The sequence below is a fragment of the Agrobacterium sp. OT33 genome, assembly GCF_017313365.1.
In the GTDB taxonomy this organism is placed as follows: Bacteria; Pseudomonadota; Alphaproteobacteria; order Rhizobiales; family Rhizobiaceae; genus Agrobacterium; species Agrobacterium rhizogenes_A.
Genome location: NZ_JAFLMZ010000003.1, coordinates 338,047 through 394,404, shown reverse-complemented (window position 1 = coordinate 394,404; position 56,358 = coordinate 338,047). Strand labels below are relative to the sequence as shown.

Below are 56,358 nucleotides of genomic sequence, written 5' to 3'. Positions count from 1 at the left end.
TCAATTTCGCGAGATTGCGCAGGCATATGGGCGTAGCCATCATTCTGGCGGTGGGGTTGATGCTGATGGCAACGGGGTTTGCGCTGCTTGCCATGGCAAAGGGGCTGGCTTCCATGCTGTCGGCGGTTGCCGTGACCGGGCTCGGTCTGGGCGTCGTCATGCCGGCGATCATGTCCACGACGATCATGCTGGCGCCGCTGCGGCTGCGCGGGCGTATCGCCGGCATTGTCACGGCGTCGATGTTTCTCGGGCATTTCATCTCGCCGCTGGCAAGCCAGCCGTGGATTGCCCGGTTCGGTTTTGCGATGGCCTATCGGGACATAGCGCTGATCTTTACCCTTATGGCCGTTCTCGCCGCCATGGCCGCCATTTTCCAGCGCCGGGCGGTGATGCGCAAAGCACGTTCCTTTGCCCGAAGCGGGTGAGGGGCGGGATGGGCGGCGGGGACCTGCGGCAGACACGCGGGTCGACCGGCGGGGTCGATCGCGAAGGCGCTGCTGCCGCCTTGCCGCCGATTTTTCGCGGGCCGTTTGGGCATGAAGGAATTGTAAAGTTTTTGACTATAATCATTTTATCGAACAAGAAATTGCAGCCGGTATCCCAAACCGGTCGCTTTCCGAAATCCCCGAAATGCGGCCCGGCGCCCCCGCTCGCTGGCGGGCTGCCCGCGTCCCGCGGAGGATGTCTGCCGACACCGGGAGGCAGGTCTCCTTTCGCTGGCGCATGCATGATGCAAATTGCGGCCCAAGCCGGTGATGCGTCTCGCGAAGCCCAGATGATCAGGGCGTTCGACGTGCAATGTCAGTTTTGCCGAACACCTCCGGCACGGGGAAGGAGCGGCTTTTCATTGACGTGAGGTTTTCCGTGTCCTTTCTTCAAAATGCCAGCATCCGCACCAAGATCCTGTCACTTATTCTGCCGCTCTGCATCGTCGGCCTTGGCGCCACGGCATTCATGTCCAACCGCTACAAGGAAGCGGATACGGCCTATTCGTTTTTCATTGCCAACGATAATGCCGCGCTGGTGGAGCTTGCCCGTGCCAACCGCAATCTGACGGCGGTCGCCTATAGCGCCTATCAGGTGATGGCTTATGATGCGGCCGGGCCGGATATCAAGGTTGCCCGGGACACCTACACCGAAAGCAAGCGGTTGCTGGCGACGCGCCTCAACAATGTGAAAACGGCTTTTCCGGAAGAGGCGGCGGTCCTTGACGGGTTCCTTGCGAAGTCGCAGGAGATTACCGCGATCACCGACAAGGCGGTCGAATTGGGCCTGGCCGACCGCAACGCGGATGCGGCGGCACAGATGCTGAAGGCCGATGCTTCCATCCGCCCGACCTCCGTGGAAATGATGGCGCTGCTGGACAAGCTGACCAAGGGCGTCAGCAAGGGAAGCGACGATCTGAGCAACCAGACCAATTCAACCATCCTGACATCCCTTGCGGTGATCGGGCTTGTTTTCTCCATCGGCGTCATTCTCGCGATTTTCGTGGCGTCGCGTGGCATCACCACGCCGATCGCCCGTCTGTGCCAGCGGATGGCCTCGCTTGCCAATGGTGAGACGGCGGCTGAGATCGACGGCACCGGACGTGGAGACGAAGTTGGCCAGATGGCCAGAGCGGTGCAGGTGTTCCGCGAAAATGCGGTCGAGCGCATTCGCCTCGAACAGGAGACCGAAGCCAATCGCAGCCTGTCCGAAAAGGACCGCATGGAGCGCGAGCAGCAGAAGGCAAGGGAAGCGGCCGACGTCAAATTCGCCGTCGACAATCTCGCTGCCGGCCTGTCGAAACTGTCCGAAGGCGATGTTTCCTATCGCATCGGTCAGCCGTTCACGGCGACGCTGGATGGCGTTCGCAACGATTTCAACATGTCGGCTGAAAAGCTGCAGGCGGCCCTGACCAAGGTCGCGCAGAATGCCGGCGGCATCGGTGCTGGCGCGGACGAGATCAAATCGGCCGCGGATGACCTTGCCAAGCGCACGGAACAGCAGGCCGCAGCCGTGGAAGAGACCGCCGCCGCGCTGGAAGAGATCACCACGACGGTGCGCGATTCCACCAGACGTGCGCAGGAGGCAGGCCAGATCGTGAGCCGGGCCAAGGCGGGCGCCGAACAATCCGGCGAGGTGGTGCGCCGCGCCGTGGTCGCCATGGAGCAGATTGCCAAATCCGCCAACGAGATCAGCAACATCATCGGCGTCATCGACGAGATCGCCTTCCAGACCAACCTTCTGGCGCTGAATGCGGGCGTCGAGGCGGCGCGCGCGGGCGAGGCGGGCAAGGGCTTTGCGGTGGTTGCGCAGGAGGTGCGTGAACTCGCGCAGCGCTCCGCAAGTGCCGCCAAGGAAATCAAGGCGCTGATCACCACTTCCAACGATCAGGTGCAGCAGGGCGTCCAGCTGGTGGGCGATACCGGCAAGGCGCTGGCGACCATCGTCTCGGAAGTGCAGGAGATCAACCGGCACGTCGTCTCCATCGTGGAATCCGCCCAGGAACAGTCCTCCGGCCTCCAGCAGATCAACACGGCGGTCAACCAGATGGACCAGGACACGCAGAAAAATGCGGCCATGGTGGAAGAAACCAACGCCGCGAGCCACAGCCTCGCCAAGGAGGTTGCGTCGCTCAACCAACTGCTGTCGCAGTTCAGGCTGGCCGATGGCGCCTATCAGCAGAAAAGCCAGCCGGCTCCGCTGCGCAATGCCGGCGGTAACGACAGGCCCGTGGCTTCGCCCGTGCGCGCCCTTGGCCGCAGGCTTGCCTCCGCCTTTTCGGGCAATGCCGCCGTCGATACCTCAAAGGACGACTGGCAGGAGTTCTGATCGCCATCCGGCGACCCTCACAAGCATCGGCGGGGATGTGCCCCGCCGGTGTCCGCGCAAGAAACGTCGCAATCACGACGCCTGCCTGATGGATCTCTCTAGACCGCCCTGAAGGCGACGAGGCCGGCACCGGCCAGTAGGAGGGCCGCCCCGAAAAGGGTTATTCCCGCAATATTACCCGATCGGAAGACATCCGTGAGCAGACCGAAGCCGAGCTGACTTGCGACAAGCACCGCGACCGTTGCTGCCGCGCCGATGCGCTGGTAACCGAGGATGCTTGCGAAGACGAAGAAGGATCCGAGCAGGCCGGGAAGGATGTTCCAGGGGCGGAACAGGTGCAGGATTTCCGATGCCCCTGCAGCACCTGTCCGCCAGATCAGAAGAAGCGTCAGAACCGCCAGTCCCACGGCAGAATTCATGATGAGCGGGACGAGGATGGTGGTGGCGTTTCCCGAGATTTTCGCCATGAGAATGTTCTGCGTGACGATAGCAGCCCCGGCCCCGACCAGCAGCGCGAATATTGCAAAATTGGCCATGGCCGCCGCCTTAGTCTGGCGTGGGCCGGTCATCGAGTTTCAGATACATGAACGTCAGGTCGAGCCATTCGCCGAATTTCATGCCAACCTGCCTGATCGGCTCGACACTGCCAAAGCCGAGCTTCTCGTGCAGCCGGATCGATGCGACGTTCCGGGATTCGATCCCGGCGATCATCACATGCTTGCCAATCGCGCGGGCGCGCCCGATCAGTGCCTGCATCAGCGCTTCCGCCACGCCTTTGCCCCGGTGGTCCATGTGAACATAGACGGAATGTTCCACCGTATGGCGATATCCATCGAATGCGCGCCAGTCGCCAAAAGATGCATAACCCATGACCGATCCGTCTTCCCTGACGGCAACGAGGACGGGATATCCAAGCCGTGTCCGATCTGCGAGCCATGCGGCCCGGTTGGCCACGTCGACGGTCGAATCGTTGAAGATCGCCGTCGTGTTCAGGACAGCATGGTTATAGATTTCGGCAACCGTTTCCAGGTCGCCGGACTGTGCGTCGCGAATGATCATGAAGAAATCCGATTTGTCCACTATGATAATATTATATCTAACATAGTGGACAACTGGAGGCAAGCGGCCTCAGGATATTTTCAGGATGGCGACCGCATAGGTGCAGGGTTCCCTGGTGGCGTTGCGGAAGATGCAGTCAGCCGGCGGCCCAAGCTCCAGGCAGTCCCCCTGCTTCATCTCGTGGGTCACTTCACCTTCCACGAAAACCAGCTCTCCCGAAAGAACCCAGATGAGCTGGCGCAGGAAGATATAGGCCGAGGCGGGCATCGGTACCTGCTTGCCGGGGGGCAGCGTGATGTGGATGATATCGAAGGGCAGATCGGAACCTGGTGAAACATGCCTGCGCAGATATCCGGTCTCGGGATCCTGCCATGTCGGCTGCTCCTCCATGCGCAGCAGGCGGCCCTGCCTGGTCTCCGCGCGGGCCAGCAGCGTGGACATGCTCAAACCGAAAGCGCCAGACAGCTTGCCCAGAAGATTGGCGGTCGGGCTGCTCTCTCCGCGCTCGATCTTATGGATCATCGCCCGGGAAACGGACGCCTTTTCCGCGAGATCGCTGAGCGACCAGCCCCTGCTTTCCCGTTCCGTGCGAATGCGCGCGGCGATGCGCCTGTCCATGTCAATTTCGTTACCCATCGTGCTACGATAGTGGACGGCTTGGAAATGGCAACAGGGCGAGGGACATTTGCTCGCCCGTTCGTGGCGAGATTTTGAAAACAGCGGCGGCGGTGGAGGTTTGCCAATTGGGCGCGTGTCAAATCTGTGAATGGCGCACCCGACAGGATTCGAACCTGTGACCTTTGGAATCGGAATCCAACACTCTATCCAGCTGAGCTACGGGTGCAGCAGTCACGCTTGAATCGCGTGCAGCGGTTGGTTCATACCCTAGCTTTCTTTCCGCATCAATGTCTAAAAATCAGAGATTTGCGAAACCGTGCCTGTTTTTCTACCAGCGCTGAGTGCAGTTTGTTGGGAGGGGCGGATGTCTTTCTGCGGGGCGGGGGAGCGGTGCGTCGTTTGACGTATTGCTTTTTTTGTTGAAATCGGGTTTCCCCTATAAGTAGTATGTTATGGCATCATCCGGCAGCTGTTCCGTCGTTATGGCGAACGGGTGGCCGGATTGGCGCAATGCCTTTCAAACACGGCGCGGCGGGCGGTGCGATACCCTCAAAACCGGCGGGTAAATAGTCATATTTTTCCCGGTCTCCGGAAGGGGCCGTGGAAGCAGGAATTGAGTTTTTGCGGATTAACTGTCAAATTATTATACAATATTAGTATCATCTACATTTATTTGGGATACAGTTTCGGAGCGTTGTCGGTTATGATTTCGGCAGGGTAAAGGAACGAATCAGGCGGGGGATCGGATGGCTTTGCGATTGGCACATAGCAACGGGCCGCGGGCGGAAAAGGCTGAAAGCGGCGGAGCGGAAGCGGCGCATCTGGCGGCGATCGACTATGGATTGCTGACGACGGCGATCGGCTATCATTTGCGGCACTCGCAACTTGCCGTGGCAAACGGGTTTTCCGATGTGCTGGCGGAGCGGGGATTGCGGCCGGCGGATTTTTCGGTTCTCGTCATCGTTGGCGGTAATCCGGGCCTGAAACAGAGCGATGTGGCGGAAGCGCTCGGTATCCAGCGCGCCAATTTCGTCGCGATCGTCGACAGCATGGAGGAAAAGGGGCTGCTTGTCCGCCGCCGGTCGGAAGAGGACAGGCGCGTTCATTTTCTCGACATGACCGAGGAAGGCAGCCGCCTTCTCGACTGCCTTTCCGATTCATGGCGCGACCGTGAGGAAAAGCTGATCGACAGGATTGGCGGCAAGAAGGCCCGCGACCAGCTTTTGTCGCTGCTTGGGCGTCTGCGGGACTGAAGACTGCGGCCTCTGCCATGGCTGTCAATCGACGCGACGGCCCGCAGGCGCGGGTCGTGCCGATTTTCGGGGCCGGTGCGGTTATGCGTTCCTTCTTTCAATCCCGGTTCTTCACGGCAGCCTGATCGGTCCAGGCCCGATTTGCATTGCAATTTTCGTGTGAAACGGCCAAGACGGCCTGATCACAGGCCTTTGGCGCACGCGATGCCCGCAGACCGCCACATGCCGGAAAGGCCGGAAACGGGAACGCCATGCTGAACATCGATACCAGCCATCCGCTTTATCGCCCCTTGTGGGTCAGATTGCTTATCGTCGGCTTTTGCGCGGCCTGGGCTGTGATCGAATTCGTCAATCGCGAGTTCTTCTGGGGAACGATCGTCGGCGGTATCGCGGCCTATGCGGCCTATGAGCTGTTGGTGAAGTTCAAACCCGCAAGCGCCGATGATGCGGCCAAGGGCGCAACAGACAGGGCCGCACCGGACGAGCCCGGCGAAGGCGCGCCGGCCGACAAGAACGATGCCGGCTGAAATTCATACGGTTTGCAGGGAGCGTGCCGGGCCTTTCGTCCGGCGCCTTATGCCCTGAGCATCCGGATCGCCTGGTCGATCAGAAGATTTGCCGCGGTCATGCGCAGGGTCGCATTGTGCCGGAATTCCGGCTTCACCCCGTCGGGGTGGTTGAGCCGGGCGAAGGCGCGGCGTTTTTCCGCAAGCGTTGCGGCAGTGTCGGTTTCATGGATCGCCAGTTCCGCCGAGACATCCGCAAGAGAAGTCTTTTCAAGGTGTGCCGGCATGGGTTCCGGCTCAGGCTCCGGCTGGGGTTCGGGCGGCGGCGCGGGGTCGGCGAGAAAGGCGAGATAGGCATCGAGACTGCCATGTCCCGGTTGCGGTGCAGCAGAAGAGGTGCCGACGACGAAACCGGAGCTGAAACCCGCAATGCGATGGCCGGCGGGCGGCAGCGGCTGCGTGTCTTCGTCTTCCCTTTCCTGTTTCAGCCTTTCGACGACTGACTGAAAGACGGATTGTCCGAAAAGCATACGGTGTTTCCCTGCGCCGGCCGGTGTCATCCGGTCCTTTTAGAGGATGAAGGTGGCGTCTGGCTTGCCGCTCTTCATGAGGCGGTCAGCTTGCGGCTTTCGTCCAGAACCAGATCGTAAAGCAGGCGGGCACTGGGCGGCAGGACGCGGCCTTTGGTGGTGATGATGCTGTAAGGCTTGACGACAAGTTCGAAATCCGTCGGCAGGATGCGGGTGCGGCCGATATCGGCCTGCTGGCCGGTCACGAATTCGGCCATGTCCTGGGCGATCGGCGCAATCGCATTGGTGTTGCAGATCAGCGCGAGCGTCAGAAGCATGGACGGCGTGTTGATGATGTTGCGCGGCATGGTGACGCCGTGGGAAAGAAACACATCCTCCATCGTTCGCCGCAACAGGGCGCCGGGCGGCTGGAAAACCCAGTCGTAAGCGGAAAGCTCGTCCAGCGTCACCGGCTCGCCGCCAAGCAGGGGATGGCCCTCGCGCACCACCAGACAGGCCCGTTCGATGCCGATTTCATGGATGGAGAAAAGGCCGGGATCGAAATCGTCGGGGATGCGGCCGATGATGAAATCGTGACGCGCGGCCAGCAGTTCGCGGGCCAGCACGTTGCTGCTTTCCACCTGCACGTTGATTTCGATGCCGGGATAGGTATCCGTCGCCCGCCTGATGGCGGGAACCACGAGGCTGATGGCCGGCGCGGTGACCGCGCCGATATAGACCGAGCCGCCGCTGCCGGACTTCATCTGGTTGAGCTCGCGGCTCGCCTCGCGCAGCTCCAGCAATATGGTGCGCGCCCGGCGGGCCAGCGCCTCGCCGAACTTGGTCAGCACCACACCGCGCGAGGCCCTTTGACAGAGCGGGCTTTTGACGATGGCTTCCATTTCGGAAAGCATGCGCGAGGCCGCCGGCTGTGTTATGTTCATGGCGGCCGCGGCGGCGCTGACCTGCCCGTGCTCCTCGATCATGACCAGCATGCGCAGATGGCTCATCTTTAATCCTGCCCGCAGAAGCGGGTTGTCCTCAAAGACAAAAAGCGCGTCCGCTGTTTGCGTCTGCTCATACACTTTTGGGTTGCTCATCTGCCGTTTTATACCCCTCAGCGGTTATTGTATCGATTTAATATAACATAATTGATATAGGTAAACCGATATATTCTATTTGACAGTTATATGGATTCAGAACAGTTTGCGGGGTGCCGGGGAGGAGCGGCATCTGTTCCATTTCGCAGCTGCGAGATCGGAATGGGCCTAGCGCGGCTTCTTCCCCTGATGGCATGAATTTCATGGTGCGCCGCAGCAAGCGGGTGCCAGAGAAGGGTTCAAGGGAGAGAGTTAATGAAGTCCATTATTTCGCTGATGGCGGCTTGTGCCATCGGTGCTGCTTCCTTCGCAGCACCGGCTTTCGCGCAGGACAAGGGTTCCGTTGGCATTGCCATGCCGACCAAGTCTTCCGCTCGCTGGATCGATGACGGCAACAACATCGTCAAGCAGCTGCAGGAAGCCGGTTACACGACCGACCTGCAATATGCCGACGACGATATTCCGAACCAGCTGTCCCAGATCGAAAACATGGTCACCAAGGGCGTCAAGGTCCTCGTGATCGCATCGATCGACGGCACCACGCTGTCGGACGTTCTGAAGCAGGCTGGCGAGCAGGGCATCAAGGTCATCGCTTATGACCGCCTGATCCGCAACAGCGGCGACGTCAGCTACTACGCCACCTTCGACAACTTCCAGGTTGGCGTTCTGCAGGCGACTTCGATCGTCGACAAGCTGGGTCTGAAGGACGGCAAGGGTCCGTTCAACATCGAACTCTTCGGCGGCTCCCCGGACGACAACAACGCCTTCTTCTTCTATGACGGCGCGATGTCTGTTCTGCAGCCTTACATCGACAGCGGCAAGCTGGTCGTGAAGTCCGGCCAGACCGGCATGGACAAGGTCGGCACGCTGCGCTGGGATCCGGCAACGGCCCAGGCCCGTATGGATAACCTGCTGTCGGCCTATTACACCGACGCCAAGGTTGACGCCGTTCTGTCGCCTTACGACGGTCTGTCGATCGGCATCATCTCCTCGCTGAAGGGCGTTGGTTATGGCACGAAGGACCAGCCGCTGCCGGTCGTTTCCGGTCAGGACGCTGAAGTTCCCTCGGTCAAGTCGATCATTGCCGGCGAACAGTATTCCACCATCTTCAAGGACACCCGCGAACTCGCCAAGGTGACCGTGAACATGGTCAACGCTGTCATGGAAGGCAAAGAGCCTGAGGTAAACGACACCAAGACCTATGAAAATGGCGTCAAGGTCGTTCCGTCCTACCTGCTGAAGCCGGTTGCCGTTACCAAGGAGAACTACAAGCAGGTTCTCGTTGACGGTGGTTATTACACCGAAGACCAGCTGAAATAAGCCTGAAGACACATGCGGGGATGACTTGGCGTCATCCCCGTTTTTCCATAAAAATAAAAACGCCGGAATTAATCGGGCGCTGGATTGCGATATGGCCAATACCATTCTCGAAATGCGGAACATCACCAAGACGTTTCCGGGCGTGAAAGCGCTTGAGAACGTCAACCTCAAGGTTAAAGAGGGTGAGATCCACGCACTCGTCGGTGAGAACGGCGCGGGGAAGTCGACCTTGATGAAGGTCCTTTCCGGTGTTTACCCCGCCGGCACCTATGAGGGCGAAATCCACTATGAAGGCGCGGTCCGGAATTTTCGCGCCATCAACGACAGTGAAGATATTGGTATCATCATCATTCACCAGGAGCTGGCGCTCGTGCCGCTCCTGTCGATTGCGGAAAACATCTTCCTCGGCAACGAGGTTGCCTCGGGCGGCGTCATCAACTGGCAGCAGACCTTCAACCGTACCCGCGAGCTTTTGAAGAAGGTGGGCCTGAAGGAATCGCCGGAGACGCTGATCACCGATATCGGCGTGGGCAAGCAGCAGCTCGTCGAAATCGCCAAGGCATTGTCGAAGAGCGTGAAGCTGCTCATTCTCGACGAGCCGACGGCCTCGCTCAACGAAAGCGATTCCGAGGCGCTGCTCAACCTGCTGATGGAATTCCGCAAGCAGGGCATGACCTCGATCATCATCACCCACAAGCTCAACGAAGTGCGCAAGGTGGCCGACCAGATCACCGTTTTGCGCGACGGCATGACGGTGAAGACGCTCGACTGTCACAAGGAAGAAATCAGCGAGGATGTCATCATCCGCAACATGGTGGGGCGTGATCTCGAGGATCGTTATCCGCCGCGCGACGTGCCGATCGGCGAGACCATTCTCGAAGTGAAGAACTGGAACGCCTATCACCAGCAGCACCGCGACCGCCAGGTTCTGCACGACATCAACGTCACCGTGCGCAAGGGCGAAGTCGTCGGCATTGCCGGGCTGATGGGGGCAGGGCGCACCGAATTCGCGATGAGCGTGTTCGGTAAGTCCTATGGCCACAAGATCAGCGGCGAAGTGCTGATCCACGGCAAGCCCGTGGATGTCAGCACCGTGCGCAAGGCCATCGATGCCGGTCTTGCCTATGTGACGGAAGACCGCAAACACCTCGGTCTCGTGCTCAACGACAACATCCTGCACAACACCACGCTTGCCAATCTGGCCGGCGTGTCGAATGCAAGCGTCATCGACGACATCAAGGAAATGAAGGTGGCGAGCGATTTCCGCACGCGCCTGCGCATCCGGTCTTCGGGCATTTTTCAGGAAACAGTCAATCTTTCGGGCGGCAACCAGCAGAAGGTGGTGCTCTCCAAGTGGCTGTTCTCCAACCCTGATGTGCTGATCCTCGACGAACCGACCCGCGGTATCGACGTCGGCGCGAAATATGAAATCTATACCATCATCAACCAGCTCGCTGCCGACGGCAAAGGCGTTCTGATGATCTCATCGGAAATGCCGGAACTGCTTGGCAATTGCGACCGCATCTACGTCATGAACGAAGGCCGCATCGTCGCTGAATTGCCGAAGGGAGAGGCGAGCCAGGAAAGCATCATGCGCGCTATCATGCGCTCAGGGGAGAAGAACTCATGAGTTCGGCAAACACCACAAACGAAGAAAGTAACGTCATCTCGGTCGGGTCGTATATTCGCTCGAATATCCGCGAATATGGCATGCTGATCGCGCTCGTCGCCATCATGGTTTTCTTCCAGTTCTATACCGGCGGTATCCTGTTCCGCCCGGTCAACCTCACCAACCTCATCCTGCAGAACTCGTTCATCGTCATCATGGCGCTCGGCATGCTGCTGGTCATCGTGGCGGGGCATATCGACCTTTCGGTCGGCTCCATCGTCGCCTTCGTCGGCGCGATTGCGGCCATATTGACCGTGCAATGGGGCATGAACCCGTTTCTGGCGGCGCTGATTTGTCTTGTCATCGGCGGCATCATCGGTGCTGCGCAGGGTTACTGGATCGCCTATCACCGCATTCCGTCCTTCATCGTGACGCTGGCGGGCATGCTGGTGTTCCGCGGCCTGACGCTCTTCGTGCTCGGCGGCAAGAACATCGGTCCTTTCCCGACCGACTTCCAGATCATCAGCACCGGCTTCCTGCCTGACATCGGCGGTATTGAAGGTCTCAACACCACCTCGATGATCCTGACCGTGCTGATCACCGTGGTGCTGTTTTATCTGGCGTGGCGCCGCCGCGTGGTGAACGTGAAGCATGGCATCGATGTGGAGCCGTTCGGTTTCTTCATCGTGCAGAATCTGCTGATCTCAGGCGCTATCCTGTTCCTGGGTTACCAGCTGTCGACCTATCGCGGCCTGCCCAACGTGCTGATCGTGATGCTAGTTCTCATTGCGCTTTACAGCTTCGTGACGCGCCGCACGACCATCGGTCGCCGCGTTTACGCCATGGGCGGCAATGAGAAGGCGACCAAGCTTTCCGGTATCAACACCGAACGCCTGAGCTTCCTCACCTTCGTCAACATGGGCGTGCTGGCCGGTCTCGCGGGCATGATCATTGCAACGCGCCTCAACTCGGCGACGCCGAAGGCCGGTGTGGGCTTCGAGCTTGACGTGATCGCGGCCTGCTTCATCGGCGGCGCTTCGGCATCCGGCGGCGTTGGCAAGATCACGGGTGCGGTCATCGGCGCCTTCATCATGGGCGTCATGAACAACGGCATGTCGATCGTCGGCCTCGGCATCGATTTCCAGCAGATGGTCAAGGGCCTCGTGCTGCTCGCCGCCGTGTTCTTCGACGTCTACAACAAGAACAAGGGCTGATCGGCCCGAACCCTTTCGCAGTCAAAAAAGTGGCCGGTTTCCGGCCACTTTCATAAGATGCAGGCGTTATGCGCCGAAGAAGATAAGGCGCGTCGCGCCGCAGGAAGGAAATCCCGTGCTCATTTCACAGATCAAAGATGCCAGTGGCAAAATCACCGTTGCGGTTCGCGAAGAAGGCGGGCAGGCGCGCGCCGTCAAGGGTGCCGACTCCGTCTACGCGCTCGCCATGGAAGCCGCCAATGGCGGCAAGAGCCTTGCCGATGTCATTTCCGCCCATGGTCTGGGCGACGCCGTCGATCTCGAAAAGGCCTATGCCGAAGGCCGTTTCCTGCCGCCGATCACCCATCCCGATCCGGCGCATCTGCATCTGACCGGCACGGGCCTCACCCATCTGGGTTCGGCCGCGACCCGCGACAGCATGCACAAGAAGACCACGGAAGCCGCCGAGGAAAGCCTGACGGATTCCATGAAGATGTTCCGCATGGGTCTGGAAAACGGCAAGCCGAAGGCCGGCGAAAAGGGCGTGCAGCCCGAATGGTTCTACAAGGGTAACGGCCATGTGGCGGCTGCACCGGGTGCGGCGCTTACCTCGCCGTCCTTCGCGCTCGATGGCGGCGAAGAGCCGGAAATGGCCGGCATCTACGTGATTTCGGACAAGGGTGAGGCGGTGCGCATCGGCTTTGCCGTCTCGAACGAGTTTTCCGATCACGTCACCGAACGGATCAACTACCTCTACCTCGCCCATTCCAAGCTTCGCCCGGCAAGCTTCGGCCCGGAAATCCGCGTCGGCGCCCCGCCGTCGAATATTCGCGGCACCTCGCGCATCCGTCGTGGCGACAAGGTCATCTTCGAAAAGCCGTTCGTTTCGGGTGAGGACAACATGTCCCATACCTTCGCGAACCTCGAATATCACCACTTCAAATACGGCCTGTTCCGTGCGCCGGGCGACGTGCATGTGCACATGTTCGGCACGGCGACACTTTCCTTCGCAGACGGCATCAAGCCGGAAGCGGGCGACGTCTTCGAGATCGAAGCCGCCGGTTTCGGCCTGCCGCTGAAGAACCCGCTGGCCGTGGATGCGGAAGAAGAGATCGTGGTCCGCCAGATCTGATCTGCGGGTCGAGCATGAAAATGGTCGAGGGTAAGGGCGCCTTGCGTCCCCCCCTCGGCGTCATCCTCGGGCTTGGTCCGGGGATTTGCGATCGATTGATGTTACGCGACGTGGTTAGGTCCCCGGGATAAGCCCGAGGATGACGGAGAAGGGGATCGCGGTTTCTTTCTCGGCCCTTGTGTGACAGGTGGCTCGGACGTCACTCGAACCCCCACAGCTTGCCTTCCCCGACCTCCACCGAATTGCCCGCGGGATCGCGGATATAGACGGAATAGCTGTCATTCGGCCAGCGGTGGTAGTGCTCGAGGGGAATTCCGAGCGTTTCGAAGCGCGCCTTCCACGCGTCCACTTCCGATTTATCCTTTGCATAAAAGCAGAAATGGCCTTGCCCGACCGCACCATGGCGCGGGATCGGATTATCGGGATCGGCTCGGCCTGATTGCTGCGGATCGAAGATCAGCAACATTTGCCGGCCGCACCTGAAGAAGACAAATTGCCCGGGCAGTCTGCGCACCACCTCCAGTCCGAAGACATCGCGGTAAAAGGCCTCGGCGGTGTCGAGATCGTCCGTGTAGAGTGCTGTTTCCATAATGGCAGATGGTGGTTTCATCATCGTCCTCTTCCCAAGATGACAAATTTTCCCGTACCGTCAGATATCCATATGCCACAGCCATGGCGATGGGAACATTGTGGCGGCTGTTTCTCCGGTGCGGCGGATCGGCCATGGAGTCGGAACGGCTTACAGCACGGATGGCCGATGAGGGAAGGAGTTCAAGGTGGTTGAAACGAGCATAAGGCGCCTGACGGAGAAGGATGTGGACATCTTCCGCGAGATGCGGCTCGAAGCGCTTCGCACCGAGCCGGAGGCCTATGCGAGCAGCGCCGCGGACTGGGAGAAGCTGACGGCAGACGAATGGCGTACACGATTGGCCCAGAACAGTGTGTTTGCCGCGTTTTGGGATGATGCGCCGGTGGGGATCATGGGGTTGATGCGCCAGAGTGCCAGCAAGATGGCACACAGGGCTACACTGATCATGGTCTATGTGCGGGCCGAGGCACGGGGAACGGGCATTGCCCGCGCGCTTCTGGAGGCTGTGAAGTCTTTTGCAAAGGACAACGGCATCCGCCAGATCGAGCTTGCGGTAAGCGCTGAAAATCCTGTCGCTGCCAACTTCTACAAAAGGGCCGGGTTTTCGCAGATAGGATGTGTACCGGGTGGATTTCTGCACGAGGGCAGGGAAATCGACGATATCATGATGGCCTGTCGCGTCGATGCCGAAGGCAAATGATCGAATGAAGAGGGCGCCGGGAGGATCGCGCGGCCCTGCCGTTTCCGCGCCGGGTCCGGCCTCTCAGCCTGTTGTGTTGAACGTCAGCACCGTCAGATCGTGTTTGCCGACGCCGCGTTCCAGAACGGTCCAGCCGCAATTGATGTAACAGGTTTCGAGATCGCGTCCGCAGCAGAGATAGCTGGTCTGGTGGCCGAGTTCGGCGGCCCTTTGCGTCGCTGCCTGCATCAGGGCGCGTGCGACGCCTGAGCGCCGTCGGCCTTCTTCCACCCAGAGTGCTGCGACCCACGGCAGATATTGCGGCCGTTCCTCGAGGTCGCAATGGATGAGGAATGCGGAGCCGACATAGTCATCGCCATCATGGGCGACGAAACCGGTGGGCAGCGTGTGGGGGTTGGTCATGTCCTTCAGGTGTTCGGCGACGTCGCCGACCTGAAGGCCGCTATCCTGCCACCATGCCGTCCAGACCCGTTCGGCGATGACGGGTCCATGGGACTGGCAGTCGCGATAGTCGGAAATATTATACAAGGCCGTCTCCTGGCCGGCCTCTTTCCGTCAGGTTGAAGCCGGATCATGCTTGCAAGTCGATGCCGCGATTTAAACGGTCGGGAGACGCTTTCGCAACCGGCAGGTTCAGGAAATGGATCAGGACTTCGTTGCCGTCACATGCAGCCAGTCGGTCGGCATGTTGTCGTAGCCACTGCCCTGGCGGGCTTCGGTCTCGATGCTTGCCCAGTCAAACTGCCCGTAGAGATCTTCAAGCCAGGCTTTCGACGGATAGTTGTAATAACGGCCGAATGTGTCGCGGCCTTCGGCCTTTCCGGCCTTGAAGCTGGCGTAAAATACGCCGCTCGGTTTCAGCGCCGCGTGGATGCGGCCGATGATGCCGGCAAGTGCGGGGCGCGGCACATGCAGCAGGCAGGCATTGGCCCAGACGCCGTCATGGCGTTCACTGTCGTCGATATTCTCGAACAGCAAGGTCCTGACGGGAATGCCGAGCCGGGCTTCCGCCGCTTTCGCGATTTCGGGCGTTCCATCGGTGGGATGAACGTCGAAACCGGCGGCCAGCATGAATTCGCTGTCCTGCCCGCCGCCGCATCCCAGTTCAAGAATGCTCGCGCCCTCCGGCAGCCGCGCCAGAAATGTCTCCAGATGCGGACGGTCCGCCGCCTGCCCCCGGGCGGTGTAGGTGCTGGCATTATCGGTGTAGAAACCGATCGTATCCTCGTCCTTGGCGGCCATGGTCTCAGCTCTGCGACTGGCTCTGGCTCTGCGATTGCCGCACGGTGACAGACACGCTGAGTGTCTCGCCGGCCGGGCCGATGCGCATGCCTGATATCGGCGCGCAGTCGCGGTAGCAGAGGCCGGATGCGATGCGCACATAGCGGTCGTCCGGGCAGATATTGTTGGCGGCGTCGAAACCAACCCAGCCCAGCCCCTGAAGATACACCTCGGCCCAGGCGTGGGTGGCGGTCTGCTCCTCCACCTCTTCCATCATCAGATAACCGGAAACATAACGGGCTGGCAGCCCCATTAGCCGGGCGGCGGAAATCAGGATATGGGCGTGGTCCTGGCAGACGCCCTTGCCTGCTTCCAGCGCCGCTTCGGCGGTGGTTTCGATGTCGGTTGCGCCGGGCACATAGTCTACCTTGTGGTGAATGTTCTCCATGAGACTATGCAGGCGGGCAAGCTCGCTTTCGCCGGCGCTTGCCTTCACCAGCTCGCGCACCAGTTTTCCCGGCTTGGTCCGCGCAGTCTCGCGCTGGAAGAGCCACAGCGGCGCATTGCCGATATGGTGTCCGAACACGCCGGCCTTGTCTTGCGTGCTCACCGTGCCGCTTGCCACGACCTTCACACGCTTTTGCGGGCCTTCGGTTTCCACCAGCGCAACGCGGTTGCCGAAGTGGTCGTCATAGGTCACTTCGACGGTGGCACCATCGACCGAGACATCCCAGTTCTCCACCGTCTGGCCGGGGCCGGTCTGTGGCGTCAGGCGCAGCCGCTGCAACGCATAGGGCATCGGCTCGTCATAGACATATTCCGTCGTATGGGTGATTTTCAGACGCATAAGCTGTCCCCGTCCACGCGCTTATTGATAAAAGCGGTAGCCTTCCGTGATTTCCTGTCCCAGTTGCCCGTTGCGGTTGACGAATCTTTCCAGAAATTCGTGCAGGCCTTCATCCATTACCCGGCCGATGGTGGTCGCGCGCAGGCTGTCGCGAATGCTCTCGGCCGTGTCATGCGCCTTGTGCCTCTCGCCGTAATCCTCGGCGATGTAGTTGAGGTTGCTGGCGATCTTCTCGTAGCAATAGGCCAGCGAACGCGGCATGCGGCCGTTGAGAATGAGGAAGTCGGCAATATTGGCCGGCTTGTATTCCGCATCGTAGACCCAGCCATAGGAGCGGTGCGCCGAGACCGAGCGCAGGATGGATTCCCACTGCGCATTGTCAAGCGACGACCCCACATGCGCCACCGCCGGCAGCAGCACGTAATATTTGACGTCGAGAATGCGCGCCGTGTTGTCGGCGCGCTCGATGAAGGTGCCGATGCGGGAGAAGTTATAGAGATCGTTGCGCAGCATCGAGCCGTGGAAGGCGCCGCGCACCAGGCCGGCGCGATGTTTGATGACATCGATGGTCTGCGGCAGTTCGGCATGGTTGAGCTTGCGGCCGAGAATGTTCTTCAGCTCGATCCAGAATTCGTTGGTGGCTTCCCATGTCTCGCGCGTCAGCGCCGTGCGCACCATGCGGGCATTGTTGCGGCCCGCCTCGATGCAGGACATGACGCTGGAGGGGTTCGATTTTTCCCGAAGCAGATAATCGATCGCATCCGCCGCCGTCACCTTCTTGTGCATTTCAAGGAAGGCTTCGCGCACGCCCGCACTTTGCAGCACGCCATCCCAGTCCTCGTCGCCGCTGCCGCTGCGTGTCAATGAAACGCGCAGGCCCGCATCGATCAGCCGGGCGATGTTTTCAGCGCGCTCGATGTACCGGAACATCCAGTAGAGCCCGTTTGCCGTTCTGCCCAGCATGGCTTAATCCTCCAGTACCCAGGTGTCCTTGGTGCCGCCGCCCTGGCTGGAATTGACCACCAGCGAGCCCTTTTTCAGCGCAACACGGGTCAGGCCGCCGGGAATGATCTGCACCTTGTCCGAGACGAGCACATAGGGGCGCAGATCGACATGGCGCGGCGCGATGCCGTTCTTCACCATGATCGGCACGGTGGACAGCGACAGCGTCGGCTGCGCGATGTAATTGGCGGGACGGGCTTTGAGCTTTTCCGCAAACAGCGCCCGTTCGCGTTTCGTCGCCGTGGGGCCGACCAGCATGCCGTAGCCGCCCGAACCGTGGACTTCCTTGACGACGAGATCGGCGAGGTTGTCGAGCACGTATTTCAGGCTGTCCGGCTCCGAACAGCGCCAGGTCGGCACGTTTTCGAGAAGCGGCTTGCGACCGGTGTAGAATTCGACGATCTCGGGCATGTAGGAATAGATCGCCTTGTCGTCGGAAATGCCGGTGCCGGGGGCATTGGCGATGGTGATGTTGCCGGCGCGATAGACATCCATGATGCCGGGCACGCCCAGCGCCGAATCCGGCCGGAAGGTCAGCGGGTCGAGGAAGTCGTCGTCGACGCGGCGGTAAAGCACGTCGATGGCCTCATAACCGCGGGTGGTGCGCATCTTGACCTTGCCGTCCATGACGCGCAGGTCGGAACCTTCCACCAGTTCCACGCCCATCATGTCGGCGAGGAAGGAGTGTTCGTAATAGGCGGAGTTATAGATGCCGGGCGTCAGCACCGCGACGCGCGGCTTGCCGGAACAGCCGGGAGGGGCAAGCGAAGCGAGGGACTGGCGCAGGAGGTAAGGATAGTCCTCCACCCGCCGTACCCGGTTCTCATGGAAGAGTTCCGGGAACATCTGCATCATCGTTTCGCGGTTTTCCAGCATGTAGCTGACACCGGAAGGCGTGCGGGCATTGTCTTCCAGAACGTAGAACTGGTCTTCGCCGGTGCGGACGATGTCGGTGCCGACAATGTGGGTATAAACGCCGCCGGGCGGAGTGAAGCCGATCATTTCCGGCAGGAAGGCTTCGTTCCTCTCGATGATTTCGCGGGGAATGCGGCCGGCGCGGATGATTTCCTGCTTGTGGTAGATATCGTCGAGGAAAGCATTGAGGGCGAGGACGCGTTGTTCGATGCCCTGGGCCAGTTTGCGCCACTCACGTCCGGAGATGATGCGCGGGATGATATCGAAGGGGATCAGTTTTTCCGAACTGTCGGCGTGGCCATAGACTGCGAAAGTAATACCGGTTTTCCGAAAGATGTTTTCCGCGTCTTTTGATTTCTGGATCAGGTGCGACCTGTCCTGTCGGCTGTACCACTCGTTATAGTTTTCATATGGGCTTCGCGGAGTGTTGTCCGCATTTATCATTTCGTCAAATGCCAACTTCTATGTCCCCTTTTTTACCATATGAATACAAGGCCAAAGGCAATGCAAGAACTATGCGGACCTCCTCATGAAGATTTTTTGTCGCCCTAGAGTTTTAAAAAAGAAGCGTTTTTTCGGTTTCAGCCTATAAATGCGGCATCGTCGAAATGGTTGCGCGGCGGGGCGGCGTGAAAGGGCATGGGCGCGCTGTCCGTGCGCTGGGCGAATGCACAAAATTTACTCGTTCGCTTTCGGTTGATGGATCATGGAAGTCGCATCAGAAAATCTGAAAGATGCGATCACGAAAACGCCTTTGACCTTTGGCGACGATGGCGATACCGCCTTGGCAAACGATCCGGGCCTGACTGTCCTGACTGTGTGGTCCGCACGGCACCGGGTTCGATCATTCGCCTTTGTGCGTAGGCCGCAATATCAATTCGCTGCATGTCCTGCGTCCCGGGCAATGTCCGACAGGCGGTATCATGCGGCACAGGGGATGTTCCCATGTCGCTCGACCGCCTGGCTCCGGCCATTTTCGTCTTTCTCTGGTCGACCGGCTGGGTCACCGCCAAATATGCCGTCTATTATACCGGGCCGCTGACGTTTCTCTGTCTGCGCTATCTGCTGGCCGGCCTGATATTATGGGCGATCTGCCGGCTGTCCGCCATTTCGTGGCCGAAGCAGCGTGCCGATGTCCTGCGGGCGATCCTGTCCGGCGTGTTCCTGCACGGCATTTATCTCGGCATGATCTGGTGGGCGATAGGGCAGGGCGTGCCGGCGGCGATCGGCGGCATCATCGCCGGTCTGCAGCCGCTGATGACGGCTGTGGCCGCCCGTTTCATGATCGGCGAAAGGATTTCGCCGCTGCAGCGCGCGGGCCTGCTGCTTGGTTTTGCGGGTATCGCGATTGCCGTTCTGCCGAAGGTCATGGCGTCGGGTGCCTTCGGCATGTCCGTGCCGCTTTATGCCGTGGCGGTGAATGTGCTGGGCATGGTGTCGGTGACCTATGGCACGCTCTACCAGAAGAAATATGTCCATGGCGGAAACATCATGGCGGTGGCGACGCTGCAATATGTCGGCGCGCTGCTGGTCACCATCCCCTTCGCATTTTTTCTGGAGGACGGGCATGTGGACTGGAGCCTCGGGCTCGCGGCGACCCTCGGCTGGTCGGTCGGCGCGATCTCCATCGGCGCCGTGGCTCTGCTTCTTTATCTCATCCGGCGCGGGCAGGTGTCGCGCGCGGCTTCGCTGATTTATCTCGTGCCGCCGCTTGCCGCCGTCGAGGCCGCGCTGCTTTTCGGAGAAACGCTGACGCCGGCCATGATTGCCGGCACCGTTCTGGCGGTGACGGGGGTTTACCTTGCCAACCGCAAACCTGCCGCGTCGGTTGCGGCAGGTTAATTACTGCAACCTCATATTAGGGGTTTGTTAACCATAAAATTATACCTCTCGTTAATCCAAAGATTTGGCGGGGGTTATATGTCTATTTCACGTCGTGGTGTTCTGTTCGGATTGCCGCTGTTTCTGGCTGGCTGCGCCAATACCGGCATTGGCCAGCAAAGGTTGAATTATGCGGCAAAGCCGGAGGAGAAATTCCCGCTTCCCGCCATGCATCTCGACAAGGTCAAGCCGGAACTGCGCCGCCAGGAAGTTGCCTATGACACCAGCCATCCGGCCGGAACGGTTGTCGTGGATACGCCGGCGCGGCGGCTTTATTATGTTATGGGCGGCGGGCGCGCCATGCGCTACGGTGTGGGCGTTGGCCGTCAGGGCCTGGCACTCAAGGGTGACGCCTATATTGGCCGCAAGGCAGAGTGGCCCTCCTGGACGCCCACCGCGAACATGATGCGCCGTGATCCGCGCAACCTGAAATTTGCCGGCGGCATGGCAGGCGGCCCGAACAACCCGCTTGGCGCGCGTGCGCTCTACCTCTATCGCAGCGGCAATGACACCATGTTCCGCCTGCATGGCACCAATCAGCCGCAATCCATCGGCCACGCCATGTCGAGCGGCTGCATCCGCATGCTGAACCACGACATCATCGATCTCTATAGCCGCGTGCCGGTCGGTTCGAGGGTCGTCGTGCTGCAGGCGTGAGGTGAGGGCGGAGTTTTCCGCCTTTGCTGCATGAAAAAATATCTGAAGCCTTGAGTTGATTTCTCCGGATCGATCCAAATTTCATACGGTGAAATCAACTATTTGTAGAAAATCGACTTTTGCTTATTTTAGGTAGTCCTGCAATATCGGAAACGTGATTTCCGCTCTTGGGGGCGTGTATCCATAAACGTGCCAACGCGCCCTGCCGGCGCTTCATCACTTCAACGGGGACACATCAACATGGCAACTTTCGACAATCTCTCCCGCTACCGGCCTCATGCTCTTGCGGTCCTGCGTATCGTCGCAGCGCTGCTTTTCATCGAACATGGAACGCAGAAGCTGTTCGGCTTTCCGGCATCGCAGATGCAGGGTTCCCTGCCGACCCTGATGCTGGTGGCGGCGCTTCTGGAATTTGTCGGCGGCATTCTGGTGCTGATCGGCCTGTTCACGCGGCCGGTCGCCTTCATCCTGTCCGGTCAGATGGCCGTCGCCTATTTCATGGCGCATGCGCCGCAGAATTTCTTCCCGGCCCTGAATGGCGGCGATGCGGCCATCCTGTTCTGCTTCGTGTTCCTCTATTTCGTCTTTGCCGGTCCGGGAGCTTTCTCGGTGGATGAGCGCCGGGCCTGATCCGGCCTGCGGATCGTCATCGATTTCTTTCCTGAAGCCCCGCATGGTCAGGCCATGCGGGGCTTCTTTTTGAAAATGGGTGGAAACTTCGGCCGCCGCCGAAGCACGGATGGTTGTTTTCGGGTTAGGAACGGTTCATCCTGAACGCAGTTGGAAAATCGATCCGTGACCCCTCAGAACACCATTGCCCGCGAATTGTTGCTTCTCGCCCTGTTGTCCACGCTGTGGGCGACATCCTACACCTTCATCAAGATCGGGGTGGAGACGATACCGCCGATCACCTTCATCGCGTCGCGGACGCTGATTGCCGGCCTGCTGCTCGTGGCGGTAATCCGTCTGCGCGGGCTGCGGCTGCCGAAGGATCCTGCGACATGGCGGCTGTTCTTCATTCAGGCCTGCATCAACAGCGTCCTGCCCTTCACGCTGATCGCCTGGGCGGAACAGAGCATCGATGCCGGCCTTGCCGTCATCCTCAATGCAACGACGCCGATCTTCACCTTTCTTCTGACGGCGCTCGTCATCCGGCATGAAGCGGTGAGCGGGCGCAAGCTGTTCGGTACCATTGCCGGCATGACGGGGGTGTGCCTCATCATCGGCATGGAGGCGCTGAGCGGTGCGGGTGAGGCGATATGGAGCCAGCTCGCCGTGCTCACGGCGGCGTTTTCCTATGCCTGCGCGGCCATATTCGGGAAGAACTTCAAGGGGCTTGATCCGATCATGCCGGCCGCCGGTTCGCTGATCTGCGGCGCTGTGCTGCTTCTGCCAGTTAGCCTGATCGTCGACCGGCCCTGGACGTTGTCGCCCTCGGCGGCGTCGCTCACGGCGCTGGTGTGTCTCAGCGTCTTTTCGACCGCGCTCGCCTTCATGATCTATTTCCGGCTGATGCAGACGCTCGGCTCGGTCGGCACCACCTCGCAGGCCTATCTCAGGGTTCCGGTCGGTGTCGCCATCGGCATGGCGTTTCTGGGGGAGGTGCCGACACCCGCCATGTGGGTGGGTCTCGTCTGTGTGATCGCCGGCGTGCTGGCCATGACCCTGCCGTCACGGCGTCGACCGGCCACGCAGGGCGGGTGAGGGCAAAGAAAAACCCCGTAGGCCGGTGGCTTGCGGGGTGTGATCTGAAGGCGTCTCGGAAGAGAACAACCGCATAATGGACCGAGCGGGTGCCCCTTGTTTCTTCTCCCCGAGGGGGAGAAGTCCGCGGTAGCGGGATGGGGGCGTTCCTGCCGGATTTCGGAGAGCTTGCCCCCTCATCCGACCCTTCGGGCCACCTTCTCCCCGGCGGGGAGAAGAAAGTGCGGCAACGCCGCACCTCTCTGCCTACCAACTATGCCTTAACGGTTGCGACCGCGATGGCCGTTGCCGGAAGCGCGCTTTTCCTGGCCGTTGCCGCCGGCAGGTGCGTGGCGGTTGGCGCCGCTGCCGCCGGGCTTGCGGGCCGGGCGGCGGTGCTTGCGCGGGCCGGCCGGGCGGCCTGCGTCGCCTTCAGCCTGCTTCACGCGCTTGAAGTCGGAGGTGACTTCAAGGTCGTTATCCGCTTCGCGCGGCGCATGGTGGCGCGACGGGCGGGATTCGCCGTTGTGACGTCCGCCTTCGCGCGGGCCACGCTGCTGGCCGCCATTATTGTTGCGGCCACGATTGTTGTTGCCGCGCGAGGGGCTGGCCAGACCGGCCGGACGTTCGCCTGATGCGACCGGGATTTCGATCTTCATCAGCTTTTCGATATCGTGCAGCAGGCGGGTTTCGTCCGGTGCGCAAAACGCGATGGCGATGCCGTCCCGACCGGCGCGGGCGGTGCGGCCGATGCGGTGAACATAGGCATCGGGCACTTCCGGCAGGTCGTAGTTGAAGACGTGCGTGACGGCCGGGATGTCGATGCCGCGGGCGGCGACGTCGGTTGCGACCAGCACCTTGATGTCACCATCCTTGAAGCCCTTCAGTGCCCGCTCGCGCTGGCCCTGGCTCTTGTTGCCATGGATGGAGGCGACCTTGAAGCCGATATGTTCGAGATGCTTGTAGAGCTTTTCCGCGCCGTGCTTGGTACGCAGGAAAACGATGGCGCGGCCATCCGGGTTCTCGTTCAGCGACTTCTTCAGGAGATCGGTCTTGTCGTTCTTGCCGGCGACGAAATGGACATATTGTTCCACCTTGTCGGCTGCCTTGCCGGGCGGGGTTACTTCCACCTTGAGAGGATCGGTCAGGTAGCTGTGGGCCAGATCGGCAATCGCCTTCGGCATGGTGGCGGAGAAGAGCAGCGTCTGGCGCTTGGCCGGCACCATCTTCGAAATCTTGCGCAGATCGTGGATGAAGCCGAGATCGAGCATCTGGTCCGCTTCGTCAAGCACCAGATAGGTGACCTTGGAGAGCGAGATGGCGTTGCGGGCGATGAGGTCCAGCAGGCGGCCGGGGGTTGCCACGAGGATATCCGTGCCCTTTTCCAGCTGCAGCTGCTGCTTGTTGATCGATGCGCCGCCAACCACCTGGTTGATACGCAGCGGCGTCTTCTTCACGAAGGAGCGCAGGTTTTCGCCGATCTGGTTCACCAGTTCGCGGGTCGGTGCAAGGATGAGGGTGCGGCAGGTGCGGTTTGCCGGACGGTCCGCCTGCTTCATCAGCATTTCGATGATGGGCAGACCGAAAGCGGCGGTCTTGCCGGTGCCGGTCTGTGCGAGGCCGATCAGGTCACGGCCTTCGAGCAGCAGAGGAATGGCCTTTGCCTGAATGGGGGTAGGGGTCGTATAGCCAAGCTGGGTAACGCTGGCCACGATCTTTTCGGAGAGGCCGAGTTCGCTAAAACTGGTCAATATATTGCCTTTCGGGGCGCCAAAAACCCATCGTCCGGAGCAGTGCTGCTGTCCGGCGGTTTTGGCGTCAAGAACCCCGCGTGAATTGGGAACTTGTGGGTTGGAATAACTTTCTGCGCATCAGTGCGGCAAATGCCGTCTTCTGTATTCGTTGCGCTTTTCCTTCATGCGGGCCAGATTTCTCTTGGAACAAGTCGTTCTGGACATACGCTGCAGCTCACGCGGCTGCCGAAGGTGAAAGCTTGATCGGCATGTGGGCGTTTTGCGCGTTAAAGTCAAGCGATAGTTTTGTAACACGGCTGTCCGGCGGCGCATGGCAGCCATGCGTAGGGACGGCCGGCACCTGACGCCGTGCGGAGGCGGAGAGCGAATAATTATGGTTAAAAAAGGGTAACGGCGCCGTTGAATACATAGCAAATGGTGATTTTCTCACATAACGTTTTTGCGAAGCCGTCTGGAAATATTTGATTCGACAGACAGGGAACTGCACGGTGTGGAGTATCGATTGACCGAAAGCAGCGGGTTGCTGGAAAAAGCCTGCAGGGCCGTTGCCGCCCTGGACCTGCCCGCGTGCATCAAGGACAGCGAGCTGCGCTACCTCGTGGTCAATGCCGCCTATGGCCGGGTCATGGGACGCCCGGTTGCGGCCTTTGCGGGGCAAACGAGCTTTTCGCTCTCCGCCGACATTCGCGATACCGAGCGGGAAGACAGGGAGCGCCGCTCGCTGGTCTTTGCCACGGATGAGGTGATCGCATGCCATGGCGCGGCCTCCTCCGGTCCATACAGGCTTCGCTGCGAGCGCTTCACCGGCGATGACGGCAATCTTTTCCTGTTCGAAGCCTTCGAGGAGATGCCGGCGATTGCCGTGGAGGGATTTTCCGGCGGAGACAGCGCCTCCAACCTCCTGTTCGGCAGCGGGGTGATCGATCTCATCGACGCCGGTATCGTCATCTATGACCATGAAAACCGGCTGATCTATTGCAATACCCGCTTCATGGAATTCTACAGTGCCTTCGGTGTCGAACTGAAGCCCGGCATGCGGCTCGAAGCGCTGATGGAAGCGGTCTATTTTTCGAGCGGCTATAGTGGCGCGCAGGAAGACGATCCGGCCTTCGAAGGCTGGATGCAGCAGCAGCTACGGGATTTTTCCCTGCCCTATCTGGAAAGGGTGGAGCAGTTTGCCGATGGCCGGTGGGTGCGCATCGTCAACAAGCGGCTGGAAAACGGCATGCTGGTCGGTCTGCGCATCGATGTGACCGAGTTCAAGGCGCATGAGACGCTGCTCAGCACGCAGATCCGCGAGACCTGGCTGCTGCGTGCGGCGCTGGAACAATTGCCGGTGGCGGTCTTCCTGCGCGATCACGACAGGCGGCTGACCTTTGCCAATACGGCTTATGAGAAATTCGTCGGGGGCGATCTCGCACATTTTATCGGCAAGACCGAAAGCGAGATGTTTCTGGCGACCGGCGAGCAGTCCCGTCTTGAAAACGAGCGGCTGCTTGAAACCGGCGAGGCAATCGAGAAGGCGGAAACCCTGCCATTGCCGGATGGCGGTTCCCTTCCCGTCATTACCCGCCTTGGCCGCGTGGCGACACCTGACGACGAATATTATCTGGTCGGCTCGGTGACCGATGTCAGCCTGCTGCAGGACCGTGAAAATGCGCTGATCGCGGCGCAGGCCCAGGCCGAGGCGCTGCATCGCCAGCTGGAGGCGGTTCTTCACGCCCTGCCGGTGGGCGTGCTGCTTATCAATGCCGATCTCGTCATCGAATATGTCAATCCGTTCTTCTACGAGGTCTGGGGCGAAATCGGCGGTGAGAAGTCGCTGGTCGGCAAGAGCTATCGCGAATTCATGGAGCTGAATTTCGACAGCGGCCTCTACGACTACGGCGACATGTCTTTCGACGATCTCTACAGCCAGCGGGCGGAGCGGCTTCTCAGCAAGGAGGTTTTCGCCCCCCGCGAAGTGCGCAGCAAAAGCGGAAAGGTTACCGTCATCTCGAAAACCCGCCTCGATGGCGGGAAAATCCTCAGCACCTATGCCGACGTGACCGATGTACGCATGCGCGACGCCGAGATCATGAAGGCCAAGGCCGAGCTGGAGCGGGTCGGCGAATATATGCAGGGCGCCACGCGCGCCATGGCGCAGGGGCTTGCGCTCGTCGCGCAGGGCACGATCATCATGTCCAACGAGGCGATGGCGCGGATGTTCGACGTGCCGCCGCATCTGCTGGAAAAAGGCCGCAACTGGTCGGGTTTCTTCGCCCATTGCGCCAGGCGCGGAGATTTCGGCACCTCCGAGGAGGCGGCGGCAACGCTTGCCGCCTGGAAAGACAATATTGCCGCCAACCAGCCGTTTTCCTGGCTCATCCATGTCGCCGGCAAGACCTGGCTCAATCTGGAAGCGACCAACAGTTCCGGCAATTACTGGCTCGTCATCGTCACCGATGTGACCGAGATGAAGATGCGCGAGGAGGAATTGCAGCGTCTGCTTTCACGGGCGGAAGCGGCGGATCGCGCCAAATCGGAATTCCTGGCCAATATGAGCCATGAAATCCGCACGCCGATGAACGGCGTGCTCGGCATGGCGGAGCTTCTGGCAAAGTCCAATCTGGATACGCGCCAGAAGACCTTTACCGATATCATCGTCAAGTCAGGCAATGCGCTTCTGACGATCATCAACGACATTCTCGATTTTTCCAAGATCGAGGCCGGGCAGATGAAGCTGCGCAGCGTGCCTTTCGATCCGGCCGAAGCGGTGGAGGATGTGGTTTCACTTCTCTCCTCGGCGGCGCTGGAAAAAGACATAGAACTGGTCGTGCGGATCGACCCCTCGGTTTTCGGCAAGGTCATGGGCGATGCCGGGCGGTTCCGCCAGATCGTCACCAACCTCGTCGGTAATGCCGTGAAGTTCACCGAAACGGGGCATGTGCTGGTCGAACTTTCGGCGCAGTCGGCGGAAGCGTCGGAGACCATGCTCTCACTGCGCGTCGAAGACAGCGGCATCGGCATTCCGGCCGACAAGCTCGAAACCATCTTCGACAAGTTCAGCCAGGTGGACGGTTCGGCGACCCGCCGGCACGAGGGGACGGGACTGGGGCTGGCGATCACCGTCGGCCTTGTCGGCCTTTTCGACGGTTCGATCAATGTCGTGAGCGAGGTCGGCAAGGGATCGACCTTCGGGGTCAATATTCCGTTTCAGGTCACGGAGAGACGGCGCGATGTTCCGCTTCTGTCCGTGGCAATCGAGGATATCCGCGTGCTCGTCATCGACGACAACGATGTCAATCGCCGCATATTGACCGAGCAACTGCGCACATGGGGTATCGACGGCCATGCGGTGGAGGACGGCCCGTCCGGCATCGCCGTGCTGCAGGAGGCCGCGTCGCTCGGCTTTTCCATCGATGCCATCATTCTCGATTATCATATGCCCGTCATGAACGGGCTGGATGTGGTCGAGCGCATCAGGGCGGATGAGCGGTTCGATGACATCGCCATCGTGTTCCTGACCTCCATGGATGTGGTGGGTGACGAGACGCTGTTTACCGATCTCAACGTGCAGGCGCATCTGATGAAGCCGGCGCGGGCACGGCTGTTGCGCTCCACCCTGTTCGATGTGGTGCGCGATGTACGGCTGAAACGCGCCCGCTCGCAGCCTTTGGCGCCGGGGGCAGGCGGCATACCCGTGCGCCCGGAAAAGCGTCTGGCTGAAAAGAAACAGCGCATTCTGCCAGCGGCCCCGGCTGTTTCCGAACGCCGCCGGCCGAGCCTGATCGACGTGCTGGTGGCCGAGGACAATGACGTTAACCAGATTGTCTTCACCCAGATTTTGCAACAGGCGGGTTTGCGTTTCCTGATCGTCGGCAACGGCAAGAAGGCGGTTCAGGCGTGGGAGGAAAACAATCCCGCCATTATCCTGATGGATGTCTCGATGCCTGTCATGAACGGCCATCAGGCGACGCTTGCCATCCGCGCCGCCGAGCAGGCCGCTGCCGATGGCAGGCATGTGCCGATCATCGGCGTTACCGCCCATACCCAGGAGGCTGACCGGGAACTTTGCCTGCAGGCGGGCATGGATGATTATCTGTCGAAGCCGATCAGTCCTGAAATCCTCGAAGACAAGATCGCGCAATGGCTGGGGGATGCCATGCCCCGCCGTGACGCGCCGGGCGTCTGATCATCCGGCGCGGCGAGGGTCTTCGGAATTGCCTCAGGCGGGCCGTTTGGTGCCGCAGAGCATCTCCCGCTTTCCGGCAAAGCCCTTGCGGCGCTCCAGGTCAAAACCGGCGGCGATGAGGTTGCGGCGAACGAAACCGGCGGCGGCATAGGTGGCGAATGTGCCCTCCGGCGCCGTTTTGGCAAAGAGTGCCTGCATGATTTCCAGCGACCACATGTCCGGATTGCGCGCCGGTGCGAAGCCGTCCAGAAACCACGCGTCGAAACTCTCGGTGCTGTTGGAGATTCCGGTAAAGGCCTTGCCGCAGACCACTGTCAGGCGCGTCTCGCCATCCAGTGCGATCTCGACCCTGCCTTGCGGCTCTTCCGGCCAGAGGGCGACAAGCGCCTTGCGCTCAGTATCAATCTCCGGCCAGCGGGAAAGCGCCCGGTCGATCTCGTCCGCCTTCATCGGGTAAAGCTCGAAGGAGATGAAATGCAGCGTGGAGCGGCCGTTGCGCATCTCTTTCCACTGGCGCCATGTCTCGCAGAGATTAAGGCCGGTGCCGAAGCCCAGCTCACCGATGCGGAAGGTGCCTTCGCGGTCAAGCCAGCGCTGCGGCAGTCCGTTTCCGGACAGGAACACATGGCCGCATTCCAGCTTGCCATCCGTCTGGCAATAAAAATGATCGTCAAAGGCCAGCGAATAGGGCATATCCCCGTCACGCCAGTCGAGTGCGGTGCGGGTTTCTGCGGTGGCCGAACCGGTCTCTGCGCCAGTCTCCGGAATAGTGTCGTTGGAATTTCTCATGGCTAAAGCCGATAATCCCGCTTTCGAACAGGGTCAATCTCCAAGATTGGCGGCGTCAACATTGCCCCGCTCCATATCGCTGCTCATCGTTGGCGGCGGCATCATGGGGCTATGGGCCGCCGTCAAGGCGGAACGGCTCGGCATGGACACCCTGCTGGTGGAGGCGGAGCAGCTTGGCAGTGGCGCAAGCGGCGGGCTGCTCGGCGCCTTGATGCCGCATATGCCGGATCGCTGGTCGGACAAGAAGCAGTTCCAGTTCGATGCGCTTGTGGCGCTGGAACAGGAAATTGCCGGGCTGGAGGCCGAGACCGGGCTTTCCGCCGGTTATCGCCGCTGCGGCCGGATCATTCCGCTGCCCAAGCCGCATCTGCGCGGCATCGCGGAGCGGCACGAGCGGGATGCCGCGGAGAACTGGGTATCTGGCGAGCGCCGGTTCCACTGGCATGTCGGCGACAGGCCTCCGGTTACGGGCTGGGTTGACGAGGCTGCGGGAGAAGCGGGTTTTGTGTTCGATACGCTGGCGGCGAGGGTTTCGCCGCGTGCGATGGTGGCCCTTCTCTCGGCTTTTCTCCGCACAGCGCGCCACGTGCGGGTGGCGGAACAGTGCCGCGTCGTCTCGCTTGATTCCGCAAAGGGACGGGCGGTGCTGTCTTCGGGGGAAGAGATTGCCTTCGGCCATGCCATTGTCGCCAACGGGCACCGCTCCTTTCCGTTGATCCGCGATGCGCTCGGCCTTGCGGCCGGCGTTGCGCTCGGGCAGGCGGTGAAGGGGCAGGCGGCGCTTCTCGATGCGGCGGTTGACCCGGCCATGCCGGTCGTGTTCCTGAACGGTCGTTACATCGTGCCCCATGAGGATGGTACCGTCGCCATCGGCAGTACCAGCGAAGATTGTTTCTCTGAGCCTTTCAGCACCGACGAAAAGCTGGAAAAGCTGCTTGCCGACGCCTGTGCGGTGGTGCCGTCTCTCGGCCGTGCGCCGGTGCTCGAACGCTGGGCCGGATTGCGGCCGAAGGCGGTGGGACGGGACCCGATGGTGGGCTCGATTGCCGGCCATCCGAAGCTCGTCGCGCTGTCCGGCGGCTTCAAGGTCAGCTTCGGTCTTGCCCATTTTCTCGCCGGCGCGGCGCTGCAAACCGTTGGTGGGGGGACGCCCTCCCTGCCGTCCGGGTTCGGCCTTCAACAACACGTGAATATTGCCCTCGCGGACTTTAGAAAGTTCTGATCAGGCCGCTTACGTCGTTAATCTGTCACGCAAATCACTTATTTGCTGGCCTGCAACGAGGCCGGTTTGTCCGCTTTTGCGGCGAGGTGACAGCGCATGCGATACGCCATTCATTTCACGCCTTCTCCCAATGACCCCCTGACGCAGGCGGCCGCCGCGTGGTTGGGGCGCGATGCCTATTCCGGTCAGGCGGTGGAACCGCCGGGCATGATCGATCTCGGCATGCAGGAGATTTCGTACCACACGGCGCTGCCGCGCCGTTACGGTTTTCACGGCACGATCAAGGCGCCTTTCCGGCTTGCCGAGGGCCACTCCGAGGCCGCGCTTTTGCGCGACCTGATGTATTTTTCCGGCAAGCAGGACCCTTTCACGCTTCCACAACTCGTGGTGGCAAGGCATGGGAATGTCTTCAGCCTCGTCCCCGAGCGCCCTTGCGAAGTGCTGCATTTTTTTGCCGCCCGCGTGGTGCAGGAATTCGACCGTTACCGCGCGCCGCTGTCCGAGGCGGAAATCGAGCGGGCGGACCCGGACCGGCTTTCGGCATCGCAGCTCACCAATCTGCATCGCTGGGGCAGCCCGCATGTGATGGACGAGTTCCGGTTCCAGATGTCGCTGACGGGCGGTGTCGAACCGGCCAGTAGCCAGAGGATCGAGCGCGCCGTGCGCAAGGTTTTCGAGCCGCTGCTGACCCGCGAGCTGCAATTTTCCAGCCTTGCCCTCTTCATCGAGGATGAACCGGGTGCGCCCTTCCGGGTGCATTCGCTGCATCCCATGGGCCGCGTTTCCGCCCGCAAGATCGCCTGAGAAACGGCTGCCCTCAATCGTATACAAAAAAGCTTCGGAATGTCGGCAAAATTGATCTCGACATTCCGGATGCGGATGATACCGTTCGGCATCGCATATCCGAAGTTTGCGCCGTTTCCCCATTCCGGGGCCGGCGCGCTTTGGAGATTTGTTTATGTCTCCCGAAATCGGTTTCCGCCGGGGAGAGATGTCTTGGGTGGCTGAATGATTTCCGACAATTACTCCCGCAATCTGGTGGGCTATGGCCGTCACGTTCCCGATCCGAAATGGCCGGGCGGCGCGCGTATCGCCGTGCAATTCGTCATCAATTATGAGGAGGGTGGCGAAAGCTGCATTCTCGATAATGACAAGGCCTCGGAATCGCTGCTGTCGGAAATCGTCGGTGCCCAGCCCTGGCCGGGCCAGCGCAACCTGAACATGGAATCAATCTATGAATATGGCTCGCGCGCCGGCTTCTGGCGGCTGTGGCGCATGTTCACAAGTCTTGGTGTCACCACCACCGTTTATGGCGTGACCGCCGCCATGGCCCGCAATCCGGAAGCCGTCGCGGCCATGAAGGAAGCGGGCTGGGAAATTGCCAGCCACGGTTATCGCTGGCTGGAATATAAGGATTTCTCCGAAGAGGAAGAGCGCAAGCATATAACCGAAGCGGTGCGCCTGCATAAGGAGGTGACCGGTGAGCGGCCCTACGGCATGTATCAGGGCAAGCCTTCGGACAATACGCTGCGCCTCGTCATGGAAGAGGGCGGTTTTCTCTATTCGTCCGATTCCTATGCCGACGATCTGCCCTATTGGGTGAAGGGCGCGAAAGAAGAGCCTTTCCTGATCATTCCCTACACGCTTGAAACCAACGACATGCGTTTCGCCACGCCGCAGGGTTTTAATTCCGGTGACCAGTTCTTCACCTATCTGAAAGACGCCTTCGATGTGCTTTATCAGGAAGGCGCGGAAGGCGCGCCGAAAATGATGAGCGTCGGTCTGCATTGCCGCCTTGTCGGTCGCCCCGGCCGCACGGCGGCTCTTCGCCGTTTCATCGAATATGTGCTCAGCCATGAGAAAGTGTGGATCCCGCAGCGGATCGAGATCGCCCGGCACTGGCATGAACATCACAAGCCGGTGGCTCCGTGATGTCGGCGCGGCAGGAATTTGTCGCCCGTTTTGGTGGCGTGTTCGAACATTCGCCCTTCATCGCCGAGCGGGCCTATGATGCTGGTGTAGACGACGGGGATTTGACGGCGAAGGTGGTTCATGGCGCACTCGTCGCGCAGTTTCGTGCCGCTTCCGAGGCCGAAAGGCTTGGCGTGTTGTGGGCGCATCCGGATCTTGCCGGCAAGCTGGCGATTGCGGGCGAGCTGACGGCCGATAGCCGCAACGAACAGGCAGGTGCGGGGCTCGATCGGCTTTCGCCGGCGGAACATGCGCGTTTTACCGCGTTGAACAGCGCCTATACCCAAAAATTCGGCTTTCCCTTCATCATCGCGGTCAAGGGGCTGAACAGGCACGATATTCTTTCCGCTTTCGAGACCCGCATCGGCAATGATACGGCGCAAGAGTTCGCGACCGCGACGGCGCAGGTGGAAAAGATCGCCTGGCTGCGCCTTTCTGCAATGTTGCCGGAGGGCTGAATTGGCGAGCGGTGGCCGTTCTGCTAGGATCGTGCTGTCTGGAGATAAGATCATGAGACCCTCCGAGGTGCTGGAAAAGAACAGGGAAGCGATCCGCGAAGCGACGAAGCGCTTCAACGCGGCAAACCCGCGCGTGTTCGGTTCCGTCGCCCGCGGTGAGGACCGGCCGGACAGCGATCTCGATATTCTGGTGGATGCATTGCCGGGCACGACACTGTTTGATCTCGGCGGTTTGCTGGAGGAACTGAAGGCGCTGCTTGGTGTCGAGGTCGACGTCGTCACCTCAGGCGGTCTGCATTCGGATATAAAGGCGCGCGTGCTGAAGGAAGCCAAAGCGGTATGAGTACGGATCGGCTTCTGCTCTATCTGAAGGAGATGGATGTCGCCGCGTCCAGAATACGGGGTTTCATTCAGGACATGGATGAGGCCGCTTTTTCCTCCGACACGCGTACGCAGATGGCGGTCATGATGGGTCTTGCCCTGATTGGCGAGGCGGTTGCCAAACTCGACAAGCACTACCCCGCGTTTTTACAGCAGCACCCGGAAATCCCCTGGATCAAGATGAAGGGTATGCGCAATCTGATCGTGCATGATTATTTCCGGGCGGAGCTCTCGGTCGTCTGGAAAACGATAACGCAGAGCATTCCGGATTTACAGGCGCGTCTCTCCCTCCTCAGAAACTGGCATGCCCAAGGTGAATGACATTTGACTGATTTTCTCGACATAAAGCCCCTCACCAAAGAGGCATTCGCATCCTTCGGCGATGTGATCGAAGCAACGCCTTCTTCCATGCGGCACATCAATGGCGGCCAAACCGAGCGGCACCATGCGCTTGCCGCACCCGAGGTGGCGGGCGAGGGTGCACGTATCATCCTCAATATTTTCCGGGGGCAGCCGCGGGTATTCCCGCATAACATCGAGATGATGGAGCGGCATCCGCTTGGCAGCCAGAGTTTTTCGCCGCTGTCCGGCAGGCCTTTCCTCGTCGTCGTTGCGGAAGATGACGGAGGTCGTCCGGCGCGGCCGCAGGTATTTCTGGCGCGCGGGGATCAGGGTGTGAATTACCGCCGCAATGTCTGGCATTATCCGCTGATGCCGTTGCAGGCGGTCTCTGATTTTCTGGTTGCCGACCGCGAAGGGCCGGGCAACAATCTGGAAGAGTATTTTTTCGATGAGCCCTTCATGATCGCGGAGCCAAAGCCATGACCGGTCTGACCACCCATGTTCTCGACGCCGCCCATGGCGTGCCGGCTGAGGGGCTGACGATCGAGCTTTACCGGCTCTCCGGCGATCGCCGCGAGAAGCTGAAGACGGTGAAGACCAATGGTGACGGCCGGGTGGATGGCGGGCCGCTGCTGGTCGGAGAGAGTTTCAAGGCCGGCGAATATGAGCTGGTTTTCCATGCCGGCGATTATCTGCGTAGCAGGGGCGTTGTGCTGCCGGAACCGGCCTTTCTCGATATTATCCCGATCCGCTTCGGCATTGCCGATGAGAGCGGCCACTATCATGTGCCGCTGCTGCTTTCGCCCTATAGCTATTCCACCTATCGAGGAAGCTGATTGCCATGATCTTTGCCGCCATTGCCGATATTCACGGAAACTGCGCTGCGCTTGAAGCCGTGCTTGAGGATATCGCCAGGCTTGGCATCAAGGATATCGTCAATCTCGGTGATTGTTTCAGCGGGCCGCTGGAGGCGGGTTTCACCGGTGATGTGCTGGTCGGCAACTGGATTCCCAGCATTCGCGGCAATCACGACCGGGAACTGATCGAGCGGGCGCCGGAGGATATGGGCAGCTGGGAAAGGCCGGCCCATGCGCAGATGACTGCCGCGCATCTGGACTGGCTGCAAACCCTGCCTTTCAGCATGGTATTCAAGGACGTTGCCTATTGCTGCCACGGCTCGCCGCTCGGCGATCTCGACTATTGGCTGGAAACGCTTTCACCGGAAGGTGTGCTGAAACTGCGGCCGCTCGCCGAAATCGAGGCGAGGGCGGAAGGTATAACGCAGCCGCTGATGCTGTGCGGCCATACCCATATTCCCCGCGCGGTGCAGCTTTCCGATGGCCGGCTGATCGTCAATCCGGGCAGCGTCGGCTGCCCCGGCTGGAAGGACGATACGCCCTTCGACCATCACGTCGAGGCCGGTCATCCGCTTGCCAGCTATGCGGTGCTGGAAGAAACCGGGCGCGGCTGGCAGGTCTATTTCAGGAATATCCGCTACGACAATCTGGCCATGGCAGAGATGGCGCGGGTCAACGGCATTCCGTATCTGGCGGATGCTCTGGAGAATGGCTGGCTTCGCAAGCGGACTTGAATTGTTCAGGTAGTTGTACTATTTATTGTACAACTCTTGTCGAGGTTCATCCATGCGTACCGTTATGTTTTCAAAAGCACGCGAATCCCTTGCATCGCTTCTGGACGAAGTATCGCAAGACCGTGTGACCGTGGAAATCGTGCGGCGCGACAAGCCGTCCGCCGTTCTTATCGATAAGGACGAATATGAAGGCTTGATGGAAACCTTGCATCTCTGCTCGTCACCTGAGAATTTCGCCAGACTTAGAAAGTCGATGTCCGACGTGGATGGCGGCGTTTTCGAAAGCCACGATCTGATCGACTGATTTTTCAAACCCATCGCGCATGCGTGCGAGCTTCCATCAGGAGAAACTCTCATGCAGCAAAAGGGCTCGATTGCTCTCGGCTGGAGCCACGAAGGCTGGGAAGACTATCTTCACTGGCAGAAATACGATCGAAAGATGCTGGAACGCATCAACGAACTCATAAAAGACTGCCGGCGGCATCCATTCGAGGGCATCGGAAAACCTGAGCCGCTGCGTTTCCAGTTGAAGGGCCTCTGGTCACGCCGGATCTCGCAGGAGCATCGCCTTGTTTATGAGCTTCGCGGCGAAGGTGAAAAGGCAGTACTGATCATTCATCAATGCCGTTTCCACTATTGATCTTCACCCCTCGCTGTTCATCACCACGCAGGCGTAGGACTGCGCCTTCAGTTCCTTGCAGGCGGAAACCGCCGAAGACTGGTCTTCAAAGCCGGTGAAGCGGGCGCGGTAGAGCGTTGCCGAGCCGCTTTGCACCGCTTCGGTATAGGGGGCGATCCCGGCATAGCTGCCGATGTTGGAGCGCGCGTTGGCGAGCAGCGAGCGGGCGGCGGCTTCGCTATCGGCGGCGGCGATCTGCACTTCCCAGCGGCTTCTCTGGCCGGCGGGCTGGCCAACGGCGGCAGCGGGGGCGCGTCTCGGAATGGCGGAAACCTGGATCATGTCGGCCATCTGGTTGTTGGCCGTGGCGATCTGCATGGCGACCGGGTCGGAGCGGCGTTCCGCGAACATGGGGAGCGGTACGGCAGCGGGCGGCACATCGAAGGTGCGGCTGACATTGGCGCTGGCGACGAGCTGTTCGGTGTTGCGGCTTCTCGATGCCTGCGGCACGGCCTTGTCGAGAAGGGCCGCCATCTGGGCATCACGGCTGCGCGCGGTCTTGCCGCCCAGCACGACGCCGACGACACGGCGGCCATTATGGTTGATGGCGCTGACGAGGTTGAAACCGGAGGCATTGGTGTAGCCGGTCTTGATGCCGTCCATGCCCTGATAACGATACATCAGATTATTGTGGCCACGAATCCGTTTTCCCCGGAAACTGAAGGATTCCATGGCAAACAGGCCGTATTCCTTGGGAAAGTCGCGCTGCAGCGCAAGGCCGAGCTTCGCCATGTCGCGCGCCGTCGTCACCTGCGATTTGCTGGGCAGGCCAGAGGCGTTGCGGAACACCGTCTTCGTCATGCCCAGTTGGCGGGCCTTGCGGGTCATCATCTCGGCGAACCTTGCCTCGGAGCCGCCGAGGTGATCGCCCATGCCTTCCGCCATGTCATTGGCGGATTTGACGATCATGCCATAAACGGCTTCGCGCACGGTGAAGGTCTGGCCCTGGCGCACATAAAGCTTGGAGGGGATGACGGCTGCACCATTTTTGGACATCTTTATCTTCTGGTCCCAGCGAATCCGGCCGGCATGCAGCGCCTCGAAGGTCAGGTACAGCGTCATCATCTTGGTGAGCGAAGCGGGGTGGTTCAGCACATCGGCATTGCGGGACGCCAGAACCTTGCCGGTATTGGCATCCATGATGAAATGGGCGTAGCCGGCCTGCGCGGGCGATGCCTGCAATGAGAGGATCGCGCAAAAGAAGGCGAGCGCGAAGACCCATGTTCCCGCCATTCCCCGTTTGACCGTTCCCGACATAATCCGCCCCTTTTGTTTGATCGCCGCCGTTGATTTCAAGTTTTACTGACACTTTCCGGCAACAAAACCGCTAAAACTTTAGAGATTGCTTTCATGCTTAATTAAGTATGAATTTCAACCCGCTGGCGGCCCTCACAATTTCCTTGAAAAGAAACCGACCATCCGGTATGTTTTTCGGCATGACAAATGCTCATGAACGAAAGAAACAGCCCGAGATCGTGCGTCGCAGCCTCCTTGACTGCGCGGCGAAACTTGCTGCCGATCAGGGCGTTGCGGCACTTTCCATACAGGCTGTGGCCGATGCGGCCGGGGTGACGAAGGGTGGGCTGTTCCACCATTTTCCCTCCAAGCAGGCCTTGCTGGAGGCCGTCATGGCTGACCTTCTTTCGGCGCTGGACGCGGAAATAGATGCGCTCATCTCACAGGATTGTGAAGCTTACGGATGCTTCACGCGAGCCTATGTGAAGGCGGTTTTCGATGATCGTGACCGGGATTCGGGCAGGCAATGGGCGGCGATCTCGGTTTCCATGGTCGGTGAGCCGTCGCTTCGGCGCATGTGGACCAGCTGGGTCGAGGGACGTCTTGCCCGTCATAAAGATACGGATGACGGGGTGGTACTGGAAACGGTGCGGCTTGCGGCTGATGGCATCTGGTTTGCCGATCTTCTGGCCGATGATGGCAGGGCAGGTGGCGACAGGGCGGCTCTCAAGGCCCGGATGATCGCCCAGACGACAAAGGAAACGCAACGATGAACGCGGCACTTTTCACCTATGGGGCGCTTGTCGCGGCTATTATCTGCGAGGTCATCGCGACCTCATTCCTGCAGCAGTCGCAGCAATTCACAAGGTGGCTGCCGACGGTGCTGATGGCGGTGTTTTACGGCGCGGCCTTTTATCTGCTGTCGTTCACGCTGCGCGTCATCCCTGTCGGCGTTGCCTATGCGATCTGGAGCGGGCTCGGCATCGTGCTGATTTCCGGCATCGGTTATTTCGTGTTCCGCCAGACGCTGGATATTGCCGCCATTATCGGTCTCGGTTTCATCATCACCGGTGTGGTGATCGTGAATGTGTTTTCGAAGACCGTGGGGCATTGAGACTGGTTGCTGAGGTCGTTCGCGAGGGCAAGATCCGCACGACGTCACACCGGACTTGGATACCGGGGTCCAGCGCGATCAAGTCCTTGATCGCGGGAGAGTCCTTTCACGGCGCAGACGCGCCGTGGCTGGATGCCGGATCAAGTCCGGCATGACGGCAGAGAACGGAGCGGCCTCCGACGCATCTCCGAAGCACCTTCTGCCTCGTCACCATCACGCCAGAATGCTGCGATCCACATCCGTGATCAGCCTTTTGCCGCAAAGCGCCATGCTGATATCCATCTCCTTGCGGATGATTTCGAGCGCCGTCGTCACGCCCTGCTTTCCATCAGCGCCGAGGCCGTAGAGGAAGGGGCGGCCGATATAGGTGCCTTTGGCGCCCAGCGCCACGGCTTTCAGCACGTCCTGACCGGAGCGAATGCCGCCATCCATGTGCACCTCAACCCTGTCGCCGACGGCATCGACGATTTTCGGCAGCATGGCGATGGAGGAATGGGCGCCATCGAGCTGGCGGCCGCCATGGTTGGAGACGATGATGGCGTCGGCGCCTGTGTCGAGCGAGGCGCGTGCATCTTCTTCGTCAAGAATGCCCTTGAGGATCAGCTTGCCGCCCCAGCGTTCCTTGATCCATTCGACATCCTTCCAGGACAGGCGCGGATCGAATTGTTCCGCCGTCCAGGAGGAGAGCGATGACAGGTCTGAGACGTTTTTGGCATGGCCGACAATATTGCCGAAGCTGCGGCGCTTGGTGCGAGCCATGTCCAGGCACCATCGCGGCCGGGTCGCCATCTGCCAGATGTGCTTCGGCGTGAATTTCGGCGGTGCCGACAGGCCGTTGCGAAGGTCCTTGTGACGCTGGCCGAGGATTTGCAGATCGAGCGTCAGCACCAGCGCCGAGCATCCGGCGGCCTTGGCGCGGTCGATCAGATTATTGACGAAGTCCCGATCCTTCATCACGTAAAGCTGGAACCAGAAGGGTTTCGAGGTGACCGAGGCGACATCCTCGATGGAGCAGATGCTCATGGTGGAGAGCGTGAAGGGCACGCCGAATTCCTCCGCCGCTTTTGCGGCCAGCATTTCGCCATCGGCGTGCTGCATGCCGGTGAGCCCGGTGGGGGAGAGTGCGACCGGCATCGAAACCTTCTCGCCGACCATTTCGGTGGCCAGCGACCGGTCGGTCATATCCACCAGCACGCGCTGGCGCAGCTTTATCTTGGCGAAATCATCCTCATTGGCGCGGTAGGTGCTTTCCGTCCACGCGCCGCTATCGGCATAGTCGAAAAACATTTTTGGCACACGGCGCTGAGCCTGTTGCTTCAGGTCCGCTATGGTCAGGATTTTGCCCATGGATAAAGCCTTCACATTTGAATGATGGCTTCACATAACATGAATGTGGCGGCCACGACATCAAAATCGACGGATTTCCATCACCAGAATGCCCGCAAAAACAGCTCGGTTCCCAGTATGAGCAGGCAGATGAGAAACCAGCGCCGGAATGTCGCCGGGCTGACGATGGTACGGATTTTCTGGCCAAGCCACATTCCGGCAAGGGCCGGCAGCACGGCCAGCGCGGAAAGCGACAGATGCTCGACGTGAAAGGCATTCTGGGAGGCGAGGCCGGCGGCGAGCGCGACGGTGGAGACCGTGAAGGAAAGGCCGAGCGCCTGCACGAGATCATCCCGGCTGAAACCGAGCGACTGGATATAAGGCACGGCTGGCACGACGAAAATTCCGGTGCCGCCGGTCAACAGGCCGGTTGCGAGCCCCATGACCGGGGAGAGTTTCGGTTCCAGCCCGGCCGGAATCGAGACGGGTCTGGCAAGCAGGCTGTAGGCCGCGTAAGCAGCAAGGCACAGGCCGAGCGCCGAGGTGGTCCAGATGCCGGTGCCTGATGTCATCAGCCGGATGCCGATGAGGGTGCCGAGCGCAATGGCGATCATCATCGGCCACAGCCGCTTCACGATAGCCCGGAAATCCGGCCCGGCCAGCAATTGCCAGATATTGGTGATGAAGGAGGGCAAAATGAGCAGGCCGGCGGCGATGACCGGCGGCATAAAGAGGCCGAGCACGCCCATGGCAACGGTGGGCAGTCCCATGCCGGTCACGCCCTTGACGATGCCTGCGATGATGAAGGTCGCGAGGATCATGAGCATGGTGGTTGTGTCTAGATTCGGCACGGGGCACTCCAGAGGTCATTCGCATTTCGGCCGGGGTGGTACCAGCCAGTCATAGAAAGCGAGCGCGCGCCTCTTTTTTCTTCTCCCCGAGGGGGAGAAGTCCGCGGCAGCGGGATGAGGGGGCAAGCTCTCCGAAATCCGGCGACGTTGCCCCCTCATCCGACCCTTCGGGCCACCTTCTCCCCCCTCGGGGAGAAGAAAGACGCGGCACCCGCCGATCCAATATATGACTGTGTAAGTGAGTCGGCGGCTTTATGTTTCGGCCCCAACCGAACTATGCCAGCACGCTCTTCATCGCCTTGCCGGCCACATAGGTTTCCACCACGGTGCGGTCATCGCCCATGGTCAGCATCAGGAACAGTTCTTCCGTCAGGCTTTTCACCACTTCCATTTTCAGGGCCATGGCGGGTGTCGAGGAGGCGTTCAGCACGGTGATGTCGGCGTCCGTGCCGGCGTCGAGCGTGCCGATGCGGTCGACCATGGAAAGCGCTTCGGCATTACCGCGGGTCATCAGATACCAGCTTTCCAGCGGGTTCAGGCGCTCGCCCAGCAATTGCTGGATCTTGTAGGCTTCATCCATGGTGCGCAGCATGGAATAGCTGGAGCCACCGCCTATATCGGTCGCGACCGCGATCCGCACCGGCTTTTCGCGCCGCTGCAGCTTTTTCATCGGGAAGAGGCCGGAGCCGATGAAGAGGTTCGAGGTGGGGCAATGTACGGCCACCGCGCCGGTTTCCGACAGCACGTCCGCTTCGCGCTCCGAGAGGTGGATGGCGTGGCCGAGCAGGGTCTTGTTGCCCATCAGGCCGTAACGCACATAGATATCGGTATAGTCGGTCGCTTCGGGGTAAAGCTCGCAGGTGTATTTGATCTCGTCCAGATTTTCGGAGAGATGCGTCTGGATGAAAAGATCGGGGAATTCCTGCGCCAGCGCCTGGGCGGCCTCCATCTGCTTCGGGGTGGAGGTTATGGCGAAGCGCGGTGTTATGGCGACGTGGTTGCGGCCCTTGCCGTGCCAGTCGGCAATCACCTGGCGCGTCTCGTCATAGGAGGTTTCCGGCGTGTCCAGCAGGCCCTGCGGGGCGTTGCGGTCCATCATCACCTTGCCGCCCACCATCAGCATGTTGCGCTTCATGGCCTCAGTGAAAAAGGCGTCGGCGGAGGTCTTGTGCACCGAGCAATAGGCAGCGGCCGTGGTGGTGCCGTGGCGCAGCAGCTCGTCGTAAAAATGCGTGGCGATGCGCTGGGCATGGGCGCTTTCGACGAAGCGGCATTCTTCCGGGAAGGTATAGGTATTCAGCCATTCCAGCAGGTTGGCGGCATAGGAGCCGATAACCTGCATCTGCGGGAAATGCAGGTGCATGTCGATGAGGCCGGGCACGATGAGATACGGCCGGTGATCCTTTTCCTCGACGTCTTCGGGGGCTTGCTTGCGGATATCGGCATAATCGCCGATGGCGGCGATCCTGCCGTTTTCGATCAGCAGGCCGCCATCTTCGATATAGAGATAGCTTTGCGTATCGTCGATTGCGAGCGGCGCGCGGCGGAAGCTCAGCAGGCGGCCACGCAGCAGAACCATGCTCATTCAGTCTTTCCTTCGGCTTTTCCAGCCCCGGAAACCGCACTTTCATACCATGCGGTCAGCACCTTGCGCTCATCCGGGGTGATGGCGGTGATGTTGCCGGGAGGCATGGCATGGCTGCGGCCGGCTTGCAAATAGATTTCGCGCGCATGGGCGGCGATCTGTTCGTCGGTTTCGAGCTTCACCGATTTCGGCGTGAAGGGCACGCCTTCCCACACCGGCTCGGCCGCATGGCACATGGAACAGCGACCCTGAACCACATCACGCGCCTTGGTGAAATGAGCGTCGCTGACGAATTGCTGCTGCATGGGGGAGAGGGTGGCGGCCTTCTGCTCCTCCTCGCCGGTCAGCACTTTCGGCACGGTGGAAAGCCACATGATGACGATGAAGATGAGGGCGGTGAGAAGCCAGGTCCATGTCGGTTTGCCCTTGCGGGCATGCGTGGTGTTGAACCAGTGGCGGATGGTGACGCCCATCAGGAAGACAAGTGCCGCAATGATCCAGTTGAACTCGGTCGCGAAAGCCAGCGGGTAATGGTTCGACAGCATGAAGAAGATGACGGGCAGCGTCAGGTAGTTGTTGTGCAGTGAACGCTGTTTGGCGATGCGGCCATATTTCGGGTCCGGCGTGCGCCCGGCAATCAGGTCTGCGACGACGATCTTCTGGTTCGGAATGATGATGAAAAATACATTCGCCGACATGATGGTGGCGGTAAACGCGCCGAGATGCAGGAAGGCGGCACGCCCGGTGAAGACCTGCGTATAACCCCATGCCATTGCCACCAGCGCGACGTAAAGCACGATCATCAGGCCCCAGGTATTGTTGCCGAGTGGCGATTTACAGAGGAAATCATAAAACAGCCAGCCGATGGCCAGCGATGCCAGCGACAGACAGATGGCCTGGAACTGGGTGAGATCAAGCACGGAATGGTCGATGAGGAAGAGGTCCGCACCGCCATAATAAACGATGCAGAGCATGGCGAAACCGGAAAGCCAGGTGACGTAGCTTTCCCATTTGAACCATGTCAGGTGTTCGGGCATCTGGGCAGGCGCAACCAGATATTTCTGGATGTGGTAAAAACCGCCGCCATGCACCTGCCACTCCTCGCCATAAGCCCCCGGCGGCAGATGCGCCCGTTTGACCAGCCCGAGATCGAGCGCGATGAAATAGAAGGACGAGCCGATCCAGGCGATGGCGGTGATGACGTGGAGCCAGCGGACGGCAAAGGCCATCCATTCCCACGCAATGGCGTATTCGTACATGCGGTTCCCCTGATCCTTGTGCAGCGCACCTTGCGAGAAATTTGACCGTTAGGAAAGGGAAAAGCAGCGCTCCGAGGGTGATTGTTCACAATCCGATGGTCTTGTGTTCACAACCCGGCTCGGGCCGCGAGCGGACCGCCGCAGGCCCGGTAAAGTTGCAATGTGTGCTTCCTGCCGCATAGTTTGTGCTTAGCTGGCTAACGCGACTCAGCTATTATCCTGTGAGCGGCCCGCCAATGTGCTAAAATATAGGGCTGCGGAGCTTTTAAAGCTCCCATGACATGTTTCGCTGGCGGTTATTCCGAAAGCGGGTGCTGCGAACCCTGTGGCGGGGCAGATCAGGGGCAGGTGTCGCAGTTTCCGGTGCCGTTGTGTCCGGGTGCGTGTTGATGTGTGGAATTTGAATGAAGGGACGCAATGACCTTCCGGCAGCCGCCGTTGTTTTCAACGGAGACCATGCCGATGCGCCTTGTTCTGACGGTCCTCTTCTTATTTCTGGCGTTCACCGCCACGGCACTTGCCCATGAATCCCACAAGGGGTTCAAATATGAAAGCTACTGCTGCAATGGCGATGCCCAGACGGGCGACTGCCAGATGATCCCCACGCGCAGCGTTCGTGTCACACCTGATGGTTATGAGGTTTCGCTCGCCCCCGGCGATCATCGCATGGTGACGCGGCGCCACACGTTCAACTGGTCGCAGAGCGAGGCAAGACGGTCGGAGGACGGCGAATATCATCTCTGCCTGTTTCCGGATGAGGATACGCCGCGCTGTTTTTATGCGCCGGACATGGGGTATTGATGGGGCTGCTGCGGTCGGCTTTCCTCGATCCGCTTCAGTATCCAGTCGCGAAACAGTTTGATCTTGCGGATGTTCCGGCGGTTTTCGGGATAGACAAGCCAGTAGTTCTTGCCTTCGCTGCTGAGATGTTCGAAGGGTTGGTACAGGCGGCCGAGCGCGATTTCATCGGCGTAGAGTTCAGGGGTGAGCATGGCCACACCCTGACCGGCGATCGCCGCTGCGGCTTCAAAAGCCTGCACGTTGAGGCGGCTGCGCGGATAACGCTCCAGATCAGGATTTTCGATGCCGACTTCCCGGAACCATTGGCTCCACCACACGTCACCGGGATCGATGATACGCAGGCGAAGAAGGTCTTCGGGCGTCTTCAAACCATCTATGCTTTGCGCAAGATCGGGATGCAGCATCGGCGTGTAAACACCGCGAAGCAGCCGATGATAGGTCAATCCCTTGCCGTCGTCGCGGCTCCAGCGAATGGCGACATCGCAGTCCGATTGGTTGAAATCGATCAGTGTGCCCGATGTTTCCAGTCTGACGGCGATGGAGGGATGTTCAAGCTGGAAGGCCCCCAGATGTCGCGACAGCCAGCGTGATGCGAAGGTGGCCGTGGAATGTATGGTCAGGGTGGCATCCGGCGTGTCGCGCACACTGTCGACGGCCTCCCGCAGCGTATTGAAGGCGTCGGCAACCTTGGGCGCCAGTTTTTCCCCCGCCTCCGTCAGCGATACCTGCCGTGCCGTGCGCAGGAAAAGCGGCTCGCCAATATTCTCCTCCAGCAGCTTCACCTGATAGCTCACCGCCGTCTGCGTCATGCCCAGCTCTTCGCCGGCCCTGGTGAAGCTCAGATGCCTTGCGGCGGCATCGAAGACGCGCAGGGCATTGAGGGGGAACTGGCGAGACATCTTCATGGATAAGTTCTCTTTATGCCAAAGGCCAAAGGTTTCATTGGTTTTTCTCCGGAAACCAGAGCATTTTTAGCCCAATTCATCAACTGAGCTTCTGACATTTTTGAATGGAGACGAACATGCGCACAGCACTTTTGCGCGCGTGGTCCCGCCTGCGTGCGGGCCTGCGGACAGCGGAACGATTTACCCTTGAAAGTCTTGCACCGGACAATCTGGCGGATGAAAGCCTGCCGGATGGGCTCAGGCGTGATCTTGGCCTTGAGGATGGGCGTGTCGATTTTCGTTGCGACGGATTTCGGCAACGAAAAATGCTTGCAGCAACTCGGCTGCCACAAGGGCCGCTATGACGGCGGGGCGTTTGTCTCTCACGCTTGTGCCGCCGATGGGCAGGGTGAGCTTTGCAAGGCGGGAAGGGGGCTCACCTTCCCGTTCCAGCCAATGGGCGAAGGTGGCGCGTTTGGTCTTCGAACCAATCATGCCGACATAAGCGAGATCGTTGCGGGCAAGCGCTTCCTTCGCAATCAGGAAATCGAGCGCGTGATCGTGGGTGACGATGATGGCCGCGCCGTTTGCCGGGATTTTCGGAACGAATGCTTCCGGCATGGGGGTCAGTATGGACGCCACCACTGAGGGAAGATCGCGCAGTTCGCTTTCACGGGTTTCCACCACCGTCAGGGTCAGGGGTAGCAGCGACAGGGCATCTGCCAGTGCCTTGCCGACATGACCTGCGCCAAAAATGAACACGGCGGGCTGCTGCTCGGCCTCGCCCTTCAGCCGCGCCTCAAGCCCGGCGGCGATCTCTGCCGTTATCCGCCGGAAGCGGATAAGGGTGCGACCGCCGCAGCACTGGCCTATTTCCGGGCCTAGCGGAATATCCATCCGGTCTTCGGCAGCACCTGTTCGCAGCATGGCGCGGGCGTGGTCTATCGCCATATATTCGAACTGTCCGCCGCCGATGGTTTCCCACAAGTCAGCCTGTGAGACCAGCATGAAGGTGCCGGCCTCACGCGGGGATGAGCCTTTCACTGCCTCGATTTCGACGAGGATTGCGGGGGCAGGGCGGGCGAGGAAATCGGAGAGGGAGGCGTCAGGCATTGGGGCTCGGCCACATGGATACGCCCTCCCTCAAACCTTCTTCAACCGTTCCACCGCCATCAGCACCCGCTCCGGCGTTGCCGGCGCATCGAGGCGCGGGCAGACCTTGTAATCGGCGACGGAGGCGACGGCCATGGAGAGGGCTTCGAGAACAGAGATCGCCAGCATGAAGGGCGGTTCGCCCACGGCCTTGGAACGGCCGATGGTGGGCTCGGCATTTTCCGCCCATTCCGCCAGCTTGACGTTAAAGCTCTTCGGTCGGTCGGAGGCGAGCGGGATCTTGTAGGTGGAAGGTGCGTGGGTGCGCAGCCGCCCCTTGCCGTCCCACCACAATTCCTCCGTGGTCAGCCAGCCCATGCCCTGCACGAAGGCGCCCTCGATCTGGCCGATATCGATGGCCGGGTTCAGCGATTTACCGACATCATGCAGGATATCGGTGCGTTCCATCAGGTATTCGCCGGTCAGCGTATCGATCGATACTTCCGAGCAGGCCGCGCCATAGGCGAAATAATAAAACGGCGTGCCACGGCCGGCGGCGCGGTCCCAGTGGATTTTCGGCGTCTTGTAAAAACCGGCGGCGGAAAGCTGCACGCGGGCGAAATAGGCCTTTTTGATGAAATCGTTGAAGGCGATTTCCTCAAGGCCGATGCGCACCCGGTTCGGCAGGAAGACGACTTCCTCTTCCGGCACGTTCCAGTTGTCAGTGGCGAATTTGACCAGCCTTTCACGGATTTGACGGGCGGCGTCATAGGCCGCCATGCCGTTAAGGTCCGTACCGGAGGAGGCGGCGGTGGCCGACGTGTTCGGCACCTTGCCCGTCGTCGTGGCTGTAATCTTCACCCTGTTGATATCCACCTGGAAGGCATCGGCCACCACCTGCGCCACTTTGGTGTAGAGGCCCTGGCCCATTTCGGTGCCGCCATGGTTCAGGTGAATGGAGCCGTCATTATAGATATGCACCAGCGCGCCCGCCTGATTGAACGCGGTCATGGTGAAGGAGATGCCGAATTTGACAGGGGTGAGCGCGATGCCCTTGCGGATGATCGGGCTGGTTTTGTTGAACTCGATGATGGCGTCGCGTCGTGCGCGGTAGTCACTGGAGGTTTCCAGCTCCTCGACGACACGGGCGATGATGTTGTCTTCGACTTCCTGATGATAGGGCGTCGTGGTGCGGCCGGAGCCGGTCTCGCCGTAGAAATTCAGCTTGCGGATATCGAGCGGGTCCTTGCCGACGGCATAGGCGATCTCCTCGATAAACCGTTCCGCGCCGAGCATGCCCTGCGGCCCGCCGAAACCGCGAAAGGCGGTGTTGGAGACGGTGTGGGTTTTCAGCGGCCGTGAGGTGAGATGCACATGCGGGTAGAAATAGCTGGAATCGGCATGAAACAGCGCGCGATCCGTGACCGGGCCTGACAGATCGGAGGAAAAACCGCAGCGTGCGGCGTAGGTGGCGTCGACGGTGTGGATGCGGCCTTCTTCATCGAAGCCCAACTCGTAATCGACGCGGAAATCATGGCGCTTGCCGGTGGCGCTCATGTCCTCGTCGCGGTCCGGGCGGATTTTCACAGCCCGGTTCAGCTTCTTGGCGGCGATGGCGCAGAGGGCGGCGAATTGGTTGCCCTGCGTTTCCTTGCCACCAAAGCCGCCGCCCATGCGGCGCACCTGCACCGTGACGGCATTGGACGGCACCTGCAGGATGTGGCTGACGATGTGCTGGATTTCGCTTGGATGCTGGGTGGAACTCCACAGTGTCACCTCGTCATCCTCGCCCGGCACGGCCATGGCGATGTGGCTTTCGAGATAAAAATGCTCCTGCCCGCCGATCCGCATCGTGCCGGTGAGACGACGCGGTGCGACATCCATTTCGATCTTCGCATCGCCGCGTTTCAGCGTCATCGGATCGATGACGAGCGCGCCGCCATTTTCAATCGCCGTATCGATATCGGTGAAATGCGGCAGGTCCTTATAGGTGATCTTTGCTTTGCGGGCCGCCTTTCTGGCGATATCGCGGGTTTCGGCAAAGACCGCGAAGATCGGCTGGCCGTGGAATTCGACCTTTGTCTCGGCCAGCAAAGGTTCGTCGTGGCGACCGCCGGAAGAGATGTCGTTTTCGCCGGGCACGTCCTTGGCAACCATCACCCAGAGCACGCCCGGTGTGGCTTCCACTTCGGAAAGGTCCATCGAGACGATTTCGGCATGCGCTCGGTCGGAAAGGCCGAGTGCGCCGTGAACGAGGCCGGCGGGCTCAGGGATATCATCGATATATTCGGCGCTGCCCGTCACGTGCTTGTGGGCGGAGTCGTGCCGAAGCGACCTGTGGATGGGGCCGTCGATTTCGGTCTTGTCGAAGCTTGTGGTGTCCATGGTTCAAGCTCCTTCTTGGTGAATTACGGCATATGAGAGCGATAATAGTCCCTCATTCCTGTGCTTGTCACAGGAATCCAGCCAGCCCAAGTCTTTGGGCTGAAAAGAGTCTTTCGCCGCGCAGACGCGCGTCGGCTGGATTCCTGTGACAAGCACAGGAATGAGGGAGGGTGTGGGTTTCGCCATCGCCATCATCACGCCTCCTCCAGCGAGAAACGGCTGAGTTCCTGCTTCTCCCCCGAAGTCTCAAGGAAGAACCGCGTCAGCAGGTTCTTGGCCGTCAATTGGCGATATTCGGCGGTGGCGCGCCAGTCGGTCAGCGGTGTGAAATCCTCGTCCAGCACATCGCGCGCCGCATCGATGGTTTCCTGCGACCACGCCTTGCCGAGAAGCGCCGCCTCCAGATGCGCGGCGCGTTTCGGCGTGCCGGCCATGCCGCCGAAGGCGATGCGGATGTCTTCTACCGCGCCATCGGCATCGAGCGTCAGGTTGAAGGCGCCGCAGAGCGCGGAAATATCCTCGTCGCGCCGTTTGGAAATCTTGTAGACGGCATAGCTGCTTTCCGGTTTCCGGAACGGAATGAAAAGCTTTTCGACGAATTCGCCGCTCAGCCGGTCCTGTTTGCCGTAATCGATGAAATAGCTTTCCAGCGGCAGGCTGCGGTTGCCGGAGGAGGATCGCAAGGTCAGCGTCGCCCCCAGTGCGATCAGCGCTGGCGGCGTGTCGCCGATGGGGGAGCCATTGGCAATATTGCCGCCGATGGTGCCCATATTGCGCACCTGCTCGCCGCCGAGGCGGTCGAACAGCCGGGCAAGCGGCGGAAAATGGTCTGCAATGGTCTTGAAGGCCTGGCTGTAGGTGACGCCGGCGCCGAGTGTCACGCCCTCCTCACCCACGGTGATGGTTTGCAGATCCCCGAGATTGTTGATGAAGATGACCGGGTTCAGCGCCCGCATCTGCTTCGTTACCCACAGGCCGACGTCGGTGGAGCCGGCAACGATGGTCGCTTTCGGTTCAGCAGCGTAAATCTCGGTCAGCTCGGCCAGTGTCGCCGGAATGATGGTGCGATCCTCGCCGTGGGTAACGGTGATCGTTTCATTGGCGCGGATCGCCCAGAGCCTTGCCATGATATCGGTGCGGTCGCGTTGCAGCGGGTCGAACAGGGCGCTCGGGCGGGCGGCGGCGATCTTTTCGGCGGCGCGGACAATCGGCTCATAACCCGTGCATCGACAGAGATTGCCTTGCAGCGCCTTTTCGATGTCGGCGCGGCCGGGATTTTCACTGGCAAGCCACAGGCCGTAAAGCGACATGATGAAGCCCGGCGTGCAGAAACCGCATTGCGACCCGTGGAAATCCACCATGGCCTGCTGCACGGGGTGCAGCGTGCCATCGCGCGCGGCCAGATGCTCCACCGTGACGATGTGGGTGCCGTGCAGCGAGCCCAGAAAACGGATACAGGCATTGACGCTTTCATAACGCAGCGAACCATCCAGCAGCCGTCCGACCAGCACCGTGCAGGCACCGCAGTCGCCTTCCGCACAGCCTTCCTTTGTCCCGGTCAACCGCTTGCTGATGCGGAGGTAATCGAGAAGCGTGTCCGTCGGTCCGAAATCCCTGAGCGAGATGGTTTCGCTGTTGAGGATGAAGCTGATCGCGTCTTTCATGCAATGCCTTGCTGTTTTGACCGGCTGCCGAGCCGGTTTCTTGTCATTGTTCCGATACATCTATGCACGCCCTTGCGCGCATATCGATTTCCGTTTTGGCAATTCATTGTTTCCATAACGGAAAGAAAATCCGGCAATTATTGCGCCGTCCAGCCGCCATCCACGGAAATATGCGTGCCGGTGATATTGCTTGCGGCGTCGCTTGCCAGAAACAGGGCAGCCGCCGCCACGTCATCGACGGTGACGAATTGCTTGGTCGCCTGCAATTCCAGCATCACGTCGTTCTTCACCGCCTCTTCGCTGATGCCGCGCACCTTGGCCATTTCCGGTATCTGCTTTTCGACCAGCGGTGTCAGAACGTAACCGGGACAAATGGCATTGACGGTGACGCCCGTCTGCGCGAGTTCCAGCGCCGCTGTCTTCGTCAGGCCCATGATGCCGTGTTTGGCCGCCACATAGGCTGATTTGAACGGCGAGGCGACGAGACCATGGGCCGAGGAAATGTTGATGATGCGGCCTTTGCCGGCCTTCTTCATCAGCGGTATCGCGGCACGCATGGTATGGAAGGAACTGGTCAGATTGATGGCGATGATCCAGTCCCATTTTTCCGTCGGAAACTCCTCGATGGGCGCGATGTGCTGGATGCCGGCATTGTTGACGAGCACGTCCACCGAGCCGAGCTTTTCATGGGAAGTGTGGATGAGGTCGGCGATTTCGTCCGGTTTCGTCATGTCCGCCGGGTGGTAAAGCACGCGCCCGCCGCTTTCGGCTTCCAGCAAAAGACGGAGTTTTTCAATCTCGTCCTCGTCGCCGAAACCGTTCAGGACGATATTGGCGCCTTCCCTCGCAAATCTCTGGGCGATGGCAAGGCCGATACCGCTTGTGGAGCCTGTCACGATAACTGTCCGATGCATGCTTTCCCCTTTTTGCATTACTTCGCACATGTTTAAGCAGGTTATGCCCAAAGGGGGCGGGCTGGCAATCGCCATTTCGGGCGTCATTGCGCGGGCCATTTCAGGCAAGGGTGACGCGGTGGCGAATCCGGCTGCGCCTATCCATTTTTTCGAAGCTAAGCTTCCAGATTTTGCGTTTGTCTGGGGGGCTGTGCGTCCCTATCTCTGAGGCAAGCAAACAGAGGTATCGTTTATGGAACTCGGTCTTTACACATTCGCGGATGTCAATCCCAACCCCGCCGATGGCCGCGGGCCGGAAGGCGCGCGCCGGCTGAAGGATCTTCTCGAGGAAATCGAGCTTGCCGATCAGGTCGGGCTCGATGTTTTCGGGCTGGGCGAGCACCACCGCCCGGATTATGTCGCTTCCTCGCCCTCCACCGTGCTTGCGGCTGCGGCTGTCAAAACCAGGAACATCCGTCTTACCAGCGCCGTCTCGGTGTTGAGTTCGGATGATCCGGTGCGGGTGTTCCAGCAATTTTCGACCGTCGATCTCCTGTCGAACGGTCGCGCCGAAATCATGGCCGGGCGTGGCTCCTTCATCGAATCTTACCCGCTGTTCGGTTACGATCTCGAGGATTACGACGTGCTCTTCGCCGAAAAGCTCGATCTGCTGCTGGCGCTGCGCGAACAGGAAATCGTCACCTGGTCCGGCACCAAACATCCGGCCATCAACGGGCGTGGGGTCTATCCGCGCCCGCTGCAGGAACGTCTGCCGGTGTGGATCGCGGTGGGCGGCACGCCGCAATCGGTGGCGCGGGCCGGGGCCATGGGCCTGCCGGTGGCGCTTGCCATTATCGGCGGCGAATATCGCCGTTTCGCGCCGCTGTTCGATCTCTACCACGAGGCGGCACGCCGGGCGGGTCAGGAAAAGACCAAGCTGCGCACCAGCATCAATGTGCACGGCTTCATTGCCGACACCACCGAAAAGGCGGCGGACCAGTTTTACGGCCCGCAGGCGGAGGTGATGAACCGCATCGGCCGCGAGCGTGGCTGGGGGCCGACGAACCGCGCGCATTTCGATGCGGCACGCGGGCCGGAGGGCAATCTCTTCCTCGGCGAACCGGAACTGGTGGCGGAAAAGATCATCAAGGCGCATGGCGTGTTCAGGAATGATCGCTTCCTGCTGCAGATGGCGATTGGCCTGATGCCGCATGATCAGATCATGCGCGGCATCGAGCTTTATGGTACGAAAGTCGCGCCGATCGTCAGAAAAGAATTGACGGGGAGCGCCGATCCGGTGAAAGCCACGGCTTGATGATTACCAAGGCGGGCGTTTTGAGACCCGCCAGACAGAACGACGGACAGAGACATGGTCATTTCCACCGAAGAAGAACTGGTTCTGCTGAAGGATATCGGCCGTTTGTGCGCCGTCGCGATGCAGACCATGGCGGACGCGCTGGAACCCGGCATCACCACGGCCGAACTGGATGCGATCGGTCGCAAGGTGCTGGAGGATAACGGTGCGCAGTCGGCGCCGGAATTCTGCTACAAGTTTCCCGGCGCGACCTGCATCAGCGTCAACGAGGAAGTGGCCCACGGCATTCCGGGGCCACGCATCATCAAGGCGGGCGATCTCGTCAATATCGATGTCTCGGCGGTGAAGAACGGCTTTTTCGGCGATACGGGTTCGTCTTTCGCCGTGCCGCCGGTGAAGAAGGATATCGAACGCCTGTGCCGTGATGGCAAGCGCGCCATGTGGACGGGCCTGCAGCAGGTGAAAACCGGCCGGCCTTTCGCCGATATCGGCAATGCCATCGGCGCTTTCGCTAAAAAGAACCGCTATACGTTGATCACCAACCTCGCCAGCCACGGCATCGGCCGCTCGCTGCATGAGGAGCCGAAGGAACTGGCGACCTGGCCGGACAAGGACGAGCGACGCATCATGCAGGAAGGCATGGTGTTCACCGTCGAGCCCTTTCTTTCGACGGGCGCCTATTGGGCCGAAGACGGCGACGATGATCCATGGACGCTCTACAGCGATCCGAGTGCTCCGACGGTGCAATATGAGCATACGGTGGTGGCGACGAAAAACGGGCCGCTGGTGCTGACGCTTGCGGAGTGACAGCCACACCTGAATCCGTCACGCTCGCTTTTAAGGTCGGAGCGAGCGCGCGCCGCTTGTTTCTTCTCCCCGCCGGGGAGAAGTCCGCGGCAGCGGGATGAGGGGACAAGCTCTCCGAATTCCGGCTACGTTTCCCCCTCATCCGACCCTTCGGGCCACCTTCTCCCCGGCGAGGAGAAGAAACACGTGGTACCCTTGGAACGCATTGCCGCTCGCCGCGTGACCGATAAAGGCGGCTTATGACGCCGATCAAAATAACTCGTTTGTCGCTTATCCGCCCGGTTGCGATAAGCCATGCATGACCACCGACAAGCCACTTTCCGCCAGACATCTGACTGCACTCGGTTTCGCCGGGGCGCTCATGATGGCATCCGCCATGGGTTTCGGCCGCTTTTCCTTCACCCCCATCCTGCCCGGCATGATGGCGGATGTGCCGCTCTCGGCGGGGGATGCGGGCATCGTGGCGGCGGGCAATTTTGCCGGTTATCTGGCGGGTGCGGTGCTTTCGGCCTATTCCTGGGGTTCTGGACGGGAGCGGCTGGTGGCACTTGGCGGGCTGTTTTCCACCGCCGCGCTGCTGCTGGCCATGGCCGCTTTCAATTCCGTCGTGGCCTTCACCGTCATCCGGTTTCTGGCGGGTGTCGCCAGCGCGCTGACCATGATCTTCACCTCGCAGATCGTCATCGGCCATGCCGCAAAGGCCGGCAGGGACGCGGTTCAGGCGCTGCATTACGGCGGTGTGGGTGCGGGTATCGCCATCTCCTCGCTCGCGGTCTATCTGATCGGTGTCGTTTTTGATGGCGGCGGCGCCTCCTGGCGGGAGGAGTGGATCGCCGGTGCCGTCTTTTCCTTCCTGACGTTCCTTCTCGTCTGGCGGGTGCTGCCTGCAGGCCCGCCGCGGCATGCGTCCTCGGTGGCCGAGCCGCCGCTTGTATGGACGCGGCCGCTCTTCCTGACGACGCTCGCCTATGGGCTTTTCGGTTTCGGCTACGTCATCACCGCCACCTTCATCGTTGCAATTGCCCGCATGGCTGCCGCAGGTGCCTTCGTGGAGTTTCTGGCCTGGTTCATTACCGGCTGCGCCGCCGCCGTTTCGCTGTTCCTGTGGAAACCGGTGCTGAAGTCGCAGGGGCTGAAACGCGCTTTTGTGATCGTTCTCGCCGTCGAAGCCATCGGCGTCTTCGCTTCCGTGATGCTGCCGCCGGTGCCGGGTGTTCTCGCGGGCGGCCTGCTTCTGGGGCTGACCTTCATGGTCATCACGGCCTATGGTCTGCAGCTTGGCCGGGAATTTGCCGGGCCAAGCCCGCGCCGCGCCTTCGCGCTGATGACGGCCGCCTTCGGAACGGGCCAGATCGTCGGGCCGCTGGCCGCCGGCTGGATCGCCGAGGTGACGGGCAGTTTTACCGCACCCAGCATTCTCGCTTCCGCCGTGCTTGTCGTCAGCATTGTTCTGATGCTGCCGGTGCTCGCCACGGAGCGGCGGCGCTAGGCCTCTCCGGTTTTCCCCGCGCCGATCCAGATATTTTGCGAGGTTTTCGCCGGGATTTATCCGCCGTTCGCGTCTTACATCTTGTTAAGGTCAGCGCTTCGCCGTTGCTGTGCACAAATTTCTGCCCTAGGTTCGGGCCATCTAGTGCTTCGCCAATAATGGCTGATTTCAAACGCGCGTGAGTTCTAAACGTGTTTCATTCTTTCTTTCCCAAGCCGAAAGCCTTCTTTACCTCCGCCATCGTTTGGGCCTTCTTCGCCATTCTTGCCTGGTATTTCGTCGTTGAAAGGGTAGGGGCGTCCTGGGGCTATGTGATGCCCGAACAGGAACCCTACGATCTCAGTTATTTTCTGGTTCCCGCAAATCTGTTCTTTTACGGCTATCTCGCATCTTGCCTGGCGTTATTCGGCGTTATCTGGACTGTCATCGCCAGAGATCATCCCTGGAAGTTCTGGTCCATATGGGGATCGCTGCTGATTATCGCGGTGACCTATTTTGGCGTTCAGATTTCCGTCGTCATCAACAATTTCCGGCGGCCTTTCGGCGACCTTCTGCAAAATGCCCTTTCCAAACAACCGGGTATCGAAGTCTGGGATTTCTACAGCCTCCAGATCGTCTTCGCCAAGATCGCCTTTCTCAGCATGGCGGTTTCGATCCTGACGGATTTCTTCACCAGCCATTATATCTTCCGCTGGCGAACCGCGATGAACGACTTCTACATGTCCAAATGGGAAAAGCTGCGTCACATCGAAGGTGCTTCCCAGCGTGTTCAGGAAGATACGATGCGCTTCTCCTCCACGCTGGAGGCATTGGGCATCACCCTGATCAATTCGGTGATGACGCTCGTCGTTTTCCTGCCGATCCTGTTTGCGCTGTCGTCCTATGTCTCCGAATTGCCGATCATCGGCGAAGTGCCGCATGCGCTGTTCTGGCTGGCGATCGTCTGGTCGATATTCGGTACGGTGCTTCTGGCAACGGTCGGCATCAAACTGCCCGGTCTGAACTTCCGCAACCAGCGTGTGGAAGCCGCCTATCGTAAGGAACTGGTCTATGGCGAGGATCACGCCGACCGCGCCCAGCCGCCGACAGTCAAGGAGCTTTATTCCAATGTGCGGAAAAACTATTTCCGCATGTACTGGCATTATCTCTATTTCAACGTCGCGCGGTATTTCTACATTCAGGCCGATGCGGTGTTCCTGCTCCTGATGCTCGTTCCCACCATCGTGGCCGGCAAGATCACCTATGGTATCTACCAGCAGATCGCCACGGCCTTTGGTCAGGTCAGCAATTCGTTCCAGTATCTGGTCAATTCCTGGACGACGATCATCGAGTTGCTTTCCATCCACAAACGTCTCGTGGCCTTCGAAGCGGCGATTGATGACAAGCCCCTGCCTGATATCGACGTGCGTTATCTGCAGCGGGAAGCGGAAGCCGGTGAACTGGCGGCCAACAAGCCCTGAAAAAAGGCGGTCGATTGGCCGCCTTCAGGTCTTGAGCACGTCCTACGGAGACGGTGTGCTTGGTGAATTGCCTCATCCGCACCCGTCACCCCGGGCTAGATCCGGGGTCCAGCGCGATCAAGTCCTTGATCGCAAAAGACTCTTATCACGGCGCGGATGCGCCGTGGCTGGATGCCGGGTCGAGCCCGGCATGACGGAGGAGAGGTGTTCGACCTTTGTCACGAAACG

At 60.2% G+C, this 56,358-nt stretch carries 55 protein-coding genes and 1 tRNA gene (1 of these 56 only partly in view); 32 read left to right on the top strand and 24 right to left on the bottom strand.

From position 1 onward, the window contains the following. A protein-coding gene (locus JZX88_RS09435) for an MFS transporter (protein ID WP_206913364.1) crosses the window boundary here: on the top strand, nt 1-425 show its end. 775 nt of this gene lie to the left of the window's left edge; only the last 425 of its 1,200 coding nucleotides appear in the window; its start codon lies beyond the left edge, outside the window; its stop codon occupies nt 423-425. Between the two features lie 439 nt (nt 426-864). Beyond that, on the top strand, nt 865-2,814 hold the full coding sequence (locus JZX88_RS09430; RefSeq protein WP_206913362.1) for a methyl-accepting chemotaxis protein: 1,950 nt from the start codon (nt 865-867) through the stop codon (nt 2,812-2,814). 98 nt (nt 2,815-2,912) lie between these two features. Here JZX88_RS09430 and JZX88_RS09425 read toward each other — a convergent pair whose 3' ends face one another. The 4 genes from JZX88_RS09425 to JZX88_RS09410 form a co-directional block, all read right to left on the bottom strand. After that, complete coding sequence (locus JZX88_RS09425) at nt 2,913-3,350, bottom strand: DMT family transporter (RefSeq protein WP_206913361.1); 438 nt, start codon at nt 3,348-3,350, stop codon at nt 2,913-2,915. 10 nt (nt 3,351-3,360) lie between these two features. After that, nucleotides 3,361-3,873, bottom strand: a complete 513-nt coding sequence (locus JZX88_RS09420; protein ID WP_065114002.1) for a GNAT family N-acetyltransferase — start codon at nt 3,871-3,873, stop codon at nt 3,361-3,363. Nucleotides 3,874-3,942: 69 nt separating this feature from the next. Continuing rightward, on the bottom strand, nt 3,943-4,491 hold the full coding sequence (locus JZX88_RS09415) for an XRE family transcriptional regulator (protein ID WP_236771208.1): 549 nt from the start codon (nt 4,489-4,491) through the stop codon (nt 3,943-3,945). 149 nt (nt 4,492-4,640) lie between these two features. Further along, nucleotides 4,641-4,717: transfer RNA gene (locus JZX88_RS09410), tRNA-Arg, on the bottom strand. A gap of 520 nt (nt 4,718-5,237) precedes the next feature. Here JZX88_RS09410 and JZX88_RS09405 point away from each other — a divergent pair. After that, on the top strand, nt 5,238-5,744 hold the full coding sequence (locus JZX88_RS09405; protein WP_065113980.1) for a MarR family winged helix-turn-helix transcriptional regulator: 507 nt from the start codon (nt 5,238-5,240) through the stop codon (nt 5,742-5,744). Between the two features lie 251 nt (nt 5,745-5,995). Next, nucleotides 5,996-6,271, top strand: coding sequence for a hypothetical protein (locus tag JZX88_RS09400; RefSeq protein ID WP_174034247.1), 276 nt, complete (start codon nt 5,996-5,998; stop codon nt 6,269-6,271). 47 nt (nt 6,272-6,318) lie between these two features. On the opposite strand, the gene JZX88_RS09395 is transcribed toward JZX88_RS09400, so the two are convergent. Next, nucleotides 6,319-6,780 (bottom strand): hypothetical protein, encoded by a 462-nt coding sequence (locus tag JZX88_RS09395; protein WP_065113978.1) that lies wholly within the window; start codon nt 6,778-6,780, stop codon nt 6,319-6,321. Between the two features lie 74 nt (nt 6,781-6,854). Continuing rightward, a complete protein-coding gene (locus JZX88_RS09390) occupies nt 6,855-7,859 on the bottom strand; it encodes a LysR family transcriptional regulator (RefSeq protein WP_142857235.1) in 1,005 nt (334 codons plus the stop codon). A 255-nt stretch (nt 7,860-8,114) separates the two neighbouring features. On the opposite strand from JZX88_RS09390, the gene chvE reads away from it, so the two are divergent. The 4 genes from chvE to araD1 all read left to right on the top strand — a co-directional run bounded on the left by chvE (nt 8,115) and on the right by araD1 (nt 13,113). Next, entirely contained in the window at nt 8,115-9,179 is a 1,065-nt protein-coding gene (gene chvE, locus JZX88_RS09385) for a sugar ABC transporter substrate-binding protein ChvE (protein ID WP_065113976.1), read from the top strand. Between the two features lie 91 nt (nt 9,180-9,270). After that, nucleotides 9,271-10,809 carry a sugar ABC transporter ATP-binding protein GguA gene (gene gguA / locus JZX88_RS09380; protein ID WP_065113975.1) on the top strand — a complete coding sequence of 513 codons (1,539 nt, stop codon included), beginning with the start codon at nt 9,271-9,273 and terminating at the stop codon, nt 10,807-10,809. Next, nucleotides 10,806-12,002 carry a sugar ABC transporter permease GguB gene (gene gguB, locus JZX88_RS09375; RefSeq protein ID WP_110756204.1) on the top strand — a complete coding sequence of 399 codons (1,197 nt, stop codon included), beginning with the start codon at nt 10,806-10,808 and terminating at the stop codon, nt 12,000-12,002. The genes gguA and gguB overlap by 4 nt, the downstream gene beginning before the upstream one ends. Nucleotides 12,003-12,117: 115 nt before the next feature. Beyond that, a complete protein-coding gene (gene araD1, locus JZX88_RS09370; protein WP_206913359.1) occupies nt 12,118-13,113 on the top strand; it encodes a 2-keto-3-deoxy-L-arabinonate dehydratase AraD1 in 996 nt (331 codons plus the stop codon). 199 nt (nt 13,114-13,312) lie between these two features. Here the strand turns inward: araD1 and JZX88_RS09365 are convergent, their stop codons facing one another. Beyond that, nucleotides 13,313-13,723, bottom strand: coding sequence for a VOC family protein (locus JZX88_RS09365; protein WP_206913357.1), 411 nt, complete (start codon nt 13,721-13,723; stop codon nt 13,313-13,315). 166 nt (nt 13,724-13,889) lie between these two features. Between JZX88_RS09365 and JZX88_RS09360 the strand changes: the two genes are divergently transcribed. After that, nucleotides 13,890-14,402: a GNAT family N-acetyltransferase gene (locus JZX88_RS09360; protein ID WP_110756200.1), complete on the top strand. Its 513-nt coding sequence runs from the start codon at nt 13,890-13,892 to the stop codon at nt 14,400-14,402. A gap of 63 nt (nt 14,403-14,465) precedes the next feature. Here JZX88_RS09360 and JZX88_RS09355 read toward each other — a convergent pair whose 3' ends face one another. The 5 genes from JZX88_RS09355 to JZX88_RS09335 form a co-directional block, all read right to left on the bottom strand. Continuing rightward, on the bottom strand, nt 14,466-14,930 hold the full coding sequence (locus tag JZX88_RS09355) for a GNAT family N-acetyltransferase (RefSeq protein WP_206913356.1): 465 nt from the start codon (nt 14,928-14,930) through the stop codon (nt 14,466-14,468). Nucleotides 14,931-15,047: 117 nt separating this feature from the next. Further along, entirely contained in the window at nt 15,048-15,644 is a 597-nt protein-coding gene (locus tag JZX88_RS09350) for a bifunctional 2-polyprenyl-6-hydroxyphenol methylase/3-demethylubiquinol 3-O-methyltransferase UbiG (protein WP_206913355.1), read from the bottom strand. A gap of 4 nt (nt 15,645-15,648) precedes the next feature. After that, entirely contained in the window at nt 15,649-16,470 is an 822-nt protein-coding gene (locus tag JZX88_RS09345; RefSeq protein ID WP_206913354.1) for a transglutaminase family protein, read from the bottom strand. Between the two features lie 21 nt (nt 16,471-16,491). Beyond that, complete coding sequence (locus JZX88_RS09340; RefSeq protein ID WP_065113969.1) at nt 16,492-17,433, bottom strand: alpha-E domain-containing protein; 942 nt, start codon at nt 17,431-17,433, stop codon at nt 16,492-16,494. A gap of 3 nt (nt 17,434-17,436) precedes the next feature. Continuing rightward, nucleotides 17,437-18,846, bottom strand: coding sequence for a circularly permuted type 2 ATP-grasp protein (locus JZX88_RS09335; RefSeq protein ID WP_065113968.1), 1,410 nt, complete (start codon nt 18,844-18,846; stop codon nt 17,437-17,439). A gap of 486 nt (nt 18,847-19,332) precedes the next feature. Here JZX88_RS09335 and JZX88_RS09330 point away from each other — a divergent pair, with 486 nt between their 5' ends. The 4 genes from JZX88_RS09330 (at nt 19,333) to JZX88_RS09315 (ending at nt 22,629) form a co-directional block, all read left to right on the top strand. Further along, a complete protein-coding gene (locus tag JZX88_RS09330) occupies nt 19,333-20,229 on the top strand; it encodes a DMT family transporter (protein ID WP_065113967.1) in 897 nt (298 codons plus the stop codon). Between the two features lie 78 nt (nt 20,230-20,307). Beyond that, complete coding sequence (locus JZX88_RS09325; RefSeq protein ID WP_065113966.1) at nt 20,308-20,925, top strand: L,D-transpeptidase; 618 nt, start codon at nt 20,308-20,310, stop codon at nt 20,923-20,925. Nucleotides 20,926-21,165: 240 nt separating this feature from the next. Continuing rightward, nucleotides 21,166-21,555: a DoxX family protein gene (locus tag JZX88_RS09320; protein WP_065113965.1), complete on the top strand. Its 390-nt coding sequence runs from the start codon at nt 21,166-21,168 to the stop codon at nt 21,553-21,555. A 165-nt stretch (nt 21,556-21,720) separates the two neighbouring features. After that, nucleotides 21,721-22,629, top strand: a complete 909-nt coding sequence (locus tag JZX88_RS09315) for an EamA family transporter (RefSeq protein ID WP_206913353.1) — start codon at nt 21,721-21,723, stop codon at nt 22,627-22,629. A 260-nt stretch (nt 22,630-22,889) separates the two neighbouring features. Here JZX88_RS09315 and JZX88_RS09310 read toward each other — a convergent pair whose 3' ends face one another. After that, a complete protein-coding gene (locus JZX88_RS09310) occupies nt 22,890-24,359 on the bottom strand; it encodes a DEAD/DEAH box helicase (protein ID WP_110756192.1) in 1,470 nt (489 codons plus the stop codon). A 505-nt stretch (nt 24,360-24,864) separates the two neighbouring features. On the opposite strand from JZX88_RS09310, the gene JZX88_RS09305 reads away from it, so the two are divergent. Then, nucleotides 24,865-28,536 (top strand): response regulator, encoded by a 3,672-nt coding sequence (locus tag JZX88_RS09305; RefSeq protein ID WP_206913352.1) that lies wholly within the window; start codon nt 24,865-24,867, stop codon nt 28,534-28,536. A 33-nt stretch (nt 28,537-28,569) separates the two neighbouring features. Here JZX88_RS09305 and mnmD read toward each other — a convergent pair whose 3' ends face one another. Beyond that, nucleotides 28,570-29,325 carry a tRNA (5-methylaminomethyl-2-thiouridine)(34)-methyltransferase MnmD gene (gene mnmD, locus JZX88_RS09300; RefSeq protein WP_206913351.1) on the bottom strand — a complete coding sequence of 252 codons (756 nt, stop codon included), beginning with the start codon at nt 29,323-29,325 and terminating at the stop codon, nt 28,570-28,572. On the opposite strand from mnmD, the gene JZX88_RS09295 reads away from it, so the two are divergent. The 11 genes from JZX88_RS09295 to JZX88_RS09245 all read left to right on the top strand — a co-directional run bounded on the left by JZX88_RS09295 (nt 29,324) and on the right by JZX88_RS09245 (nt 35,930). After that, nucleotides 29,324-30,547: an FAD-binding oxidoreductase gene (locus JZX88_RS09295; protein WP_206913350.1), complete on the top strand. Its 1,224-nt coding sequence runs from the start codon at nt 29,324-29,326 to the stop codon at nt 30,545-30,547. The genes mnmD and JZX88_RS09295 overlap by 2 nt on opposite strands. A 96-nt stretch (nt 30,548-30,643) precedes the next feature. Further along, complete coding sequence (locus JZX88_RS09290) at nt 30,644-31,351, top strand: DUF1045 domain-containing protein (RefSeq protein WP_065113959.1); 708 nt, start codon at nt 30,644-30,646, stop codon at nt 31,349-31,351. A 204-nt stretch (nt 31,352-31,555) separates the two neighbouring features. Further along, complete coding sequence (gene puuE / locus JZX88_RS09285; protein ID WP_206913348.1) at nt 31,556-32,479, top strand: allantoinase PuuE; 924 nt, start codon at nt 31,556-31,558, stop codon at nt 32,477-32,479. Beyond that, nucleotides 32,479-32,976: a 2-oxo-4-hydroxy-4-carboxy-5-ureidoimidazoline decarboxylase gene (uraD, locus tag JZX88_RS09280; protein ID WP_206913347.1), complete on the top strand. Its 498-nt coding sequence runs from the start codon at nt 32,479-32,481 to the stop codon at nt 32,974-32,976. Before puuE ends, uraD begins: the two co-directional genes overlap by 1 nt. Nucleotides 32,977-33,028: 52 nt before the next feature. After that, complete coding sequence (locus JZX88_RS09275) at nt 33,029-33,319, top strand: nucleotidyltransferase family protein (RefSeq protein WP_065113956.1); 291 nt, start codon at nt 33,029-33,031, stop codon at nt 33,317-33,319. Continuing rightward, nucleotides 33,316-33,678, top strand: a complete 363-nt coding sequence (locus tag JZX88_RS09270) for a DUF86 domain-containing protein (protein WP_206913346.1) — start codon at nt 33,316-33,318, stop codon at nt 33,676-33,678. The genes JZX88_RS09275 and JZX88_RS09270 overlap by 4 nt, the downstream gene beginning before the upstream one ends. 3 nt (nt 33,679-33,681) lie before the next feature. Then, nucleotides 33,682-34,182, top strand: coding sequence for an ureidoglycolate lyase (locus JZX88_RS09265; protein ID WP_206913345.1), 501 nt, complete (start codon nt 33,682-33,684; stop codon nt 34,180-34,182). Beyond that, complete coding sequence (gene uraH / locus JZX88_RS09260; RefSeq protein WP_206913344.1) at nt 34,179-34,535, top strand: hydroxyisourate hydrolase; 357 nt, start codon at nt 34,179-34,181, stop codon at nt 34,533-34,535. The genes JZX88_RS09265 and uraH overlap by 4 nt, the downstream gene beginning before the upstream one ends. A gap of 5 nt (nt 34,536-34,540) precedes the next feature. After that, nucleotides 34,541-35,290, top strand: coding sequence for a metallophosphoesterase (locus JZX88_RS09255; protein ID WP_206913343.1), 750 nt, complete (start codon nt 34,541-34,543; stop codon nt 35,288-35,290). 52 nt (nt 35,291-35,342) lie between these two features. Further along, a complete protein-coding gene (locus JZX88_RS09250) occupies nt 35,343-35,594 on the top strand; it encodes a type II toxin-antitoxin system Phd/YefM family antitoxin (RefSeq protein ID WP_174030079.1) in 252 nt (83 codons plus the stop codon). Between the two features lie 51 nt (nt 35,595-35,645). Continuing rightward, nucleotides 35,646-35,930, top strand: a complete 285-nt coding sequence (locus JZX88_RS09245) for a Txe/YoeB family addiction module toxin (protein WP_210347428.1) — start codon at nt 35,646-35,648, stop codon at nt 35,928-35,930. A 3-nt stretch (nt 35,931-35,933) separates the two neighbouring features. On the opposite strand, the gene JZX88_RS09240 is transcribed toward JZX88_RS09245, so the two are convergent. Continuing rightward, nucleotides 35,934-37,202 carry a D-alanyl-D-alanine carboxypeptidase gene (locus tag JZX88_RS09240; protein WP_206913526.1) on the bottom strand — a complete coding sequence of 423 codons (1,269 nt, stop codon included), beginning with the start codon at nt 37,200-37,202 and terminating at the stop codon, nt 35,934-35,936. A gap of 191 nt (nt 37,203-37,393) precedes the next feature. On the opposite strand from JZX88_RS09240, the gene JZX88_RS09235 reads away from it, so the two are divergent. Together JZX88_RS09235 and JZX88_RS09230 are read left to right on the top strand one after the other, a co-directional pair. Continuing rightward, nucleotides 37,394-37,978 carry a TetR/AcrR family transcriptional regulator gene (locus tag JZX88_RS09235; RefSeq protein WP_206913342.1) on the top strand — a complete coding sequence of 195 codons (585 nt, stop codon included), beginning with the start codon at nt 37,394-37,396 and terminating at the stop codon, nt 37,976-37,978. Next, nucleotides 37,975-38,319, top strand: a complete 345-nt coding sequence (locus tag JZX88_RS09230; RefSeq protein ID WP_142840444.1) for a multidrug efflux SMR transporter — start codon at nt 37,975-37,977, stop codon at nt 38,317-38,319. The genes JZX88_RS09235 and JZX88_RS09230 overlap by 4 nt, the downstream gene beginning before the upstream one ends. A gap of 213 nt (nt 38,320-38,532) precedes the next feature. Here the strand turns inward: JZX88_RS09230 and JZX88_RS09225 are convergent, their stop codons facing one another. The 4 genes from JZX88_RS09225 to puuD form a co-directional block, all read right to left on the bottom strand. Next, nucleotides 38,533-39,666, bottom strand: coding sequence for an alpha-hydroxy acid oxidase (locus JZX88_RS09225; RefSeq protein WP_206913341.1), 1,134 nt, complete (start codon nt 39,664-39,666; stop codon nt 38,533-38,535). A gap of 80 nt (nt 39,667-39,746) precedes the next feature. Beyond that, on the bottom strand, nt 39,747-40,466 hold the full coding sequence (locus JZX88_RS09220; RefSeq protein ID WP_206913525.1) for a sulfite exporter TauE/SafE family protein: 720 nt from the start codon (nt 40,464-40,466) through the stop codon (nt 39,747-39,749). Nucleotides 40,467-40,770: 304 nt separating this feature from the next. Further along, on the bottom strand, nt 40,771-42,081 hold the full coding sequence (gene guaD, locus JZX88_RS09215; RefSeq protein ID WP_206913340.1) for a guanine deaminase: 1,311 nt from the start codon (nt 42,079-42,081) through the stop codon (nt 40,771-40,773). Continuing rightward, on the bottom strand, nt 42,078-43,340 hold the full coding sequence (gene puuD / locus JZX88_RS09210) for a urate hydroxylase PuuD (protein WP_065113945.1): 1,263 nt from the start codon (nt 43,338-43,340) through the stop codon (nt 42,078-42,080). Before puuD ends, guaD begins: the two co-directional genes overlap by 4 nt. A gap of 462 nt (nt 43,341-43,802) precedes the next feature. On the opposite strand from puuD, the gene JZX88_RS09205 reads away from it, so the two are divergent. Continuing rightward, nucleotides 43,803-44,141, top strand: a complete 339-nt coding sequence (locus tag JZX88_RS09205; protein WP_161991717.1) for a hypothetical protein — start codon at nt 43,803-43,805, stop codon at nt 44,139-44,141. Here the strand turns inward: JZX88_RS09205 and JZX88_RS09200 are convergent. The 5 genes from JZX88_RS09200 to JZX88_RS09180 all read right to left on the bottom strand — a co-directional run bounded on the left by JZX88_RS09200 (nt 44,117) and on the right by JZX88_RS09180 (nt 51,080). Beyond that, a complete protein-coding gene (locus JZX88_RS09200) occupies nt 44,117-45,046 on the bottom strand; it encodes a LysR substrate-binding domain-containing protein (protein WP_110756164.1) in 930 nt (309 codons plus the stop codon). The genes JZX88_RS09205 and JZX88_RS09200 overlap by 25 nt on opposite strands. 237 nt (nt 45,047-45,283) lie before the next feature. Then, nucleotides 45,284-46,138 (bottom strand): xanthine dehydrogenase accessory protein XdhC, encoded by an 855-nt coding sequence (gene xdhC, locus JZX88_RS09195; protein ID WP_206913339.1) that lies wholly within the window; start codon nt 46,136-46,138, stop codon nt 45,284-45,286. Between the two features lie 30 nt (nt 46,139-46,168). Continuing rightward, on the bottom strand, nt 46,169-48,502 hold the full coding sequence (xdhB, locus tag JZX88_RS09190) for a xanthine dehydrogenase molybdopterin binding subunit (protein WP_206913337.1): 2,334 nt from the start codon (nt 48,500-48,502) through the stop codon (nt 46,169-46,171). Between the two features lie 194 nt (nt 48,503-48,696). Further along, on the bottom strand, nt 48,697-50,166 hold the full coding sequence (gene xdhA, locus JZX88_RS09185) for a xanthine dehydrogenase small subunit (RefSeq protein ID WP_206913336.1): 1,470 nt from the start codon (nt 50,164-50,166) through the stop codon (nt 48,697-48,699). A 137-nt stretch (nt 50,167-50,303) separates the two neighbouring features. Further along, nucleotides 50,304-51,080, bottom strand: coding sequence for a 3-hydroxybutyrate dehydrogenase (locus tag JZX88_RS09180; protein ID WP_065113941.1), 777 nt, complete (start codon nt 51,078-51,080; stop codon nt 50,304-50,306). A 232-nt stretch (nt 51,081-51,312) separates the two neighbouring features. Here JZX88_RS09180 and JZX88_RS09175 point away from each other — a divergent pair, with 232 nt between their 5' ends. The 4 genes from JZX88_RS09175 to sbmA all read left to right on the top strand — a co-directional run bounded on the left by JZX88_RS09175 (nt 51,313) and on the right by sbmA (nt 56,130). After that, nucleotides 51,313-52,374 (top strand): LLM class flavin-dependent oxidoreductase, encoded by a 1,062-nt coding sequence (locus JZX88_RS09175; protein ID WP_174034268.1) that lies wholly within the window; start codon nt 51,313-51,315, stop codon nt 52,372-52,374. A gap of 54 nt (nt 52,375-52,428) precedes the next feature. Continuing rightward, complete coding sequence (gene map, locus JZX88_RS09170) at nt 52,429-53,181, top strand: type I methionyl aminopeptidase (RefSeq protein ID WP_065655656.1); 753 nt, start codon at nt 52,429-52,431, stop codon at nt 53,179-53,181. A gap of 298 nt (nt 53,182-53,479) precedes the next feature. Further along, nucleotides 53,480-54,670, top strand: coding sequence for an MFS transporter (locus tag JZX88_RS09165; protein ID WP_206913335.1), 1,191 nt, complete (start codon nt 53,480-53,482; stop codon nt 54,668-54,670). A gap of 191 nt (nt 54,671-54,861) precedes the next feature. Beyond that, complete coding sequence (gene sbmA / locus JZX88_RS09160) at nt 54,862-56,130, top strand: peptide antibiotic transporter SbmA (RefSeq protein WP_142857196.1); 1,269 nt, start codon at nt 54,862-54,864, stop codon at nt 56,128-56,130. Nucleotides 56,131-56,358: the final 228 nt, after the last annotated feature.

Coding starts and splice junctions, on each gene's coding strand:
- puuE (WP_206913348.1), top strand. CDS start 31,556: ATGATTTCCGACAATTACTCCCGCAATCTGGTGGGCTATGGCCGTCAC.
- xdhA (WP_206913336.1), bottom strand. CDS start 50,166: ATGAAAGACGCGATCAGCTTCATCCTCAACAGCGAAACCATCTCGCTC.
- JZX88_RS09240 (WP_206913526.1), bottom strand. CDS start 37,202: ATGGCGGGAACATGGGTCTTCGCGCTCGCCTTCTTTTGCGCGATCCTC.
- gguB (WP_110756204.1), top strand. CDS start 10,806: ATGAGTTCGGCAAACACCACAAACGAAGAAAGTAACGTCATCTCGGTC.
- JZX88_RS09365 (WP_206913357.1), bottom strand. CDS start 13,723: ATGAAACCACCATCTGCCATTATGGAAACAGCACTCTACACGGACGAT.
- JZX88_RS09345 (WP_206913354.1), bottom strand. CDS start 16,470: ATGCGTCTGAAAATCACCCATACGACGGAATATGTCTATGACGAGCCG.
- JZX88_RS09395 (WP_065113978.1), bottom strand. CDS start 6,780: ATGCTTTTCGGACAATCCGTCTTTCAGTCAGTCGTCGAAAGGCTGAAA.
- JZX88_RS09415 (WP_236771208.1), bottom strand. CDS start 4,491: ATGGACAGGCGCATCGCCGCGCGCATTCGCACGGAACGGGAAAGCAGG.
- JZX88_RS09390 (WP_142857235.1), bottom strand. CDS start 7,859: ATGAGCAACCCAAAAGTGTATGAGCAGACGCAAACAGCGGACGCGCTT.
- map (WP_065655656.1), top strand. CDS start 52,429: ATGGTCATTTCCACCGAAGAAGAACTGGTTCTGCTGAAGGATATCGGC.
- gguA (WP_065113975.1), top strand. CDS start 9,271: ATGGCCAATACCATTCTCGAAATGCGGAACATCACCAAGACGTTTCCG.
- JZX88_RS09220 (WP_206913525.1), bottom strand. CDS start 40,466: ATGATCCTCGCGACCTTCATCATCGCAGGCATCGTCAAGGGCGTGACC.
- JZX88_RS09245 (WP_210347428.1), top strand. CDS start 35,646: ATGCAGCAAAAGGGCTCGATTGCTCTCGGCTGGAGCCACGAAGGCTGG.
- JZX88_RS09330 (WP_065113967.1), top strand. CDS start 19,333: ATGTCGCTCGACCGCCTGGCTCCGGCCATTTTCGTCTTTCTCTGGTCG.
- uraD (WP_206913347.1), top strand. CDS start 32,479: ATGTCGGCGCGGCAGGAATTTGTCGCCCGTTTTGGTGGCGTGTTCGAA.
- JZX88_RS09420 (WP_065114002.1), bottom strand. CDS start 3,873: ATGATCATTCGCGACGCACAGTCCGGCGACCTGGAAACGGTTGCCGAA.
- JZX88_RS09175 (WP_174034268.1), top strand. CDS start 51,313: ATGGAACTCGGTCTTTACACATTCGCGGATGTCAATCCCAACCCCGCC.
- JZX88_RS09165 (WP_206913335.1), top strand. CDS start 53,480: ATGACCACCGACAAGCCACTTTCCGCCAGACATCTGACTGCACTCGGT.
- JZX88_RS09270 (WP_206913346.1), top strand. CDS start 33,316: ATGAGTACGGATCGGCTTCTGCTCTATCTGAAGGAGATGGATGTCGCC.
- JZX88_RS09295 (WP_206913350.1), top strand. CDS start 29,324: ATGGCTAAAGCCGATAATCCCGCTTTCGAACAGGGTCAATCTCCAAGA.
- JZX88_RS09225 (WP_206913341.1), bottom strand. CDS start 39,666: ATGGGCAAAATCCTGACCATAGCGGACCTGAAGCAACAGGCTCAGCGC.
- JZX88_RS09325 (WP_065113966.1), top strand. CDS start 20,308: ATGTCTATTTCACGTCGTGGTGTTCTGTTCGGATTGCCGCTGTTTCTG.
- xdhB (WP_206913337.1), bottom strand. CDS start 48,502: ATGGACACCACAAGCTTCGACAAGACCGAAATCGACGGCCCCATCCAC.
- JZX88_RS09425 (WP_206913361.1), bottom strand. CDS start 3,350: ATGGCCAATTTTGCAATATTCGCGCTGCTGGTCGGGGCCGGGGCTGCT.
- JZX88_RS09405 (WP_065113980.1), top strand. CDS start 5,238: ATGGCTTTGCGATTGGCACATAGCAACGGGCCGCGGGCGGAAAAGGCT.
- chvE (WP_065113976.1), top strand. CDS start 8,115: ATGAAGTCCATTATTTCGCTGATGGCGGCTTGTGCCATCGGTGCTGCT.
- mnmD (WP_206913351.1), bottom strand. CDS start 29,325: ATGAGAAATTCCAACGACACTATTCCGGAGACTGGCGCAGAGACCGGT.
- JZX88_RS09350 (WP_206913355.1), bottom strand. CDS start 15,644: ATGGCCGCCAAGGACGAGGATACGATCGGTTTCTACACCGATAATGCC.
- JZX88_RS09320 (WP_065113965.1), top strand. CDS start 21,166: ATGGCAACTTTCGACAATCTCTCCCGCTACCGGCCTCATGCTCTTGCG.
- JZX88_RS09400 (WP_174034247.1), top strand. CDS start 5,996: ATGCTGAACATCGATACCAGCCATCCGCTTTATCGCCCCTTGTGGGTC.
- xdhC (WP_206913339.1), bottom strand. CDS start 46,138: ATGCCTGACGCCTCCCTCTCCGATTTCCTCGCCCGCCCTGCCCCCGCA.
- JZX88_RS09290 (WP_065113959.1), top strand. CDS start 30,644: ATGCGATACGCCATTCATTTCACGCCTTCTCCCAATGACCCCCTGACG.
- JZX88_RS09275 (WP_065113956.1), top strand. CDS start 33,029: ATGAGACCCTCCGAGGTGCTGGAAAAGAACAGGGAAGCGATCCGCGAA.
- JZX88_RS09200 (WP_110756164.1), bottom strand. CDS start 45,046: ATGAAGATGTCTCGCCAGTTCCCCCTCAATGCCCTGCGCGTCTTCGAT.
- guaD (WP_206913340.1), bottom strand. CDS start 42,081: ATGAGCATGGTTCTGCTGCGTGGCCGCCTGCTGAGCTTCCGCCGCGCG.
- JZX88_RS09250 (WP_174030079.1), top strand. CDS start 35,343: ATGCGTACCGTTATGTTTTCAAAAGCACGCGAATCCCTTGCATCGCTT.
- JZX88_RS09235 (WP_206913342.1), top strand. CDS start 37,394: ATGTTTTTCGGCATGACAAATGCTCATGAACGAAAGAAACAGCCCGAG.
- uraH (WP_206913344.1), top strand. CDS start 34,179: ATGACCGGTCTGACCACCCATGTTCTCGACGCCGCCCATGGCGTGCCG.
- JZX88_RS09340 (WP_065113969.1), bottom strand. CDS start 17,433: ATGCTGGGCAGAACGGCAAACGGGCTCTACTGGATGTTCCGGTACATC.
- puuD (WP_065113945.1), bottom strand. CDS start 43,340: ATGTACGAATACGCCATTGCGTGGGAATGGATGGCCTTTGCCGTCCGC.
- JZX88_RS09180 (WP_065113941.1), bottom strand. CDS start 51,080: ATGCATCGGACAGTTATCGTGACAGGCTCCACAAGCGGTATCGGCCTT.
- JZX88_RS09230 (WP_142840444.1), top strand. CDS start 37,975: ATGAACGCGGCACTTTTCACCTATGGGGCGCTTGTCGCGGCTATTATC.
- JZX88_RS09205 (WP_161991717.1), top strand. CDS start 43,803: ATGCGCCTTGTTCTGACGGTCCTCTTCTTATTTCTGGCGTTCACCGCC.
- JZX88_RS09255 (WP_206913343.1), top strand. CDS start 34,541: ATGATCTTTGCCGCCATTGCCGATATTCACGGAAACTGCGCTGCGCTT.